This is a genomic window from Corynebacterium sp. KPL2861 (genome assembly GCF_040225475.1).
In the GTDB taxonomy this organism is placed as follows: domain Bacteria; phylum Actinomycetota; class Actinomycetes; order Mycobacteriales; family Mycobacteriaceae; genus Corynebacterium.
This window is the reverse complement of sequence record NZ_JBEHFW010000005.1, coordinates 56,451-114,121: the sequence shown is the minus strand read 5'-3', so window position 1 is coordinate 114,121 and position 57,671 is coordinate 56,451. Positions and strand designations below refer to the sequence as shown.

Here is a 57,671-nt window from a genome sequence, read left to right as displayed (position 1 = left end):
GGCATGGTGTGGGCGCTATTTGCTTACCTCATGGGCAAGGCGTGCTCCCACCGGTGGACCACGGCCTTTTTCGCAGGAGCCGGCATACTCCTGCTCATGTTGGCGGTGCACTACGGGCTGCTTTTCGCCTTTGGCATCTACGACTGGCAGACGGCCTTTTCCTCCAATGCCGCGTGGTTCCTCTTTGCCCTTATCGCCGGGCCACTTTTCGGCGCGGCGGGGGCATTTTCCCACAGGTTGGGCTGGCTAGATTACGTTGCCGTGCTCGGTTTCGTACTGGAGCCATTAGTCACCGGCCTCATTCCCGGCAATAGTATCGAGCCGCAGACCACGACCACCCCTGGATATCTAGCCGCAGTAACGCTGTGGATGATCGGTGCGGTATTCCTCTACTGTGAACGCCGGGCTCCTATTAAGGGGTAGCCACATCCCCCGCGGCCCACCAGCCGGGCATGCCATGGACGCCGGCCCCGGGCGCGGTGGACCCCGAAGCCATGAATATTCCCGGCGCGAGCCGGTGCGGGTGCGCGGAGAGGCGCGGGCGCAGCACGGTCTGCAGCCCGGTCATCGCGCCACCGGCGATATCGCCGCCCACCAGGTTGGGGTTCCAGCGTTCCAGGTCAGCTGGGCTCGTCGCGCGGGTGGCCAGGATGGTATCGCGAAAACCGGGTGCGAAACGCTCTATCTGCTGGGCAATAAGTTCACTAACCTCACCCGGGTAGCGCTCCTGGTAGCCGTGCGGCACGTGGGCATAGGTCCACAGCGCCAGGCCGCGCGACGGGTCAGCCACATATTGCTGACACACCATGACCAGGGGATTTACGGGCATGCGGCGCTTGCCGATGTCCCTTTCCGCCCCACTGATCTCCTCCACGCTGCCGCCCACGTGGACGGTGCCGGCTTGGCCCACGCGGGGATCGGCCCACGGCACGGGTTCGCTTAAGTGAAAATCCACCTTGTACACCGCGCTGCCATAGCGCCACCGCCGCAGGTTTCGTCGAGTCCGTGCAGGAAGGTCGAGCCCGCCCAGCCTAAGGATCTGGCGCGGGGTGAGATTGAGGATAAGGGCATCCGCGCGGGGCAGGCTGCGCACATCCGTGATGTCGGCGCCGGTGTAGATGCGGGCGTTGTGGGAGCGGAGGAGGGAGACGAGGGCATCGGCAAGCGCCTGCGTGCCGCCTTCTACCACCGGCCAGCCGCGGGTCATGCCGAGCGCGCCAAAGAGCAGGCCGAAAGCGGAGGTAAAAGACCTGGTAGGCGAGGTAATGGCGTGCACCGCGCTACCGGCGAATAAGGCGCGGGCCTGCGGGGAAGTAAATGCCGCCCGCGCGAGCGCGCTCGCCGGAAGCACGCCCGGCGCGCCGAATTGCGCCAAGCGCACCGGGTGCTCGGGCCAGCGCACCAGCGGGGTGAGCGCGTTATTCACGTGTGCGTCGATATTGCGCACCACGTGGCCGTGCAGGTGGGTCCACGCCCGGGCATCGGTGCCGAGCCCCGCGGCGGTCTCCTCTAGGGAATTGTGGAGAATGCCCACCGGCGCGCCCTCCAGTGGATGGGCCATGGGATAGCGCGCATGGCGCCAGCGCAGGCCGTGGGATTCCAGATCGAGTGCGCGGAAGGCCGGGCTCGCGATGCCGAAGGGGTGACCGGCCGCGCCAAGATCAACGATGGTGCCCGGAAAGATCTCCGTCGACGATGCCGCTGCCCCACCCGGGTGGCTGGCGCTCTCATACACATCCACGTGCCAACCGGCCGTGGCGAGGCGGGCCGCGGCGGTGAGCCCATTGGGCCCTGCGCCGACGATCACAGCGTGCGGTTGTTTATCCACAATCCTCCTTGTGCAGGTCAGTGGCCCCAATCTACCTATTCGCCCACACGATGGGTACAAAGTTATCCACAGGCTGTGGAAGAAACCTGTGGAATATTTATTTCACAGACTTATCCCCACCCTGTGGATAAGTGTTTTCACGGGCTTCCACAGGTGATTTTTCGGCCGCCGATACCGCTATAACCTGTGTGATCAGGGAAAACTCCGGAAAAGCGTTCGGTAAATTACAAGAATGTGGTTATCCACAATGTGGATAACTATTGTGGATTTCTTTCGCACACCCATTCCGGTGATCAAATTCCACAGTTATCCCCAAACCCCAGCTCGCAGGGCTAATAACACAATGATGACCGCAGCGGTGAGAGCGACACCCGCCCAGCGCACGGAATTGTTTCGATGGAAGAGGAACAAGCTCAAGATGATGCCGGTGCACAAGCCACCAAGATGCCCCCACAGGGAGACACCCTCTGCGACGAAGGTATAGCCCACATTGACCAATAAGAGGACGATGGGCGCGCGCAGATCCATCCCGCGTTGCCGGAAGGCGCCCACCAGCATGCCCATCAGCGCAAAGATCGCCCCGGAGGCCCCTACCGTGGGAGTGCCAAAATCGAACCACAGCACCATGGCGGAAGCGCCCAAACAAGAAACCAGGTACGCGGCAATGTATAGCCCGGTATCGAGGGCGCGCTCTACTTCCCTACCGATAAGCAGCAGCATCACCATATTGACCGCGAGGTGCCCGCCGTCCAAGTGCATGAATTCCGAGGACAGCGCCGTGAGCGGCGCATCGGCGTACTGCGGCCCCCACAAGGCCCAGTCTTGGCTCAGCGTGGAGAGAAAGAAGGTCTCGCCCAATGTGCGAGCTTGTACCGCGGTAATTGACCACGCGATGATGCAGATCGCGGCGATGGTCGAGGTAACGGGGGCGGTTCGCAGATAGTTTTTCACCATGGCGTGGAAACTGATCCTTTACTGGCAATCGGATAAAACTAAACGAACCCGGCACCACGGGAAGGGTGTGGTGCCGGGCGCGGAGCGAGAAAACGCTTAGGCGATATCGATGGACTCGATGACAACGTCCTCGTGCGGACGATCCATGCGGTCGGTATCGACCTTGCCAATCTTGGAAACAACTTCCTGCGAAGCAGGGTCAGTGACCTCACCGAAGATGGTGTGGTGGTTGTTCAGGTGCGGGGTCGGCGCCACGGTGATGAAGAACTGGGAACCGTTGGTGCCTGGGCCAGCATTGGCCATGGCCAGCAGGAATGGGCGGTCGAACTGCAGCTCTGGGTGGAACTCGTCCTGGAACTGGTAGCCCGGGCCACCGCGGCCGGTGCCGGTGGGGTCGCCGCCCTGGATCATGAAGTTATCGATGATGCGGTGGAAGATGGCGCCATCGTAGAACGGGCCGGACTGCTCGCCCTTTGCGTTCTGGGTGGAGTAGTCCTTTTCGCCCTTGGCCAAACCGATGAAGTTTTCAACGGTTACCGGTGCGTGGTTACCGAAGAGATCGATAACAATATCGCCGTAGTTGGTATGCATCGTTGCAGTTGCGGTCTTCTGAGTCATGCCAGCCATTGTAAAGAATTTACTTCCTCTCCGCTGTGCAAGACATAACGCTCTCAGCGATCGCGCTATCGTTCTCCCCTACTCAGCTGACAGGGCTTGTCCCCCAAATAGCCAGCTAACCACGAGAGCACCGGGATCAATGACTCCCTTGCTGCGATCGCCCAGATAGGACGCGCGCCCCTTCTTGGCGGCGATCTTTCCGGTTTCCTCCACGCCCTCGCGAGCGGCCTCGTACAGGGTCTGGAGCGTTTGCTCGTCTGGGCGCTCCGCACCGATTTCTTGCGCCTTCTCCGCGGCCGGAATGAGCGCATCGAGCATGGTGCAATCACCGCGCTGCGCGCCGCCCAGTTCTTGAATGAACTCCGCCGCGCTGCTCAAACCTTCCGCTAAGGTCTCCGCGCGGGCCATGTCATTGAAGAAGCTGCCGAAGACCGCGCCCGAGGTTCCGCCCGCAAGAACGAGGAAGCGCTTGGCCAGGCCGGTGAAAATCTCATCATCCGCACCGCGCAGCGGCAGTTTAATGCTTTCCAGCGCCGCCTCCATATTGGTACCGAAGTCTCCATCGCCGGCCTTGCGGTCGAGCTCGGTCAGCTCCTCGATGGAAGATTGCACCCGGTCAACGAAGTCACTCAACCACTGGTTCTCTTCGCCTTCGGTGGGCAGTTCATCTTCAAAGGTAATCCGCGCCGATTCCACCTGCTTTGTACCGCCCAAGGTATGCGGCCAGGCGGGGGCTTGGGTTGGGGCATCGATAAGCTCGAGCAGCTCATCGTCCGCCTTGAGCAGCGTGATGGATACGCCGTGCATATTGACCGCGGTGACGAAGTTGCCCACCATGGAGCGCACTACCGTAATTCCCTTCTCCGCTAGCTGCGCGGAAGCCTCGCCAAAGACCAGGCTCAGCTCCAAAGGCGTGGTGCCGCCCAAGCCATTGACTAGGCACACCACCTCGTCGCCGCTGCTGATGTCGAGGGCAGCACCCAGCTTTTCCAGCACGGTGGCCACGATGGCATGGGCATTATCAACCTTCTCCGTGTGCGTGCCAGGCTCGCCGTGGATGCCCACACCGACTTCCATGTGCCCGTCGTCCAAATCAAAGGTATCGCGCCCAGTGGTGGGCAAAAAGCCGGATCCCAGTGCCACGGACATGCTGCGGGATTGATCGGCGGTCCGTTTCGCAAGCTCGGTGACCTTATCCAAGTCATCGCCGCGGTACGCCGCGGCACCGGCCGCCTTTTCCACCAGGATCGTGGCACCCGTACCGCGCCGGCCAGGGCCCTCGCCGGTGCCTTCGGTAGCAATATCATCGGCAACCAAGACGGAACGAGTATCTACGGCCTCTGCAGCATTGCGCGCCACGGTGAAGTTCATGACATCGCCGGTGTAATTCTTCACAATGTGCAACACTCCCCTACCCTGATCGGCCCACTGCGTGGCTTCGCTGACCTGAACCGCATTCGGGGAGGTAAACAGCAGGCCCGGGCAGGCGGCAGCGAGCATGCCTTGCCCAATGAAGCCGGCGTGCATGGGCTCGTGGCCGGATCCGCCACCGGAGATGACCGCGACAGCCGGTTTATCATCGGCCGTGCGCAGCGGGGTGCTGCGCCCGATGAAGCCCGCGTCGTGCCAGGTGGCATCGGGATGCTGGGCGATGAACCCGGCCAGGGAATCAGACAGGAAGGATTCTTGGCTATTGCGAAATGCTGAGTGCTTCATAGCGCCCACGGTAATCCGGATCCGGCCATAGCGTCGCGGGTGGGTACAAGATCACGAAAACGCTATGCAGACCGGCTGCATAGCGTTTCCTTTAAGAACCTAGAATTTCGCAGATTCTATTTAGAGGGCGTTGCGCACCACATCGCGGGCTTCCACCATGTTGCGCAGGGAGGTTTCGGTCTCCTCGTAACCGCGGGTCTTCAGGCCGCAGTCCGGGTTAACCCACAGGCGATCCAGCGGCACGTTCTTGAGTGCGGCGCGGATAAGCTCTGCCATTTCCTCCACGGAAGGCACGCGCGGGGAGTGGATATCGTAGATACCAGGTCCAATCTCAGAGTGGAAGGTCTCATCGATATCCTCCAGCAGTTCCATGCGGGAGCGTGCAGCCTCGATGGAGGTGACGTCTGCGTCCAGGCCGGCGACGGCGTCGATGATCTGGCCGAACTCCGAGTAGCACAGGTGGGTGTGGATCTGGGTGGTGGGCTTGGCCTCGAGGGCTACCAGGCGGAAGGAACGCACTGCCCAGTCCAGGTAGGCCTTGCGGTCCTGCTCGCGCAGCGGCAGCAGCTCGCGCAGGGCTGGCTCATCGATCTGGATGATGTCAATGCCGGCTTCCTCCAGGTCACGAACCTCGTCTGCCAGTGCCACGCCCAGCTGGTCCGCGGATACGGACTGGTGCACGTCATCGCGGACGAAGGACCATGCCAGGATGGTGACCGGGCCGGTCAGCATGCCCTTGACGTGCTTTTCCGAAAGCGACTGTGCAAACTTCGACCACTCGGTGGTCATAGCAGCCGGGCGGGAGATGTCACCCACAACGATTGGCGGACGGGTGCAACGGGAACCGTAGGACTGTACCCAGCCGTTTTCGGTGGTAACGAAGCCATCGAGCAGCTCCGCGAAGTACTGCACCATGTCATTGCGCTCCGGTTCGCCGTGAACCAGGACGTCCAGGCCGAGGCGCTCCTGCAGTTCGATGACGGACTTAACCTCGTCCTTGAGGGCGGAGTTGTAGTCAGCATCAGAAAGCTCGCCCTTGCGGTGCGCGGCACGCGCCTGGCGGATTTCCTTGGTCTGCGGGAAGGAACCGATGGTGGTGGTCGGAAGCTCAGACAGGCCGAGCTCCTTCTGTGCTTCCTTGCGCTCGTTGAAGGCCGGCTCGCGCTTGACCTCGCCTTCCGGCAGCTGAGAGATGCGCTCTTGCACGGCGGCGTTGTTGATGCGCTCGGACTCGGCGCGGGTGCGCACGGCGCGGTCGCTGACGCTGTAGGCCTCTTCGGCTGCCTCCGGGCCCTGTACTAGGGCGACGACTTCCTTGACCTTTTCATTGGCGAAGGAGAACCACGGGGCGACATCGGCAGGCAGCTTGGATTCTGCCTCGACGGAGTGCGGCACGTGCTGCAAGGACACGGAGGTGGATACGGACAGTTCATCGATGCTGCCGGCCAGGTCCTCGTACTTGGAGCGCAGGTCGCGCAGGTTGGCGGCCCAAACATTGCGGCCATCGACAAGGCCGGCAACGACGTGGGTGTTCAGGTTCTTCACGCGCTCGAGGTAGCCCTCATCCAGGGCCAGGGTGCCGACAGAAAGGTCAACCTGAACGGCCTCTGGCTTGAGCTCTGCGATGACATCGAGGCCCTTGCGGGCAGAGCCGTACGGGGTGGTCAGGTAGACCTGTGGGCGCTCTTCTGCACCCAGGATGGCGGAGTATGCCTGCTTGGTATATGCAGCCAAGTCCTCATCGCTGGCGTTGGTCAGGTCTGCAACGAGGGCAGGTTCTGCCAACTGAATCCACTCCACGCCGGCCTTGTGCAGCTCCGCGAGGACCTCCTGGTAGGCGGCAACGGCATCATCTAGGCGCTCGAGCGGGGCCTTGGCTGCACCCTCGGCCTGCTTGGACAGGGCCAACAGGGTAACCGGGCCAACGAGGTACGGGCGCACGGTGTGGCCTGCTTCGCGGGCTTCTTCTACCAGCTTGATAATGCGCTGTGGGTGCGCATTAAAAGCGTGGTCATCGGCAATTTCCGGCACAATGTAGTGGTAGTTGGTGTCGAACCACTTGGTCATCTCCAGCGGCGCGGTGTCCTTATTACCGCGGGCCAGGGTGAACTCATCATCCAGGGTTTCACCGGCAACGGCACCGACGGTCAGTGCGGTTTCGAGCACCTGGTCGTAGTAAGCGACGTCCGCCGGGATGGCGTAATCCTCGGTCAGGCCGAGGTCGCGCAGGCGGTTGTAGGTATCGAGGCGCAGCGAGTGCGCGGCGGATTCGAAGGTCTCCGCATCGATGCGGCCGGCCCAGTAGGACTCGAGCGCGCGCTTCAACTCGCGGTTGGCGCCAATGCGGGGATAGCCCTCAATTGTCGCCTTGGGGAAATTAGCGTTGGTCATTGTCTACTCCGATTCGGGTTAGTAGGTCGTGAGTATTGTCGGGGTTGTTGTGGGTATATATATGGAGCCCGCTCGCCCCGCCAGCCACGATGTCGCGGGCTAGTTCGGCGGTCAGTTCCATGCCGGTTTCGTATTCTTCTTCTGGGGTTGTCGCTGCCGCGAGCGCCGACCGCACCCTTTCGGGTACGGCGAGCCCGGACAGCTCTCCCATTCGCTCCACCCGGCGCAGGCTGGTCATGGGCATGATTCCCGGAATAAGGGGAATATGCACCCCGGCCAGTTGGGCCTTTTTGGTAAAGCGCAGGTAATCCTGGGCATCGAAGAATAGCTGGGTAATGGCGAAGTCCGCGCCGAGGCGTTGCTTTTTGAGCAAGACGTCAAAATCTTCATCTTCGTTTTTAGATTCAACGTGCCCGCTGGGATAGCACGCGACTCCGACGGCCAGGCGGCCAGCGGCGAACCGCGCGGCTTGTTGCTTTTCCAATTGCCGGATGAGGCTTATCAATTCATCGGCATGCTGCGGATAGTGCTCCGGCAAGCCTTCCTCTGGCAGGTCCCCGCGTAGGGCCAGCAGGCCGCGGACACCGGCATCGACCAATCGGTTAGTCCAGCCGATAAGTTCCGTGCGCGAACCAGCCGTGCAAGCCAGGTGCGCAAGCGGGCGCATCGAGGTGGTGCGCGAAATCCGCTCGATAAAGGCCGTAGTCCCTTCGAGCCAACCGGACCGTTTGGAACTTGTCACCGCAATATAATCCGGGTGGTAACTTTCCAAGGTTTGCAGCAAACGGTCGATCTTGGCTTCATCGGCGTCGTGGCGCGGCGGAATTACCTCGAAAGATAGCGCCAAACGCTCCGGCACCATTAGCTCTTCTTCACTCATGGAATCCAATGGTGCTGACGCCGAAAATCGCGGGCTCATAGTCACCTCCTTTTCCCGATCTCAATTGCTGTCTGGAGGAAAACGTACCAAGCTGTTCAGTTTGCGGGGTAGCGCGACGCTAATGGTATTACCTTTGCAGGCCCATAAACAGCGCGGTTAGCCAAAATCGGCGTGAATATTAATACTCCATTCTGAACCAAGCGGTCTATTTTATGGTTGATTCCACCCCTGAATCCCCCGCCAAAACAGTGGTGGGGTGTCAAGTTGGCCACTATGCTGGATGAAAAGGACAAATAAATCTCATCTAAGGAGCACCTGCATCAATGAACCCCACCGCAGTGAAAATGGCGTTCAAGACCGGTTCCAATGTGTGGAAGCAATTGCGCGATTACCGGCAAGAAAAATCCCGCGAAACTTATACCGCCCTCGAAGAGGCTGCCCAACAGATGCAAAAGGAAGACAACAGCACCTTTGATGAGGCCCGCAAGCAGGCCGGCGCCGTCACCCAGGCCGCGCACTCCCGCCTCGAGCGCGCCCTAGAGGAATTCAATAACTACCGCGAAGACGCCGTCGAGCGTTTCGATGAGGCCAAAAAAGAAGCCACCAAGAAGGCAAAGAAGGCCCGCAAGCAAACTAAGAAGAAGGCCACCAAGGCGGCAAAGAAGCAGACCAAGAAGGACAAGAAGTCTTCGAAGTTCTGGACCGTTGCAGGAATCGTTGCCCTGCTTACCGCGGCAACCGGCGCGATTTATTACTGGCTGCGCTCCAATGACAAGCCTTCCCAGACTCCACCGCGCGTGGATGACTACCGTGGCGGCACCCAGAACACCGCCCCAGAATCCACCTTGGTATACACCTCCACCAGCGAAGCTAAGCCCGAATCCGATTCGGATCTTGCCGAAGAGGGTGCCGTGCGCGACGAGGAACTTTTGGGTTCCATCGATGAGCAGCTGGCCAAGCACCGCGAGGAAGAAGAGGCCGCTGCAGAGGAAGCGGATACCAGCCGCATCACCGATGACCACCAGAGTGAGGGCAAGCACCGCCTGCAGTCTGACGAGCAGTAGTTCCTTTCTCACCCCCGCCGTGGGGGTGCAGTAGGCGTTGCCTAGATCTCATTGCTTTGCCTAATCAAAAATCTCCTGCTTGAATTCACCCATTAAGGCTTTCTACAAGGAGATAAACAATGAGCTTTGAGTCTCTCACCGTCAAGCTCAAAGACGGTTCAACGTACTATTTCCCCGCAGGCCCAGTAACCGATGATCCCTCCCCGCGCGTGGATAACCTCCGCTTTGCCATCGATAACGGCGCTACCTTCCGCTCCGTTGACGAATCCGGTGAAATGCGCGAATTCAACGGCGCGGACGTGCATAACTATCACTTGGCTTAACTAGCCCTGCGGATTCTTCATATATCCTGGGGATTATGGAAATTCGCGCGACACAAGAATCCGATCGCACTTATATAGCTCGCCTCAACTTCCTGACCGATACGTTCGGTGATGAACGAGGCGAGCTTTCTTCCGGTTTTGCCGATGATTTTTCCTTTTACGTGGAAAATTGGGAGCCCAACCAAGGAGGTTTCATCGCTTGGGAGGACCTCGTGCCCGCCGGCGGTGTGTGGCTCAATTGGGGCACCGAGGACAATCACGGTTACGGATTCGTCGAACCGGCCATCCCAGAATTTGCCATCGCGGTAGAAAGCCGCTTTGCGGGGCAGGGCATTGCCACCGCGCTTATCGATGCCGCCATTTCCCTCGCCCAGACCCTCAAAGCGCCCGGCATTTCCCTGGCCGTCCACCCCGATAATCCGCGTGCTCAGGGGCTTTATGAACGCTTGGGCTTCGAGCATGTGGGTGTGTACGCCGAGCATTACATCATGGTCAAGCGCTTTTTATAACCCTATGCATGACTAAAGTCCAGATTCTTTGACCAGAATCCGGACTTTTCCTGTGGAGCATAGGAGAATCGAACTCCTGACCTTCTGCTTGCAAAGCAGATGCTCTACCAATTGAGCTAATGCCCCAGTGGCTTGTACTTTACTACTGCAGCCGCTCATTCCAAAAATGCCGAAGACACCGCGGCACAGTGATTTACTTCTATCACATTTATCACACGCGTTTAATCCATAATTCCCTTCGCAGTGGAGTAGGCTGGCTAATCGTGCCCATCTGTCCTCGTTCCTAGGAAAAGTATGCGTCGACTTCTTACCTCCGCGCTCACCGTGCTCGCCACCGCTGCCCTTCCCGCCTGCGCCAATGCGCAATTCCTCGAAGGCACCCCTAAAGCAGCCGGGTCTTCAGAACCTAATATCCAATCCGCGGTTTCTGAGATTCAGACCGATATTCAAAGCCGTATCGACAGCACCCGCGCGCAAGCACAGGACCTTGTCTCCACGGTAGCGCCACAAGACGAGCCGCAGAACGAGGCCGCACCCGCACCAGATCCCCAGGCCGGGGCCGCACCACAACCAGCCCCGCAGCCCCAGGGCAACGGCGTCGACTGTCCGAATTGCGTGGCTCTTACCTTTGACGATGGCCCAAGCCCTTATACCAACCAGCTCTTGGATACCTTTAAGGCGAAAAACGCCCACGCCAGCTTCATGGTGTTAGCGGATCACGCCTACCAGTACCCCCAAGCGCTCCAGCGCATGCAGGCAGAAGGTCACACCATTGGCAATCACACCAAGACCCATCGCCAGCTCAACCAGCTAGCTTACGGCGATATTGCCCAAGAAATCGACGCCGGCAATGCGGCGATCCGCAATGCCACCGGACAAAATCCGAAATGGCTGCGCCCGCCCTACGGTGCCACCAATGAGACGGTTGACCAGGTAGCCAGGGATAAGGGCTTGTCGCAGGCCCTATGGAACGTGGATACCTTGGACTGGAAGATCCGCGACTCGCAGCACGTCTGCAACGCCGCCGTTCAGGATGCTAACCCAGGCTCCATCGTCTTGATGCACGATATTCATCCGACCACCGTCAATGCGGCCGAGTGCATTATCGATGGCCTGCGCGCCAAGGGCTTGGAGCCGGTCAGCCTCGATGAGTTGCTGCGCACCCCGGTAGACGGAAAGCGCTACTACTCCCGTTAATGATTGATTTCTCCCACACAGCTGATGTCGTCGCTCCGCAGCTCCTTGGCTGCGTCATCACGCACGCTGGGGTGAGCATTCGCCTCACGGAAGTCGAGGCCTACTTGGGCACGGACGATGCCGCCGCCCATACCTTTCGTGGGAAAACCCCGCGCAATGCCGCCATGTTCGGCCCACCCGGCCGACTGTATGTGTATGCCTCTTACGGTATCCACCGCAATGTCAATATCGTGTGCGCGCCCGAAGGCGTGGGCCAAGGGTGCCTACTGCGCGGCGGTGAGGTGCTATCCGGGATCGATACCGCCTTTGCACGACGCGGCACCAGCGATTTTCATAACCTAGCCCGCGGCCCCGGGAACCTCGGAAAAGCTCTGGGAGCAACGCTGGAGGATAACCACCTGCCAGTGCAGCTTTCTGAGCGCGAGTCTGCACCGGAATGGGTGCGCGGCCCGCGCATTGGTATCTCCAAAAACCAGGAAGCAGCCCTCAGGTTTTGGATTCCCTTTGATAAGACCGTTTCCGGCCGCCGCGGCTATCCCAAAAAATAATTAATAGCGGCCGCCGTAGCGCTCATCGGCTTCGATGGCTTTGATGATGCGCTCATTAATTTGGGTCATCTGATGAATCTGGGCGCGGGTCAGATTATCGATAACGGATCGGCGGGCCTGCTTGGCGTGGCCTGGGGCGGTTTCTACTACCTTGTCCCAGCCGCTATCGGTAAGGTGCGCCATCGTCGTCCGCCCATCATTGGGGCAAGGACGCCGCACGACCCAGCCCTGGCGCTCCAGGCGGGTGACGACCTGGCTCAGGCGGGACAGGGAGCCATTTGCGGTAATCGCAAGATCCCGCATGCGCATCTCATGGTTATCGGCCTCTGATAGCCGTGAGAGCACCGTATATTCAAAGAAGCTTAGCTTGGCATCATCGCGCAGCTGCGCGTCCAGAATATTGGTGAGCCGGACATTCACGCTCATCAGGGACATGAATGCTGCTAGTTCATCCTCTTCCAGCCAAAAGTCGTCCCGCTCGGTCATGAGGATTATTTTAGCAACTGGACTTCAATTCTAAAATAATCCCCAAATAGCCGGAGTCCCATCCCGGTTATCCGAGCCTGGACTGATCCGCCTAGTGGCTGGTGGGTGCCAAACGTGCTGGGTCCAATTCAATCCGGCGGAGCAACTGCGCGTTGAATGCCACCACGATGGTCGATAGCGACATCAATACCGCACCGGCCGCCGGGGAGAGCACGACACCGATGGGTGCGAGTACGCCTGCCGCCAAGGGCACGGCAATGATGTTGTAGCCAGATGCCCAAATAAGGTTTTGGATCATCTTGCGGTAGCTAGCGCGCGACAAGGTGATCATCGAAAGCACCGACCGTGGGTCATCGCTGGCGAGCACCACCTCGGCGGATTCCATGGCGACATCGGTGCCGGCGCCAATGGCGATGCCGACTTCCGCGCGGGCCAAGGCTGGGGCGTCGTTGACGCCATCGCCAACCATGGCCACGGCCAGGCCGCGCTCTTGTAATTCGGTGACCTTGGAGTCCTTGTCCTGCGGCAGGACTTCGGCAAAGACCTCGTCAATACCCAGTTCTTCGCCAACGGCCTCAGCGACCTGCGTGGCATCGCCAGTGATCATCGCAACCTTGACGCCCTGCTCTTGGAGGGCCTGTACGGCCGCGCGGGATTCGGGACGAATCTTGTCTTCGACCGCGAGAGCGCCAATGATCTGACCATCGCGCACGACGTGCAGAACACCTGCGCCGCGCTGGGACCACTCTTCAACCTGCGCATCGAACACCCCAGGGGTGGCAAGCTCTAGCTCGCGCAGCATATTCGGCCCACCGACGAGGACCTCTGCCCCATCGACGGTGGCCTTGATTCCCCGGCCGGCGGCCGCACTGAAATCGGTGCTGTGCAGCTGCTCCTGGGATGCTTCCGCGTGGTCTTCGGCTGCCTTGACGATGGCGCGGGCCAACGGGTGTTCACTATCGGCCTCGGCCGCGGCGGCCACTGCTAGCAGCTGCCCCTCGCTGATGTCCTCAACGGTTGCGACACCGGTAACGGCATGAGCGCCTTCGGTCAGGGTACCGGTCTTATCGAAGAGAACGGCGTCGATGGTGCGCATGCGCTCCAACGCCATACGTTCCTTGATGAGTACCCCAGACTGTGCGGCCTGCTCGGTAGAGATCGCAATGACCAGTGGGATAGCCAAACCAAGGGCGTGGGGGCAAGCGATGACGAGCACGGTAACGGTGCGCACCACGGCGTCGCTTGGGCTTCCGATAATGGCCCAGACCACCGCGGTAATGATGGCTGCGCTCAGCGCGAACCAGAAGAGCAACGCTGCGGCGCGATCGGCCAGGGCTTGGGCGCGGGAGGAGGATTCCTGCGCCTCGGCGACCATGCTTTGGATACCGCCCAGGGCCGTATCTCCTCCGATGGCTTCTACCTGGACGCGGACGGTGTTATCGGTGGCCACCGTACCGGCGACCACGCGCTCACCTTTATCGCGGAAGACTGGGCGGGATTCACCGGTGATCATGGATTCATCGAATTCGGCTGAGCCTTTAACAATGGTGCCATCGGCAGGCGCCCGCGCTCCAGCGCGGACCAGTACTATGTCATCCACCGCCAGCTCAGAGACTGGCACGGTGTGGGTCTGCCCATCGATGATCTTCTCGGCTTCGTCAGGCAACAGTTCTGCTAAGGCGTCCAAAGCGGAGGAGGCCGCGCCGAGGGCGCGCATCTCCAACCAGTGGCCCAGCAGCATAATGACGACCAGGAGGGCCAGCTCCCACCAGAAATCTAGGTCGAATCCTCCAATCCCCAAGGTGGTGACCCATGAGGCGACGAACGCCACGGTAATAGCCATGGCGATAAGCAGCATCATCCCGGGCTGGCGGGATTTCAGTTCCGACCAGCCGCCTTGCAGGAACGGCGTGCCGCCATAAATGAAGATGATGGTGCCAAGCACCGGGGGAATCCAGGATGAACCATTGAATTCGGGTACGCCGTAGCCGAGCAAGTCTGCGACCATAGGGCTGAAGATGACGACCGGTACCGATAGCAGCAGCGACCACCAGAAGCGGCTGCGGAACATCGCCGCGTGATCGCCATGACCGTGACCGTGGCCATGCCCGTGCTCGTGACCGTGGTGGTCACCGTGAGAGTGCCCTTCGTGGCCGCCATGATCTGCGTGTTGCGTATGGTCCGCTTCCGCGGCCTGGTGAGCACCGGAATGCTCACCGTGTTGGTGGGAAGTACTCATAAAATTCCTTTCTTCTCCTCCCTGCACCGAGAGGAATCCTAGCGTCGGTGGAACACAGTGATGGTTACTCTCCCCACCATATACCCCGGGGAGGTATATTTACAGGAACGAAAGGAGCCATTTTCGCATGAGAGGCGAAGTGGAGCTGCCGAGAAAGGCGGGTTAAGTAGCAGGAAGTGTGTCTCGGTTTCAGCGTAAGCGCTGGTTAGCTTGTTTAAATAGGAGCTGAATAAGCTTCTGGGGCTTATTCGGCCCTGCTTTTTGTTCAATCCACCGGAATGGCACCTGCATGTGGTATGTGGTGAGCTGGTTGAATTTTCCGGTGACTACTAACCGACCACGATGCCCTATTTGTGCAGGGCAGATGAAGAAAAATGGCACAACATCCAAAGGGAAAACCAGATGGCGATGCAAAGACCCCAACTGCGGAAGCTCCCTAACGCGCCAACGAACTGACCATACCCAGTCCCGGGACTTCCGCGCCTTCTACCGCTACGCGGTATCTACAACGTCATTGCCCCAGCTTGCCCAGCAACAAGGAATAAGCCGGTGGACTCTCAACCGCCGGTTTGAACCCTTTTGGCTTATCGATATCCCTAATACCCCGGACCCTCACCGAATCTACGACCAAATCTTCATCGACGGCACCTACACCGCGGCAGGCTGCCTGCTTGTCGCAGCAAGCCATGACCACGTCATTGCCTGGCACTGGGCTAAAAAGGAATCCACCGACGCCTATATTCAATTACTTAAAAACATAGCGCCACCGTTATGCGTCGTACTTGATAGCGGACTCGGCGCCCAATCAGCCATCGCAACATGCTGGCCACACACACCAATCCAGCGCTGCCTAGTCCATGCCCAACGCGTAATCCGCCGATACACCACCAGCCGCCCACGCACCGATGCCGGCAAAGCCATCTATGGCCTAGCACTGCAATTAACCAAAATCAGCACCCTAGACCAAGCACGGGAATGGACGAAGAACCTGCATGACTTCGGCCAGGTCTATAAACACTTCCTTTCCGAGAAAACCCTGACCCCTACACACCGCCGCAGGTCCAACCGTAAGTGGGAATGGACCCATTTACGCGTTCGCCAAGCCTATAAATCACTGCGAAACCTTTCGCAGAAACAACATCTATTTACCTACCTTAAGCCACCACCACATGCTCTTATGCCACAGCGTTGGGTAGCAACGACAAACAGCCTCGAAGGCGGAGTTAACGCCCCGCTCAAACGCATCGCTGATGCTCACCGTGGAAGAACAGGAGAACGACAACGCAAAATGCTGGAATGGTACCTGTATTCACAAACACAACTGCCTGACGACCCATTAGAGATCGCCAGGCAGTGCAATTTCGGGCAAGACCAACTCGCCAAAGTCCAAGGCCTTACCCCAGAAGACCACAACACAGCCGACCCGGAAACAGGCCGACCAGCCTTCTACGACAACGCTATCCCAACCGAATACTCACACTCCATAGGAATCAGAAAAGGACCCATGAAATGACAAAAGGCGCCCAACCGACGACACGCCCACCAGACACACATTTTGCTACTTAACCCAGAAAGGCTCCCTACCTAATGGCACCGACCTGGACACACGAAAAAGTCCGGCTCCCTTAAGGAAGCCGGACTAATACTGTGGAGCATAGGAGAATCGAACTCCTGACCTTCTGCTTGCAAAGCAGATGCTCTACCAATTGAGCTAATGCCCCATTGTTCCGTGGTGGGCCTAGCTGGAATCGAACCAGCGACCTCATCGTTATCAGCGATGCGCTCTAACCGACTGAGCTATAGGCCCTTTAGCGGAACGAGATGTAACTTTACATACTACCCCGGAAAGAACACAAATCGGCAGCTCAAAGAGGTTTTCAAAGGCACTCTTCGTTGGCCTAATGAGTACCCTACTTCGCGCTTAAAACCAGAAAATGCCGGCAACGTTTGCTGCCGGCATTGTCTCCTACTCACAGTGGGCTAAATATCATCCAAGCTAACCTTTAGCCCCCCGAGGACATCCACGATGGCGTTATAGATTACGGCCATCAGCGGTGCGAGCAAGGTGAACAAGACGGCGAAAATAACGCCAATCAGCGCACTGGCTGCGATCACCACGCCAAAGGTGACCTCAAAGCCGCCGCCTACGCCACCAACGAGGCTATTGACTGACTCCCATATACCCACCTGGTGCAGGCCTATGTACAGCAGGCACACGGCCAATAACCACGCGATGAGTCCGACGAGTGACAGGGCCAGACCAACGCGAAACGCCGAGATGGGCGAAATGTGGTGGATGGTTACATCTCGTCGTTCCATGTCCTACTCCTCGTCCTTGGAGGCATCGCTAGTCTTGTGGTGCTCTTGCTGCACCTCATCGACGGTCTTTTCGCCCTTGGCCACAGCCTGCGCGTCTTCCTCACCATCTTCTTCAACATTGCGGTCGATGGCAAGCAATTCGACATCATCGGCAAGGTCAACCAAGCGCACGCCCATCGTGGCGCGCGAGGAAGGACGAATCTGGTTTACTTCGGTGCGAATGACCCCACCGGCGGAGGTAATGGCGAAGATTTCATCGTCTTTGTCAATGGAAATGGCGCCAATGAGCTTGCCGCGCTTCGGGGTGTACTTGAAGGTCATCACGCCCAAGCCACCGCGGCCCTGCGGGGTGTATTCCTCAATGGCGGTGCGCTTACCGTAGCCACCGGAGGTAGCAACGAGCAGGAACTCGCCATCGTGAACGACGGACATCGCCAGCAGCTGGTCATCGCCGCGGAAGCGCATGCCCTTCACACCGGCAGTAGCACGTCCCATGGGGCGTAGCTGGTCGTCATCGGCAGTAAAGCGGATTGCTTGGCCCTGCTCAGAGGTCAGCAGGATGTCATCGCCCTCAGAAACGAGCTGGGCACCGATGAGCGCATCGCCCTCATTGAGGTTGATGGCGATAAGCCCTGCGGAACGAGCGGACTCGTAATCGGTCAGGCGCGACTTCTTCACGCGGCCCTGCTGGGTGGCCAGAACCAGGTATGGCGCATCCTCGTAGGACTGGATCTGAATGACCTGGGCGATCTTTTCCTCCGGCTGGAATTCCAGCAGGTTGGCCACGTGCTGACCGCGGGCGGCGCGGCCGCTCTCTGGTAGCTCGTAGGCCTTCAGGCGGTAGACGCGGCCAAAGTTGGTAAAGAACAGGATCCAGTCGTGCGTGGAGCAGACGAAAAAGTTCTTCACAATGTCATCTTGCTTGAGCTCCGCACCGCGCACGCCCTTGCCGCCGCGCTTTTGTGACTTATAGGTATCGACCTTGGTGCGCTTGGCATAACCGGTGGCGGTAATGGTAACCACGACGTTTTCGCGGGCAATGAGGTCTTCATCGGTGACCTCGCCGGAGGCAGGCAGGATCTCGGTGCGGCGCTCGTCGCCGTACTTTTCGACGATCGCCTCCAGCTCATCGTGGACGATCTGGCGCTGGCGCTCCTCGTGGGCGAGGATGTGCTTGAGGTCTGCGATCTCTTCTTCGATTTCTGCCAATTCATCGACGATCTTTTGGCGCTCCAGGGCAGCCAGGCGGCGCAGCTGCATCGCCAGGATGGCATCGGCCTGGATATCGTCGACATCGAGAAGCTCCTTCAAGCCCTCGCGCGCCTCATCAACGGTGGGCGAACGGCGGATCAGGGCGATGACCTCATCCAACATATCCAGCGCCTTGACCAAGCCGCGCAAGATGTGCGCGCGCTTTTCGGCTTCATCCAGGCGGTACTGGGTGCGGCGAACGATGACCTCAATCTGGTGCGCAACATAATTGCTCAGCATCTGATCCAGGCGCAGGGTGCGCGGCACGCCATCGACGATGGAAAGCATATTAGCGCCGAAGGAGGTCTGCAGCTGGGAGTGCTTGTACAGGTTATTGAGCACCACGCGGGCGACAGCATCGCGCTTCAGCGTCACAACAATGCGCATGCCCACGCGGTCAGAGGACTCATCTTCGATCTTGGAAATACCGGCGATCTTGCCGTTGGCTACGGACTCCGCGATATTGGAGATGAGGTTATCGGGGTTGACCTGGAACGGCAGCTCCGTGATGACGATGGTCTGCCGGGAACCGGATTCCTCGATGGAGGTCACACCGCGCATGCGGATGGAACCGCGGCCGGTGGTATATGCATCCTTGATGCCCTGATCGCCCACGATGAGGCCGGCGGTGGGGAAATCCGGGCCCTTCACGCGTTCCATGCAGGCCGCGAGCGCCGCATCCTCGTCTGCGTCTGGGTTCTCCAGCAGCCAGTAGATGGCCGAGGCCAACTCATTGAGGTTATGCGGCGGGATATTGGTGGCCATGCCCACGGCAATTCCGCCGGAACCATTCATCAAAAGGTTAGGCACGCGGGACGGCAGGACGTCCGGCTCGCTGGTCTTGCCATCGTAGTTGGGCGAGAAGTCCACGGTATTTTCGCGAATATCGCGGACCATTTCCATGGCCAACGGGGTGAGCTTGCACTCGGTATAACGCATTGCGGCGGGGCCGTCGTTACCGCGGGAACCGAAGTTACCCTGGCCATCGACAAGCGGGTAGCGCATATTCCAGGACTGCGCCAAGCGCACCAAGGTGTCATAGATGGCCGAGTCACCGTGCGGGTGGAATTGACCCATGGTGTCAGAGACCGGGCGGGCGGACTTCACGTAGCCGCGCTCGGGGCGGTAACCCGAATCGAACATAGCGTAGAGAATGCGGCGGTGCACCGGCTTTAGGCCATCGCGCACCTCAGGCAGCGCGCGGCCCACAATGACGGACATGGCGTAGTCGATATAGCTCGACTCCATCTCCTCATTAATGTCAATGGGAAAAATCCGATCAAAAAGATCGTCGTTATTGTCACTCATAAGGCCAAATTCTACCTTCTCCGGGCTTTATCGGCCTTATTTGCCGCACCGGTGGTATCACTGTGGTATCACTGAGGCATGGCAATGACATTGCGGCTCACCGCAGAACAAGATCACGCCCTTACCCTCTTGGCCTCCGCGCAAGGGACCTCCAAGCACGAGGCGGTGGTGCGTGCCATCGTGGCGGCGGCCTCGCGCACGCTTGCCGATGCCCACGTGCAAGCCACCGCCCGCGATCTCCTCCCCGGCCGCGCGGACCTAGAAGCAGAAATCCGCAGGGCGCGGAAGACCCAGTCATGAGCCCCGAACAGCTGTACCTAGTGGCCCAAGAGTTTTGTGCCCGCTTTAAGCTCCGCATCATCAATTACTCCGCCTTGGTGGCCGCCGCGGCTGCCAGCACCGCGCGCTTGGAGGGCATAGCCATTCACGGCGATGAGCAGCAGGCAGCTCAAGCCATGGCGGAGGTTTTAGAAAAGGTGCCAGCGTTAAATGCTGGAAACCAGACCTTCGCGCAGTACTGCGCCCGCGTCTATATGGCCACTAAATTCGCGTAAAGTATGGCACCATGTCTCACCTTTCGACCTTGATGCATGGATCCACCCGCACCGAGTTCATCGCCGAGTGCGGGGATCTCGTTGAAAAAGTCGCCGCCTCCCAATCCGGCATTTCCGGCATGGCCATTAAAGGCGGATTGGCCGCCGCCAAAAAGGCCGATGCCAATGTCGTCCCCAAGGCGCTGGAGCGGATCCTGCCGGATGTCCTCGATGCCCTGGATCAACGGTGGCAGGACTTTGTGGAAAGCGGGAAGGAGGATTTCGGCGCCTTCCTTGAACCGCACCAGGAAGAGGTCAGCGATGAGATTATGAATATCGCAGATAAGCACGTGGAAAAGGTAAACTCCGCCGCACTGCGCAAGCCCTATAATTCCCTGCACGGCAAGGCCACCAAAATCTTAAACCCAGAAGTTCCTGCATTCGGCCGCGTAGTACAAAAGCACATGTAAATAAATAATTTCCACCGGTTTTCCTGCGGTTGAAGGTTATCTGGCCTGCGGAGTATAAGTGTGGAAGTGACTTATTCCCCGCATCATAAATCGTCGACATCAGAAGCAAACCGCACCGACTACCCCGCCGGCCAAGACCCCGCCCGCTGGCGGGTTCTTATTATTGTGCTGGTCACGGTGTTCATGTCACTAATTAGCGTGTCCATCGTGAACGTGGCGCTGCCGTCGATTCAGTCTGGGCTTGGTGCCACGGATTCGGATGTGCAATGGGTGCTGTCTGGTTATGCGCTTACCTTCGGCGTGATCCTCGTCGCCGCAGGGCGCGCCGGCGATCTCGTGGGGCGCGGGGGCATCTTCCTGCTCGGCATCGCCGTCTACACCATTAGCGCCGCCGTGGCGGGTTTCGCGCCGAATGCGCATTCTCTGAATATCGCGCGCTTTGTCCAGGGCGTTGGCGCAGGGTTGCTGAACCCCCAAGGCGTGGGAATGATTCAGCAATACTTCCGCGGGGAAGAGCGCGGCCGCGCCTTTGGATACTTTGGTGCCACCGTGGGAATCGCCGTGGCCATCGGCCCGGTCTTAGGCGGCTTCCTCATCAAGATCGGCGGCCCTGACCACGGATGGCGGCTGACCATGCTGGTCAATGCCCCGATCGGCCTGCTGGCCATCATCTTGGGCCTCATGTGGTTCCCACGCCCGCTGTTTTCACGCGTCCGCGATGCCGCGGGCAATAAGCTGGGCATCTTCAAGGCGCTGGCCACCCTGGATCCCATCGGCGCGCTCATCCTTGGTGCCGCGGTCTGGTGCATCCTCTTTCCCTTCATGGACTCCACTGGTTCCCCTGCCGTGTGGTGGCTGCTTCTGGCGGGTGCCGTGCTTATTGGCGTGTGGGTGCTGTGGGAGCGCCACCACAAGGCCACCGGCCACCCGCCGATGGTGGATCTCAATATCTTTGCCACCTCGAGCTTCCGCAATGGCACCATCATCGCCACGTTGTGGTTTATGGGCATTACCAGCATCTGGGTGCTCGTTGCGTTGTACTTCCAAAATGGCCTGGGCTACTCCGCCCTGGCGGCCGGCTCGGTGGGCATTCCATCCGCGCTTCTCAACTCCATTACCGCTACCATCGCGGGCCGCAAGATTTCGCGCTACGGGCGCATGGTGGTCATCATCGGCATGCTGACCACGATCTTTGGCCTCATCGCCACGGTGGCACTCGTCTGGGGCACCACGCACTGGGGAATAAGCGAATGGTGGCTCATCCTCTCCTTGGCATTTATCGGGCTTGGCCAGGGTGCCGTGGTCTCGCCTAACCAAACCCTGACCTTGGCGCAGGTACCAGACAACTACGCCGGTTCCTCCGGCGCGGTCCTGCAAACCGGCCAGCGCATCGGCACCGCCATTGGCCTGGCCGTCATTACCGCCATCGTCTTTGCCATGCTCCAAAGCACCTCCGGAGATTGGCCCGTATCCATCATGACCGGCTTCGGCGTCATCATCGCCGTCTGTCTGGTGTCCTTGAGCTTTGGGTTTGCTGATCAGCACTCTTCCCGCAGCTAAATTTCCTCACCCCATAGCTAGAGCCCACCGTGGAATTATTCACGGTGGGCTCTATTGCTCTAGCCACTGCACACACAGGGCTAGGCCAGCGATTTAGATATCCAGGAAGCGGACATCCTTCGCGCGGCGGGTAATGAAGGAGCGGCGGGCGGCCACGTCATCACCCATGAGGATGGAGAACAACTCATCGGCGCGCTGTGCGTCTTCCAGGTCCACGCGGCGCAACAGGCGCGTGGAGGGATCCAGGGTGGTCTCCCAGAGCTCGGAGGCGTTCATCTCGCCCAAGCCCTTGTAGCGCTGGATGCCGTCATCCTTGTTGATCTTGCGGTTTTGCTCCAGGCCTTCCGCCAGCAGCTTATCGCGCTCGTCATCAGAGAAGGCGTAACCAGGCGTACCCTTGGACCACTTCAGCTTGTAGAGCGGCGGGTTAGCTAGGTACACGTGGCCATCCTCAACCAGCTGCGGCATAAAGCGGAAGAGCAGAGTCAACAGCAGCGTGGCGATGTGCTGGCCGTCCACATCGGCATCCGCCATCAGCACGATCTTGTCGTACCGCAGCTTCTTGATATCGAATTCCTCGTGGATACCGGTACCCAACGCGGTGATGATGGCCTGGACCTCGGCGTTCTTTAGGACCTTATCCATGCGGGCCTTTTCCACGTTCAGGATCTTGCCGCGCAGGGGCAAGATGGCCTGGAACATGGAGTCACGGCCGGCCTTCGCGGAACCGCCCGCAGAGTCACCCTCCACGATATAAAGCTCCGAACTCCGCGGATCCTTAGAGCGGCAATCCGCGAGCTTGCCGGGCAATCCGCCCAGATCGGTAGCGGACTTGCGGCGCACCATCTCGCGCGCCTTGCGCGCTGCCATGCGGGCATGCGCCGAGGAGACGGCCTTATTGATAATGGCCTTTGCCTCTGCCGGGTTGGCATCAAACCAGTCGTTGACGTACTCGTTGACCGAGCGCTGCACAAAGCCCTTGATCTCGGAGTTGCCCAGCTTGGTCTTTGTCTGGCCCTCGAACTGCGGGTCGCCCACCTTGACCGAAATGACGGCGGCCAAGCCTTCGCGGCAGTCATCGCCGGAAAGGTTGCCGTCCTTGTCCTTAATGAGCTTGTGCTCCTTGGCATAGCGGTTCATCAAGGAGGTCAAAGCTGCGCGGAAGCCCTCTTCGTGCGTGCCGCCCTCGTGGGTATTGATGGTATTGGCAAAGGTGTGCACGGACTGCTTATAGCCCTGATTCCACTGCAAGGCCACCTCGACCTCGTGGTCCTCGGCCTTTGCCTCGAAGGACACGATGGTGGGGTGAATAGCGTTTTTGGACTTATTGAGGAATTTTACGTAGTCCGTCAGGCCCTCCGGGTAGTGGAAGGTGATCTTCTTGCGGCGCTTCTTATCGGCCTTGGTGACGTTCTTGGAGTCGGATTCCTCGTTGAAGGTATCGCCGGCATCGGGGACATCATCAAAGGAGGTCTCATCCGCGCTCGCCTCACCGGATTCCGCATCCGCGATTTCCTCGAGCTCGATCTGCTCTTCGGTCACGCGTTCATCAATAAGCTCGATGGTCAGGCCCTTGTTCAGGAAGGCCATCTCCTGCAGGCGGCGCGCAATGGTGTCGTAGTCGAACTCGGTGGTTTCAAAGATCTCCGGATCCGCCCAGAAGCGAATCTTGGTACCGGTACCGCGGGCGTTGCCGCCTTCTACAAGGTCATCCGGGATGGCGTTCTGGAAGTTTTGGTACCAGTGCTTGCCCTCACGCTTGATCTCCGCCTCCACGCGGGTGGACAAGGCGTTGACCACGGAAATGCCGACGCCGTGCAAACCGCCGGAAACGGCATAGGAATCGGAGTCGAATTTACCGCCGGCGTGCAGCTGCGTCATGACCACCTGGACGGTCGGCGCACCGGAGGCGTGCATCTCCACCGGGATACCGCGGCCATTATCGATGACCTCGACGCCGCCGTCTTCCAAAAGCTTGACGGTGACCTTGTCCGCGAAGCCTGCCATGGCCTCATCGACGGAGTTATCGACGATCTCCCAGATAAGGTGGTGCAAACCGCGCGATCCGGTAGAACCGATGTACATACCGGGGCGCTTGCGGACGGCCTCTAGACCTTCCAGGATCGTAATTGATCCAGCATCATATGCGTGTTCTTCAGCCACGGATTCGTGCTCTCCTTTTGGCTATAGCTAATTCTAAGACTTTCACTATTCTACACGCATACCCCCTACTGAATGACACCCCACACCGGCCAGAGGTAGCTATGTGGCGCGCTCTGTGGTTATTTATCTTTTAAAGGGCAGAGCTAACCTGCGCCTATCAGCCACTTATCAGCCGTAGGTATCTTGCGATCCCTGCGGTTTCACCCACTGCCGCCCCTCGTAATTGCGCTGCTGCCGCGGGCCATGAATCCGCAGTTCAGCGATGACATCGGGGCCGAGCCGGTCCGCAATTTTGCGCAGGATTTCCCGCTGCAGGTAGCGCAATTCCGTGGCCCAGGTGGAGTTATCGCAGGAAATGTAGACGATCTTGTCCTTGATTTTTTGCGGCTGCGTATGGGCGGCGATGCGCTCGCCCACCAGGTTTTCCCAATTTCCCATCACCCAGCCGTGCGCTAATTCATGCTCCCAGCCGCGGTGGGAAATCTCCTTTTTAATCTGTGCGCCCAGGCTCGGCACGTCGATCTTTCGCCGCGGCCTCCTGCCATCGGCGCCGGTAGGCCTGCCTACCTGGTAGCCGCGATAGTTCTGCTGTTGGGCATCCTCCAAGGAGGGCACCGGCATCTTCGGCACCGGGCGCGTAAGCTTCGGCGGGTTCTTCGAGGTAGAGCGCACCAAGCGGAAGTATTGGGTGACGGGATCCGTGCGCTGCGTGCCGGTTTCCCCTTCTTCCTCACTCATGCCTCTTCCTCGCTATCCTCTCCCGCGGTTTCTTCCGTGTGCAGGGTGGAAATGCGCCCCTGGTCCGTATCTTCCACTCCTACCCGGTAACGCACGATGGGCTCCAGGTTATCCGGTAAGTCCTCATCCACCGCGGCGGTAATTAGCACCTGTTCTGCCGTGGCGGCCAGGTGAACCAGCTGAGTGCGGCGCTTGGCATCGAGCTCGGCAAAGACATCATCCAAGATGAGGACCGGATCGGATCCCCCCTCCTCGCGCAGTAGCTCAAACTCAGCCAAGCGCAGGGCGATGGCATAAGACCAGGTTTCGCCGTGGCTGGCAAAACCCTTGGCTGGCTGATCCCCCAGGTGGAGCACGAGGTCATCGCGGTGCGGGCCCACCAAAGAGATTCCGCGCTCGATCTCGCGCTGCCGCGCATTAGCCAGCTCGGTCAGCATGACCGCCTCCAGCACCTCGCGGTCAGAGGTATCAATGGTGGATTTATACTCCACGTGCGCAGGCCGCGACTCCGGTGCGAGGCCGGCATAGGCGGCGGGAATGTGGTCCAAGAGGGCATCGACAAGCGCCAAGCGCGCCGCAATGACCTGTGCGCCTAAGCGCGCGAGCTGGGCATCCCACGTATCCAGCGTCGATAGCGCCGAGGCGCCATCGCTATCGCCATAGCCGCGCCGCAAGCTTACCGATGCCGACTTCAACAACGCATTGCGCTGCTTTAATACCTTGTCATAATCCGCCTTAACCCCAGCTAGGCGCGGGGTGCGCGAGGCGATGATGCTATCGAGATACGCGCGGCGCCCCGCGGGCTCACCGCGCACCAAGGCCAAATCCTCAGGGGAAAACAGCACCGTTTTCACCACGCCGAGCAACTCGCGCGGGCTGCGCAGCCTCGTGCGGTTAATCTGCGCCTGGTTGGCGGCGTGGGGTTTTATCAGCAGGTGGGTGGTTAATTCGCGCCCCTGGTTCACGGCAGTAAGGGACACCCGCGCGCTCTGCGCGCCCTGGCGCACCAGCGGCGAATCATGGGAGACGCGGTGGGAAGACAGGTGGGCGGTATAGCCCACGGCTTCCACGATATTGGTCTTGCCAAAGCCATTGCGGCCCACAAACAGAGTAATCCCTGGGCCCAGCTCAAGCTTTAGTTCGGGCCATGAGCGAAAATCCCGAACATCGAGATCCCGTATAAACATTAACCTGGCAGGCGAACCGGCATTAAGAGGTAGGTGAAGTTGGTCTGCGGCGTGGGGAAATTGCCATCCTCATCCGCTTCCGGCAGTTCCTCTGGCTCCGGGATCATGATGGCGGGGCGGGAAGGCTCCGTAAACCCGAAGACCACGCGATCGGTGTTGATGACCGCTAGGCCGTCCTTCAAATAGCCCGGGTTGAAGGCGATGAGGAATTCATCGCGGCCATGGAACGCGCACGGCAGCGTCTCGGTGGCATTACCAGCATCGGCGCCGGCGGACAGGGTGACCTGGCCATCGGCAAATTCCATGCGGATCTGCGCATTGCGGTCCGTCAGCAGGGACACGCGGCGAATGGCCTCTTGCAGCGGCGCCACCTCAACCGAGGCAATATTCGTGTGCGACTTCGGTAGCAAGGGCTGGACGTTTGGGAAATCCGCATCCAGCATGCGCGTAGTGGTTTCTCGGTTATCCGCGTGCAGGCCAAATAGGCCATCGGCGCCGATATTATCGCCGGAACCCACCGCGATCTCGATGGGAATATTCAAATGCGGATCCAGGCTGCGGCCGGTATCTTGCAAGGTCTTTGCCGGGACCAGGAGCTTTGCTTCTACATCCTCAGCGGCCGGCTCCCACTCCAGGGTGCGCATGGCCAAGCGGAAGCGGTCCGTAGCCGTCATCTCAATATCTTTGCCGTGGATATCCATGTGCACGCCAGTAAGCATGGGCAAGGTGTCATCCTTGCCGGCTGCGGATGCCACCTGCTGGATGGCCTCTGCGAAGAGCTGCGGTTGGATCGTGCCGGTGACCTCAGGCAGGACTGGCAATTGCGGGTAATCATCGAGCGGGATGAGCGGTAGCTCGAAGCGGGAGGACCCACAAGTAACCAAAGCCTTGGAATCTACCTGAGAGATCTCAACTTCCTTATTGGGCAAGGTAGCCACGATATCGGAAAGCAACTTACCGGCAACGGCGATCTGGCCGGGCTCATCCACCATGCCGGCGATGCGCACCTTGGTAGAAACCTCGTAATCAAAGCCGGTGAACTCTAAGCCGTTGTCATCAGCGGTGATAAGCATCGCGCGCAGCACTGGCTGGGTGACCTTGGAAGGCAGGCTGCGGGCAACCCACGCTACGGCGTTGGCAAGGTCATCTTTGGCAACGCGAAATGACACGGCTTCATCCATGGTGCGAAGAGCTCCTCTTTGGCGGGGTAGGAATGTGTAACTTTCAAAAGCTGGCTTCCAACTTACCGCATCCGGTGAACCTTGTAATTTTCCCTCCGCCCGTCCGAGCCAGCGCCGCGTGCTCGGCCCCGGGCACAATTCCACACATCCCCTTTCTACTTACAAGATCAGAGAAATAATTTAGTAGTAGTAATAAGCGCTGTGGGATCTGTGATCAACGGGGTAAATGACAAGTTCAGCGCAGCGATCCGGGGTGTGCCAATTCTTGTGATCTTGCTGTGATCAACTGGCCCGTAGTGTGGATAAATTGGCGGGTCATCGTTTTATCCACAGCCTGTACTAGTTTTCCACGGATCTGCACACAGCACTGATCACAGGGGCGTCTGTGCTGGATAGGGCCTGTGGAATTTAAAACTGTGAGCAAAATCTACAAATTACATCCATGAAATTACACAGGTGTGGATAACTCTGTGGATAGCTGTTTATGCGGTCTTTGCAGGGACATAGGCGCTGGTAGGCGGCGGTGGAAGGTGGAGGGCATCGGCAAGCGCACCGCCTGCTTACAAAAATGGCGCCTTCCTGTTATTTAAGGAAGGCGCCACTGGGTGGTTCGTTTGATCTAGGCGCGACCGCGATTCTTGATGCGCTGGGTCAGGGACTGGATCTCGTCGTAGGTATTGCGCTTTTCCGTCATCTCTTTGCGGATCTTGCGATCGGCATAGATCACCGTGGTGTGGTCCTTGCCGCCGAATTGCTCGCCAATCTTGGGCAGCGATAGCTCAGTCAATTCGCGGCAGAGGTACATCGCCAACTGGCGGGCATGGGCCACCGCGCGCTTCTTGCCGGCACCGCGCAGGGTTTCCACATCAATATCGAAGTATTCCGCGGTGACCTCCATGATGGAGGCTGCCGTAATTTGCCGGTCAGCAGAATCCGGCGCGAGATCGCGCAACGCAATTTCTGCCATTTCCACGTTGATCGGCTCATTGACCAGGGACGAGTAGGCGGATACGCGAATGAGCGCGCCCTCAAGCTCGCGAATGGAAGACTCGAAGCGCGAAGCGATGAGCTCCAGGACGGAGCGATCCACCTCAGTGCCATCGGCGGCGGCCTTCTTCATCAAAATGGCAATGCGGGTTTCCAGATCGGGCGGTTGAATATCCGTAATCAACCCGCCCTCAAAGCGGGTGCGCAGGCGATCCTCCAGCGTGGTGAGCTGTTTTGGCGGGCGGTCCGAGGACAAAATGATTTGTTTATTGGCCTGGTGTAGCGCATTGAAGGTGTGGAAGAACTCCTCCTGCGTGGATTCCTTGCCCTCTAAGAACTGGATGTCATCCACCATCAAAATATCGAGGTTGCGGTAGCGCCGCTTGAAGGATTCCTGGCGGTCATCGCGCAAGGAATTAATATAGTCATTCGTAAATTCTTCCGAGGACACGTATTTCACGCGCAGCCCTGGGTGCAGCACCTGTGCGTAGTTGCCCGCGGCATGCAAAAGGTGCGTTTTTCCTAGACCAGAACCACCCCAGATAAAGAGCGGGTTGTAGGCGCGGGCGGGATTTTCCGCCACCGCCACCGCCGCGCCATTGGCAAAACGATTCGAAGAGCCGATGACGAAGCTTTCAAAAGTGTGCTTCGGGTTTAGCGAGGTCTCCCGGTTGGGATCGTGCGCTGGGGCCTCTCGCGGAATGCGCGCGGCATTCGCAGATCCGCCGAACTCTGGTTGCTGGCGGTTATAGTCCTGCTGGCTGGTGTAGTGCTCCGCCAATTCATCCAGGCTTGCCGGGGCATGGCTGGAGCGCCAATTAGGCGGGGCCTGACCTGCGGTGGGGTTGTTGTTTCCGCGGGCTGCCGCCGCATCCGTTTGTTGGGGGCGGGAGACGTAATTTTGCGCGGAAGAAGTATCAGTCTGTGCCGGCGGCATGTGCTGTGCCTGCGGGTCGGGCTGGGAAGAAGGAGCCTGCCCGCTTGGCGATGCCCCTCCCGGTGCCGGTTGCGAATTCGACGGGTTAGCCGGGGGTTGCGGCTCCTGCGGGGTAGCCAAGGTGACGGCGAAGGAACACGGGCGGCCAAGGTGGCGGGTAAGGGCCTTGGAGATGTATCCGCCGAGCTCATTTTCTACAACTTCTTTGGCGTTGACATTTTCCGCTGCGACCAGCGTGTAGCCTTCCACCATCATGATCGGGCGAACCAACTGCAGGTAGAGGCGTTGCGTATGCGAAAAGCTCGGGACCTCAGAGTTGGGCTGCTCGGATTGCGCGAGCAGATCATCGACGATCGCGCGCCAGACAGCTTCTAGGTTCGCTTGTGGTTCAGTCACAACGGGCTACCTTCAATAATTCTCTCGGGGACGGGTGGACAGTAAATAACAAATTCCACGGTGGATTCCACCGCGGTTTTCACAGTGGTTTTTATCGAGTCACCTCGATCTCCACAGAGTTATCCACAGGTGTGGAAGAAATAGTTATTCACAGCTTAGTGCATGGCTGTGGATAACTTGTGATAGACCACTTTATAGCGTTGTACTGCGGAAATACTAAAACTCTCAAGTGGTTATTTAGAGTTATCCACAACGGTTTGCTAGCTGTGGAATTCGATTACTTAGTTCTACCGCCGCGAAGGCGGGTGTGTCTAACGGAAGATTTATACTTAAAATGCAAGCGGCTATGGACCATCGCGACGCGCTGGATTAGCCGCAGGATGAGCGCCAAAACTGGCCTTCTAGCTGCAGGAAAAAACACTTATGTAATTTCGGGTGTACCCGAGTGTCGATTTGTTTCCAGCGGTTTAAATCACGTAATCTGGCATGGTCTATTGCAACAGAGAGTTGCGCGTGAACAGGACAGCGTCACTTCGCATTGGCAGGGCTTACCAGAGCTCGCCGAGCGTTTAGATAACAGTGACGCGTCAGGTTCATGGAATCCATTCATCAGTGGATGTGCTGCCGTTTTGCGGCGGCAGTATGTCCACGTACAACTTCAAGGAGAATTGACGTGGCAAAGGGTAAGCGCACGTTCCAGCCGAACAACCGTCGCCGTGCACGTAAGCACGGTTTCCGTACTCGCATGAGCACCCGCTCCGGTCGTGCAATTGTGGCCGCTCGCCGCAAGAAGGGCCGCGCAAAGCTGTCCGCATAAGTCATGCTGCCAGCCCACCACAAGCTCACATCGCCGCCGCAATTTCGGCGGACGATGAAGGGCAGTCGCCGGCAGGGCACTCGCACCGTCGTCGTGCATGCGCGCGACACCATGAGTGCGAATTCCACTGGCACCATGGGCAATCCGGCCGAGATCGCGGCCACCGGGCCGCGATTCGGCCTCATTGTTTCTAAAGCCGTCGGGAATGCAGTGGTACGCCACCGCACCTCCCGGCGGCTTCGCCATGTGTGCATGACGCTCATCCCCAAGCTCCCAGCGGGCGTGGATGTTGTGATTCGTGCGCTACCTGCAAGCGCGACCGCCACCAGTGAGCAATTAGAAAAAGATATTACTAAGGCGCTGCGCAAGCAATGGGATATTTAAATACCCGTGGGGAAGAAATTCCTGCAGCCTCCGGACTGGCCGCACCGTTGGTTAAAGCGGTTCGTTTCTACCAAAAACATGTCTCGGGCCTTAAGATGGTATCAACCTGTCGGTTCGAACCGACATGCAGTGCTTATGCTTTAGAGGCGTTGTCCAGACATGGCGCGTTTAAAGGTACGGCGATGGCAATGGCTAGGGTGTGCAAATGTGGGCCCTGGCATCCGGGCGGATTCGATCCAGTCCCGGTACCGGTCACCAACAACAACTGAGGATTAAACACTCGTGCTTAATTTCATTTACTGGCCAATTTCGGCCGTTTTATGGTTCTGGCACTGGCTGCTATCCCTCGTAATGGATCCCGCATGGGGCATTACGTGGATTTTGGCCATCGTGCTGCTGACCTGGACGCTGAAGGCGCTCATGGTCAAGCCCACCGTGAGCCAGATTCGATCTTCACGCAAGATGCAGGAAATCCAGCCCAAGGTGCAGGAAATCCGCGCGAAGTACGGCAACGATCAGGCTCGAGCCGCGCAGGAAATGCAGAAGGTTTATAAGGAATCTGGCGTTCGCCCGATGGCCGGCTGCCTTCCGGTCTTGGTGCAGATTCCAATGTTCATTGGTCTTTTCCACGTGCTGCGCTCGTTCGACCGCACGGTTGCTGTAGCCGGCGGCATTGGACACCCCAGCGGCGAACCGATGTCCATTGAGGCCAACGCCAATACCGCGAACTACATCTTTAAACCGGAGCTCGTCCAGCAGTTCTTGGATGCCAAGATCTTTGGCGTTCCGCTGGTTACTAACCTCCGCCTGAACTCGCCCCTGGTGGAAGGCGTTACCACTACCACCCAGGCGGCGTTCATCATTGTGCCGATGATTGCCGTCATTGTGGTGCTGATGCACTTTAACGCGCGCATGAGCCTGAACCGCCAAGAAAAGCGCCGCGCCCAGGGCAAGACTTCCGCCCCGCAGGGTCAGAATGCGGAAATGATGCAGCAGCAGATGGCAATGATGTCCAAGATGATGCTGTGGGTCATGCCCGCAATGCTGATCTTTTCCGGCTTCATCTGGCCCATCGGTTTGCTGTTCTACATGCTGTCCAACACCGTGTGGACCTTCTTCCAGACCCGCATCATCTACGGCAAGATGGACCGCGAAGAAGAAGAGGAAGAGGCCGCTAAGATTGAGGCCAAGCGCACTACCGCTCCAAAGCCTGGCGCTCGCAAGAAAGACAACCGCACGAAGAAACAGCGGAAGAACGACAACTAAACAGCTACTGAGGAGATTCTCATAGTGTCCGAGATGGACCCGTCTGCAGTATTTGGCTCTCGCCTGCCGCTCGCGCAGGAATACCACGATTCGCTCGCTACAGACGGGTCCACTCGTGGTTTTATCGGCCCGCGCGAGGTACCGCGCCTATGGGAGCGCCACATCTTAAACTGCGCAGTTATTGAACAAGTCATTCCGGAAGGCGCCACGGTTATCGATGTCGGCTCTGGTGCCGGATTGCCCGGCATCCCGCTGGCCATCGCTCGCCCAGACCTGCACATCACGCTCATTGAGCCGCTTTTGAAGCGCTATAACTACCTCAATGAGGTGACCGAAAAGCTGGGATTAGATAACGTCACCGTGCTGCGCGGGCGCGCCGAAGAAGGCCCCATTAAAAAGGCAGTGGCCGGCGCGGACGTCGTGACCTCCCGTGCGGTAGCTCCCCTGGGAAAACTGGCAAAGTGGTCTCTTCCCTTGGTGCGCAAAGGCGGGGAAATGATCGCGCTGAAAGGTTCTTCAGTACACGAAGAGCTGGAGCGCGATGCCGCGGATATTAAGAAGGCCGGCGGCGGAAAGGCCGAGGTCACGACCGTTCACGGAACCACGATTATCCGTGTCCCGCGCGTGAACTAAAGTAGACGGCATGACTAATCCGCGCCTTATCACCATTGCTAACCAGAAGGGCGGCGTAGGTAAAACCACCTCCGCCGCCAACTTGGCCGCAGCCCTTGCTACTGAAGGCAAGAAGGTATTGGTCATTGACCTTGACCCCCAGGGAAACGCATCGACCGCCATGGGCGCGGAACATAGCTCAGGAACCGATTCCAGCTATGAATTGCTCTTGGGCGATTGCACTGCGGAAAAGGCCATGCAGGCTTCCCCGCATAATTCCAACCTTTTTTGCATCCCCGCGACTATCGATCTTGCCGGCGCGGAAATTGAGATGGTATCTCTCGTGCGCCGCGAGTTTCGGCTTTACGATGCCCTCCATAACGGGTTCCTAGAAGAACACGGCTTTGAATACGTCTTTATTGATTGCCCGCCTTCTTTGGGTTTGTTGACGATCAATGCCATGACGTGCGCGGAGGAAGTCATCATTCCTATCCAGTGTGAGTACTACGCACTGGAGGGCGTGGGCCAGTTATTGGGCAATATTACGATGATTCGTGAGCACCTCAATGAAGATCTGCATATCTCTGCGGTGCTCCTTACCATGTATGATGCACGTACACGTTTGGCCGAAGATGTGGCCGATAACGTCCGCGAGCAATTTGGCGCCGTTGTCATGGGCAACGTCATCCCGCGTTCAGTGCGCGTCTCAGAGGCGCCTGGTTACGGGACCACGGTGATTGATTACGCCCCTTCGTCCACCGGCGCACGGGCGTACCTCGCCGCGGCTCGCGAGCTCAATAGGCGCGGTGATTATCGCCCGCATCCCACCACGGGAGCGATTGGCGTGAGCCCCGAAATTTATGCGGAATTGGAAGGATAGGATTTCATGGCAGAACAAAAGCAAGGTGGCCTAGGCAAAGGCCTAGCCGCTCTCATCCCGTCCGGCCCCGACGCACCCACCCGCAAACCACGGCTGGGTGATTCCGCCGCAGATATTATCCTGGGAAATTCTACGGGAAATAGTGAGCGCAAGGCGCGCGGCGAGAAGCGCGTAAAGGGCGCTCCCACCATTCAACAGGGTTCCAGCTCCAAGGCCTCCAAGAAGCGGCAAGCTACACCGGCAGCAATCGGTGCGACTTACCGCGAGATTTCCGTGGGGGAAATCGTCCCCAACCCCAAGCAGCCGCGCACCGTTTTTGACGAAGATGAGCTCAGCGAGCTGGTTCACTCCATCCGCGAGTTCGGCCTCCTACAGCCGGTCGTGGTCCGCCCCTCCGAGGAGGGCGGATTCGAGCTCATCATGGGTGAGCGTCGTTGGCGAGCCTCCTCCAAGGCTGGCTTGGCCACCATCCCTGCCATCGTGCGCGACACCAAAGACGACAACCTGCTGCGCGATGCCCTGCTGGAAAACATCCACCGCGTCCAACTCAACCCTTTGGAAGAGGCACACGCTTATCAGCAGCTCTTGGAAGAGTTCGGGGTCACCCAGAACGAATTAGCGGACCGCATTGGCCGCTCGCGCCCACAGGTGACCAATATGCTCCGCCTGCTGCGGTTGCCGGTGGACGTGCAGAAGCGAGTCGCCGCAGGAACGCTTTCGGCCGGTCACGCCCGCGCTATCTTGGGCCTGGACGATAAGGAAGCGATGGACTACATCGCGGACCGGGTTATTTCAGAGGGCTTGTCCGTGCGCGCCACCGAGGAAGCCGTGACGCTTTATAAGCGCGACGGGAAACCCGCGGAGAATAAGAAGAAGTCCCAGGTACCACAGCCGCAATTTTTCACCGACTCGGCCGAGCGCCTCTCAGATCGTTTCGATACTAAGGTCACCGTGACCATGGGTAAGCGCAAGGGCAAGATGGTCGTAGAATTCGGCGACCAGGAGGATTTCGAGCGCATCATGGCGCTGATGGAGCGGGATAAATAACCTGCTCCTGTGGCAGGTTCCCCAGGTGCCTGCCGAATTCCCAAAGTTAGTGCCCTCCTCTTTAGAGCGAGGGCACTATTTTTTAGAAAAGATGAAGTGGCCCTTGGCTTGTTCTTCCTCGTGTTCGGCGCCAAGCGGAATGCCCTTGCGCTCGCGCAGGAGCAGGGCTGCAATAAATCCGACGATGCTTGCGGAGACAAGATATACGGATACCGCAAAGGTCGTGCCCGTTGCTTCTACCAACGCAGCCGCGATCATCGGGGCGAAGGCACCGCCGAGAACGGAACCGATGGCATAGGTAATCGATACGCCCGAAGCGCGAATGGATGCTGGGAAAAGCTCGGTATACATGGCAGATTGCGCACCGTAGGTTAAGCCGAGGCCTACCGTCAGGAAAATGAGGGCGGCATACAGCAATCCTAGGGACGCCGTATTTACCAGCGGGAAAAGGGCCGCTGCGCCGATTGCTTGAATGACAAATCCGATGAGATACGTCGCGCGGCGCCCGATATAATCCGATAACCAGCCGGCGAAAAGGGTAAAGATAAGCCACGTGAAGGCGGATAGGGTGACGGCATTGAGGACATCGCCACGCGCGAGCGAGACCGGGCCCTCGGGGTTGGTGGCGTAATTTTGGATATAGCCACCGGTGGTCATATAGCCCACGGTGCCATTGCCGGCAAAGACTAGGGCTGCGATGAGGACAAGCGGGAAGTACCGCTTGAAAAGGATCCCAATGGGGTTTGCCGCCTCGCGTTTCTTATTATCTGAGATCTCCTGAAAGACCGGTGATTCATCCACGCCGATGCGGATGGCGTAACCGATGATGACGAGGACAAAGGAAAGCAAGAACGGCACGCGCCAACCCCATTCAAGGAAGGCATCCCCTGGCGCGATCATATTCATGATGGACAGCACGCCAGAGGACATCAGCAGGCCGATGGGGACTCCGATCTGTGGTCCAGCACCGAAGAGGCCGCGCTTATCGTTGGGAGCATGCTCAACTGCAAGTAGTACCGCTGACCCCCACTCTCCCCCGGCAGAGATGCCTTGGATGATGCGGAGAAAAATCAACAGGATCGGAGCCCATACTCCCGCCGTATCGTAGGTAGGCAGAAGGCCGATTAGCGTGGTGGCCCCACCCATGGCAAAAAGGGTGACCATGAGGACAAGGCGGCGACCAAGGCGGTCACCAAAATGTCCGGCCAGGAAAGCGCCAAGGGGGCGAAAAAGGAAGGATAGGCCCACGGAGGCGAAGGAAACGATGCTGGCTACCCCACCTTCTAAGGGGCCGAACATCACTTGGTTAAATACCAAGCCGGCGACGGCAGCATAGAGAAAGTAGTCGTACCATTCAATCGCAGTTCCGATTGTGGTGGCAGCTACTACGCGGCGCGTTTCTTTTCTAGAAATAGGGGCGGAGGTTGAGCTGCCCATTATAGGAATCCATTCAATTGGTAGATATCAATAGCTTGGACTGATACTAATCGAATGAATTCTATTGGTACAAGATAACGCAGTTAATCGTGCGCGGCGGCCAGTGATTAAGTCCGCTCGGCGCGCTCCAGCCTGTGCAGGTTAAGCCTGCTCCGCTTGGAGAAGCTCGGAGAATTTGTAGGTACCGGTAATGGCGGTGTCTTGCTCCATGAGGTACATGCGCTTGACGGCGATAACGATTGCTTCTGCAATATCGTCACGGCGCTTCGGGTTGGTCAGGATTTTGACGTCCTCAGGATTAGTGAGGTAGCCCAAAAAGATCTGAACAACCGGCATCTGCGTCAGGCGCAAAAGATCCCAGGTGCGGCCGTGGTTAGAACAGTCCTGTAGATCGGTGCGGGCCACGATTTCACGTTGGATGAAGCCGGAAAGGGTTTCACCAATGAGTGAGGAGTTTCCGGATTCGGAACCAAAGTAGAACGTGGCTACGCCGTGGGCCTTCTCATTGGGATAAGAATCGCACGCCAAAGAGATGACCATATCGGCATCGAAGGCATTGGCCAGCTCGGCACGGGATTGCACGTCCGCATCGTCGGTGCGGGGGCGCGAAATAATGGTTTCCATGCCGGCCGCGATCATGCGGCCTTCGATGCGTTGGGTGAGATCCCAAAGGATTTCTTGCTCAGAAATATCACCAAAACGGCCCTTAACCGTGAAACCAGAGTCCCGGCCACTTAGTGCAGGGTCAATGACCACGCGCTTGCCCGCCAACTTTGGACCCGCATTGCGCACGCGCTCGCGCTCCAAAATATTGTGCGCGGAACCGCCGGTGATGCGGCGGCCGAGCAAGCTGAGCGCGCGAATGGTAGCCGGTCCACACACGCCGTCTTCCTGCAGCCCGCAATTGTGCTGGTATTCGGTTAAGGCGGCGTGGGTATTGCGGCCAAAATGACCATCGACGCGATCTTGATAGAAACCGAGCTCTTGCAGTTGTTGCTGCAATTGCGAAATGTCATCGCCCACCAATGGATTGGTGGGTTCATAGCTCAAGACGCGGCTGCCCAGGGTATAAGAGGCTTGGCGCAATTCGCGCAGGGTCAGATCGTCGATCTCTCCCGTTGGGAGGATGCCGCGCGATTGCTGGAATGCCTTGAGCACTTCAGCGAGATCGGCATCAAAGGTCTTATCAGTCTCGGAGTACTTCTGCTTTTTCCAGGCAGAGAGTTCGCCCGTGAAATCTGATAAGAGGCCAAGGCGAGCCAAGGTGGCGCGAGCTTCAGCTACGCGCACACTTGAATCACCAACCCGAAGAACGCGATTCACGCCTTTCACCCCTTCCACGGCCTAGGACTTTAGGCCGCATGGCAGATTTCCTACTCGGTAACTTTAGTAACAAGAGTAACAGCTATAGCTGCTTTTTCACTTGCGCCACGATGTCGTCTTTAGAACGCAGGCCCACGAACTCGTCGACCTTTTCGCCATTGTTGAAAATCAATACATTTGGAATGGACATGATTTGGAACATGGCACCAAGGTTTCGTTCTTCATCGACGTTGACCTGGGCGATGGTGACTTCACCGTCGAGCTCATCTGCGACCTCTTCCAAGATCGGAGACAGCTTCTTGCATGGCCCACACCATTCCGCCCAGAAGTCTACGACGACGGGTTTATCCGCCTCGATGACATCAGAACGGAATGATTCAGTGGTTACCTTTTTGACGTTGCTCATACTGGATCTAACGGTTTGCAGCCAAGAATTGTTCCGCATCCATGGCAGCGCGGCAGCCAGAACCTGCAGCGGTGATGGCCTGTTGATAATGATCATCTACCAAGTCACCGCAAGCGAAAACGCCTGGCAGGGTGGTCTTAGTAGAAGGCTGGTCAACCTCAACGTAACCATTATCATTGAGCTTTACCTGGCCGTTGAGGAAGGACGAACGCGGATCGTGGCCAATGGCAACGAACATGGCGGTCACGTCCAAGGTGGAGGTTTCTCCAGTCTCAACGTCCTTGAGCTCTAGGCCGCCGACCTTGCCGTCATCTTCAAGCACGCGCTCGACAACCTTATTGGTTTCCCACTTAATCTGCTCGTTTTCCTGGGCGCGGTCCAACATGATCTTGGAGGCGCGGAAGTTTTCGGAGCGGTTGACAATGGTGACAGACTCCGCGAACTTGGTCAGGAAGGTAGCTTCCTCCATAGCGGAATCGCCGCCGCCGATGACGGCGATATTGTGGCCCTTAAAGAAGAAGCCATCGCACGTAGCGCAGGTAGAAACACCGCGGCCGGAGAGCTCTTCCTCACCGGGAATGCCTAGGTGGCGCGGTGCGGCGCCGGTGGCAAGGATTACCGTGCGGGCTTCAAATACCTCATCGCCCACGTGGAGCTTTTTAATATCGCCCTCCAATTCAACGGAGTCGACGACTTCCATGCGCAGATCCGCACCAAAGCGGATTGACTGTGCGCGCATTTCTTCCATGAGCTCTGGGCCCATGATGCCCTTTTGGAAGCCCGGGTAGTTCTCCACCTCGGTGGTGTTCATTAATTCGCCACCGTATTCAAAGCCCTCGAATACAATGGGGCTGAGTTCAGCACGAGCGGCATAAAGCGCGGCGGTATAACCGGCAGGTCCGGAACCTACGATGGCAACATCGTGGACGGTCATTGCTAACTCCCTAAAATCACAGTGTCATTTTGCGTAACGTCAAGAGTCTACCCGCCAGATTGCGAAACGTTCATATTGCAAAGGCTAGCGGCTGCGAAATTGATGCAAGAATGATGCGATATCGAGATGTAGTTAACCGATGGCTTCGCGCAGTACCTCCCGCGCGCGTGCCCGGCGAGATTTAACGGTGCCGGGCTTTACGCCCTGCGCGGTGGCGACTTCGTTGACGCGGAAGCCGGCGACATCGGTAAGCATGAGTGCTTCGCGCTGGTCCTGCCTTAAAAGCTCCATGGCCTCGCGGACGACGAGCTGTTCAGCTAGGTTTTCAGATGGGTTGTGCACCAGCAGTGGATTGCGATCATCGGCAAAATCATCGCTATCGAGCGAGGCGTTTTCCCTATTAGCGCGGTGATTTAAATAGTCGTAGCCGGTGTTTTTAACCAGGCGGTGCAGCCACGTGCTTAAGGCAGATTCCCGCCGGTAGCTATGGAGATTGCAGCTAGCGCGCAGGAAGGCTTCTTGTACGACATCCTGCGCATCGTATTCATTCCTTGTATAACGCCGCGCCACGGTGGTCAGCCGCTTGCGGTGGCGTTCCACGATGGCGGAAAAGGCCTTATTATCCCCCTCGATAAAAGCATCAACTAATTCTTCGTCGCTGTGGTCAGGACTTAATGGCATCTGTAGATTCCCCCCGGATCAACAAGTGTTAAACCCATTGTGACCCGAGGGGAGATCCGGCGCGAGCCGGCGGCGGTACAGTCTATTGACCGCCTACTGCTGGGCGCGCACGCGCAGGGTGCGGCGCAGGTGATCGCGGCACTCTAGGAGCACGCGGCGCAGCGCACCCGGCAGATCCTTGTGCAGGAGATCCGTGGTGGCGGACTCCGCCATGGAAGATTCCGGGTAGAAGCCGCGGATCAGCCGGTTGGCGATCTCGATGGGGTGGTTATCCCAGATGTCTTCGATGCGGCGGAAGAACTCTTCGGCGAATTCTTCTTGCAGCTTTGCCGAGCGCGGGGCGTTGAAGCCGGCCAGCAACGCATCGACTTCCGCATTTGAATATTCCCCTGGCGTCAGCGCGCTATCGAAGGCTGCCCGCTTGGTCTCCGGCGTGGGGAAGGCGTGGCTAGCGCCCAAGTACTCGGCGGCGCCGGTCAGCGTATTATCGCGCTGCTTTTCTGCTTCCAGCTCATCCAGTGCGACGGCATCGCGGGCGGCAAGGGCGCGCAGGATGGACCAGCGGATCTGCGGATCGAGGCGCAGGCCCTCCACCGTGCCGGCGAGCAGGTCACGCAGGCGGTCGGTACCGGAGGGCTCCGGCGTTGCGGCCAGTGCGGCAATGGCGCTGCGGGCCAGGATAAGCTGCGCATCGAAGCCTGGATCTGCGGCGCTGAGCTGTTCCCACAGTGCATCGGCGAATTCGGCGCGCACCTGCTCGCGGCGGGCTTCGGCCACATAGTGCTGGATGGCAAAGTGCGCATTGCCGTAGGCGGTGGTCAGCAGCGTGGCATTGGTCTCTGCGGGCGCGTGCTTGGCGACGACCTCCACGTACTCCTCCGCATTCCACTCCCCGTCCCTGGTGAGGTTCCACAGCGAGGTCCAGATGACCGCGCGGCTGAGCCCATCCTGGACCTCGGACAGGTGATCGCGGATGGTGGTAAGCGAAGCATCGTCGAAGCGGACCTTGGTGTAGGTGTGGTCGGCATCGTTAAGCAGCAGCAATGCCGGGGCCTTCTCCCCCGCCGCCTCATCCACGATGGTGCGGTGACCACCGGCGGGAAGGTCGATGTCGAACTCGCGGTACTTGTGCAAGGAGGCATCAAAAAGCGCCACGCTCAGGCGGTGTGGCCGGGTCGTATCCTCGGCCTCGGCGCTCACCGCGAGCTCGGTGATCTTCTCGCCCTCCGTGTGCAGCTCCGGGGTGAGGGTATCCGGCCCCCAGGTGCGCAGCCACGCCTTTGACCAGGAATCGAGGTCGCGGTCAGTGTGCTTTTTCAGGGCCGTGAGCAGGTCATCGAAGGTGGCAGCGGCGAACGCATGCTCCTGGAAGTAATCCCGCGCGCCCGCGTAAAAATTATCGCGGCCCACGTAGTGCACGAGCTGTTTGAGCACGGCCGCGCCCTTGGCATAGGTAATGCCATCGAAATTCTGGCGAGCGGCATCGACGTCTGGGATATCGGCCTTGATGGGGTGCGTGGTGGGAAGCTGATCCTGCAGGTAGGCCCAGTTCTTGCGCTGGCCAGCAAAGTTGACCCACGCCTCTTCGTAGGAGGTGGCGTGTACGGAGGCATCGGCGCCCATGAACTCGGCAAAGGACTCCTTGAGCCAGAGATCGTCCCACCACTGCGGGGTGACAAGATCACCGAACCACATGTGGGACATCTCGTGCAAAATGGTATTTGCGCGAGCGGCCTTCTGGCTGCGCGTGGCCTTAGAGCGGAAGATATAGCTTTCCGTAAAGGTCACCAGGCCAGGGTTCTCCATCGCACCGAGGTTATATTCGGGCACGAAGATGGAATCGTACTTGCCCCAAGGGTAAGCAAAGCCGAAGTTCTCGTGGAAATAATCCATGCCCTGCGCGGTAAGCTCTAGGATTTCCTCGTCCAAGTATTCAAACATGGAGGCGCGGGCAAAGGCGCGCAGCTGCGCGGAGTGCTCGCCATCCGGCGAGGTCCATGTGCGTTCCTGATACTTATATGGCCCCGCGGCAAAAGAGGTGAGGTATGTAGAAAGCGGCGGAGTGGGCGCAAAACGGACCGTAGCATTGTCCCCGTGTTCCTCGCGCTCTGCCTCTGGCTGATTGGAGAGGATCTGCCAGTCCTTTGGCGCGGTCATGGCGACGTGGAACGACGCCTTGAGGTCGGGCGCTCAAAGCAGGGGAAGATGCGGCGGGCATCGGAAGGCTCGAGGTGCGAGTACAGATAGGTCGCGTCATCGGCCTGGTCGTGCATGCGGTGCAAACCCTGGCCCGTGCGCGAGTAGCGCGAGATGCCGCTGACCTCAATCGTCAGCTCCTCCCCCACCGGTAGCCCGTGGAGGTGGATAATGCTGCCATCAAAGTCGACGTCCTGCGCCTGACCGTTAACCGTTACCTGCTCTACCGATTCTCCCAGGTAGTCCAGGAAAAGCTCGGGCTCGGTGGTGGTGAGCTCGATGCGGCTCGTCGCGCCAAACGTGGGGCTTTCCTTCACCTGAGATACGTCCAGGTGCAGGTGGTATGCCCGCAGGTCTACTGCTGCGGCGCGCTCTTGGAGTAGCTCGTGCTGGGTTTTATCGCGTTGTGTCGTCATAGTTAGAAACTATAGTTACCGCAGAAGCTGGGCTCAGGAAGATGTGCTCCTGAATCTGCGACGAGCATTTCAACCGGCGACAATCCACCGAGAATTACTGCCTCTTTGTGGGCCCGATGGATCGATCGTGGCTTGTCCCATTTTTTTCAAATGGCGCAGGATATCAGTTATCATCTTTCTGTCGACACCTAGTTCCTCGGCCGTCTCCCGTGCGGAGAGTACTTCGCCTGCTTCAAGCTGTGCCAAAATCCAATCTTGCACTGAGGCCGATGAAATTGCTCCTTGTTTATTCAATCCCATGAGTTTCCTCGCGTCACCAGACAGGATCCATTCCCCGGCGTTCCGAAGCCTTTCCAGGTATCCAATAGACGAATACCACTGGAGAATATCTTGGGCTTCTTGCTCGGTGACCTGCATTAGAGCGGCTGTGGATCGGTTGAGCAAAATCTTGTGATCCATGAGTTGGCGTGCGATAAGTAACCCATTGATACTTTCGAACGCCTTGTCCGGGTAATGGTCGTTTAATTTAGCTAACGCATAGACAAAGTCCTTGTCTACCTCACCAGAAGATAGGCTTACTTCGACAAAATTCTCCGCTGTATGCAAAGCCGGGGTATGGCGTCCACTAGCTAACATCGCTGCCCACATGCGGTCGAAACCCCGTGAAGATTCCTCTGCAAGGTCCAGCATTCTTAAGGCAGCCATGAGTCGCGGATTGCGGGGAATCGATTGAGTAGTTAAGATTCGCTTTTCTGTGACTCCCACTGGCAACGGTCCTGGTGACCACACAGTAAGCGCTGTCGGTGATTGGTCAATGACTACTGCACTACTAGCATCCCAATCCCTGTGTGCGAGAGCGTTAGAAATGACCTCGTCCACTGCGGTCTCAGGAAAGGCTGGGATAGAAATCTCTTGCCCATTTGGGAAGGTCACGCGTGCAACTTCTGTTCGTGCTGCGGTTGCTACGAGCTCTTTTAGCCTCAGGTAGGCGGTGATCAAAGGTGCAGATATTTCCGTGGCCTGGGGATCTCCTCCAGGTACCTCACGGGCCAAGTGTCTGATGGTAGTTCGACTGTTGGCTGGAGTAATGAACAGGATTTCTGCGGCGTAGGTTAACTGACCATCGCGGGTGAGAAGACCGAGCTCGGAAAGTAGTTCATTGGTCGTGTGGGGTACTCGATCTAAGGAACCTGAAGCCGATCGTGCTTTTTTGAGGAGCCGGCGCGCTTGATCGATGGCTGTAGCATCCAAATCTTCGAAAGAATATCGGGACTCAGCTGCAGAAAAGTCCGGATTTGCGCGCTGAAAGGCGATGGAGCGCCGCTCTTCTTCAGAAAGTGGCACGCACGAGGTGCCTCTGCGAATGCTGGCCTGCCCTTTCGGGCGTTGGTAAAGTGTCAACCCCTTGGGAATTCGCAGACAAATAAGCCGCTGACCGCAATAGTTAAGTTCAGTTCCTTCTACTCTGATTCCAGGTTGAGTACCATTAAATATTTTCTGCTCAATCCATTCGATGCTGCGTGAGGTTCCGGTAAAAGCTGCGGCACCTGCCCTTTTATCTGAAACGCCCAAGACGATATGGCAAACCCCGTCGTTCGCGTTGGAAAAGCATATGGTTTCATCAATGAGGAATTCAGTAAGTGAAGCATCTGGGTTTCGATTCTGTGGATGTGTTGCGGGATCTTCTTTGAAGTCCAAAACCTGACTCTCTTGGCTATCGGCGGTAGCACCTTCCTCGATAGCTTTGAGAGCTGCGTAAACGGCCTGCAATTCTGCCTCAGACATAAATGAATGCTAGCACAAGTTGTTTCAAACAACTTGTGCACAACTCCTCGAAGCTTAATTATTCGATTACAACAGATGTGCTGGTCAGAAGAGTAGCAAGTTGTTTGAAGTTGTTTACCTTAAAATCGCGCGGCGATTCCAGGGTCGTAAACGAGGGACCTAGGAATTTCTTTAAAAACCCAGCCTAACTTCGATATTTTGGGCAAACTGCTACTTCCGGCGGGGGTGCTAACTCGCGAATACTTGGGGGCTTCGCGGAACCCAGAAGTTGTTTGAAATAACTATACACAACTCTCAACTAATATAATTCGGTCGCTTCTTCATACCTGCAGCTCAAGGTATAAATTCAAGTTGTTTGAAGTTGTTGTGGAGTTGTTTTGTGCTGGCCGAGTAATTGCCCAGACAAGGCACCAAACCTGAAAGATTTGCCTGGGGAATACGACTAAAGCCCGCGGCCGAGTGGGTACGCGGCGCGGGCTTTAGTTGTTGGTAACCAGGGGCAGTGAGAGCCCAAGGTTTTCAAAGAAGTGCGATTACTGCTTGATGGCAGAAACCTCGAGCTCGATCTTGATGTCTTCAGAAACGAGGACGCCGCCGGTCTTGAGCGGAGCGTTGAAGTCGATGCCGAAGTCTTTGCGGTTGATCTTGGTCTGTGCCTCGAAGCCCAGGCGGAAGTTGCCGAACGGGTCCTCAGCGGTAGCGACCTCTTCAACCTTGAGGTCGACGGACTTGGTGGTGCCCTTGATGGTGAGGTCACCGGTGACGGTGCCGTTGCCGTCCTCGTCTACGTTGACGTTGGTGGTGGTAAAGGAAAGCTCTGGGTACTCCTCCACGTTGAAGAAGTCTTCGTTCTTTACGTGGCCATCGCGGTCCTCGTTACCGGTGGAGATGGAGTCAGCCTTGATGGTGGCCTCTGCGGTGGAGTCGGCGATGTTCTCGGCGACGTTGATGGTGCCTTCGAATTCACCGAAGTTGCCGCGCACCTTGGTGACCATGGCGTGCTTGGTAACGAAGCCGATGACGGTGTGCTCTTTGTCGATGGTGTAGGTACCTGCTGCGAGGGACATAATTGATTCTCCTAACGTTGTTGTTGATGTAACACCAACCACGATACCTGACTGGGCAATTTAGTCAAGCCTTGAAGTAAAATTTCTTTTTCCAACTCGTTGACCTCGGTCTTAAGGATGGCCTACAAGCTGGACCTCCCCCAGTGTAACCTCTTTTGACTTAGGCAGTTCTGTGATGACTATGAGCGCGGCATCGAATTGCTGCGGCGTTTCTTTCAGCTCCAAGTCTTCGTTTGCGTGCTTGAACTTGCCCTCCGCCAATTTGGGAAGAGAGCTCAGCTGTGGGTGCTCCGGATCGAAATCGTCTTTGTTGACGCCATAGATTTCATAGTGCGCGCCATTGGACCTGGTGTGGGTCACGGTCATGACGGAAAGATGGGCCGGGTTATCCAGGGTGAGTAAGGCGCCTGAACCGGTTTCCTTCGTGGACCAGGTGGTGATCGTCTTGCCATCGGTAAGCTGCTCATTATCCTCGCCGTCTGGCACCGTGATAGCGGACGATTCCTTGAGGTGCACCGGCGGGGTATCCGGGATCACCGTGGAGCCCTGCACGGTTTCGGTAACGGAACCGGTCTTTTCCACATCGCTGAGCAGGGACATGATCCACGTCGTGAGCGCTGCCATGCCCACGACAAAGATGGTGGCGAAAATGCCGATGACCACGACGCCGGAGCCCGAGTAACCGCGGCCGCCAAAGCCGGGTTCTTGCTTCGGATCCTCTTCCTGCGAGGGTTCATCTTCAACGACCACGGGGAGGGCCTCCGTCTTTTCTTCCTGCTCTTCTGGGGCGAATTCGCGCAGGCGCTTGGCGATGCCCGCCGAGGTCAACCCCTCTGCTTCCTGCAGCTCTTCCAGCTTTTCTTCGCGGGTCTCTGCATCCGCGGCATCAAAGGCCAGTCGTGCTGCTTCGAGGCGTTCTGCGGCCTCATCGGCGGTGAGGTTGGCGTCATCGGAAATATCGCGCAGCTTCTTTGGCGATGGTTCGGTGGATTCAACCAGCATGCTCAGCGCGGAGCTGAGGGCCTCGCGGTCGCTTTCCGCAGACGTCCCATCCAGCACAGCGGGGAAGGCAACCTTGACGATGCCGGAGGTGGATACGCGGAAGCGGTCGCGGTGCTCGACGCCGAGGATCAGGCCGGCGTCGTGGGCCGTGGCGGCATCGGCAAACAGCGGCGCTGTAGCGCGGGCGACGGAATTGGGGTCGAGGTTATCTGCCTCTGCCACCTGCTTGAGGGAGGTACCCTCAAACCAATCCGCCACCACCAGGCAGCCGGTGCGGTAGGACAAAATCTCGATATTATCCGCCATGGTCTCCAGGTTGAGCTCGGCCAAACGCCGCGTATTGCGGGAGATTTCGGCGGAGCGGCGGGCAGAGACCGTAGGCGTCGATGGCGCGATGGGCGCCTGGGTATTGGTATCGACGAACGTCAGCGCCACGAGGCGGCCGGTGGATTGCTCGCGGGCCTGCCAGAACCGAGCGCCGGATACAGCGCCGTGATCCTGCAGGAGGCGGAAGCGACCGTCCGAGACAGGGGCGCCGGGGACCAAGCGCGGGCCGCGGACGATACCGGCGGACATTGGTGGCGGCACCAAGGTGGCATTGAAGGAATCCTGCGTATAGACCGGCTGGATTTCCTGCAGGTCTGGTTCCTCGACCTCGATGGCCTTGGAACTGTCCACCGTGATGAACCGGGACATTCCCGGGATGCGCTGGAGGGCGCGTGCCAGGTTCTGCACCTCGGGCAGGGAGGACTTGGACAGGACGATCCCGGTGATAATCACAAAGACGATGCCCAGCACGACGACCTTGACCAGCGAGACGATCGAAGGCAGTTGCTCCGGCAAGACCAACTGCGCGATCCAGTACAGCGCCCACGAGGCAACCAGACCCACCGCGCCGGCGCCGGCGGACCAGAGGACCGTCTGGGTTACGGCCTTGCCGCCCAGGCTGCCCAGCTTGCGCTTGAGCAGGAAGCCGCCGATGACCGCACCGGAGACAAAACCGAAGCCGTTGGCGGTACCGAGGAGGATGACCACTCGGTCCGGGTTGCTCGTCATCAGCGGCGCCAGCAAGGTCAGCACAACCTTGGTCAGCGTGATGCCGGCAATGATGAAGGTGGGCGTCCACGCCTCTTCCCTGGCGTAGAAAACGCGCAGGTGCAGCAGCACCAGCGCATAGGGGATCAAAGTAAAGGCGGAAAAACTGATGGTGAGGCCGAGCTGCTCCGCGCTATCTGCGCCATAGGCGCCGTATTGGAACAACGCGCGGGCGATGGGCACGCCGAAGCCTGTCATGAAAATGACGATGGGGATTAGCGCGATGAAGGTCAGCTTGGTACCCAAGGTAAGGTCACGCACGACGGCATCGACATCGCCATCGGCGGCATTGCGCGAAAGCCGCGGCATGATGGCGGTCAACAAGGTCACGCCGATAACGCCATAGGGCACCTGCAGCATCAGCCACGCGTTCTGGTACACCAGCGGCGCACCGGCATCGGCATACGCGGCCACGCGGGAGGTGACCACGTAACCCAGCTGGGAGATGGCCACATAGGTAATAATGGCCAGCGCCATGCCGCCGAATTGCTTGATGCGGGCATCGAGGCCCCACTTCGGGCGCAGGTTGATGCCGGCCTTCTTCAGGTACGGCACAAGGATCAAGCACTGCACGATCACTGCAGTGGTGGTGCCCAGACCCAGCAGCATGATGTGTGGATCCGCCACCGGCGTAGGCTCGTGTGGGTCGAGGCGACCTGGCAAAAATCGATACGCCAGGAGGACGCTGATGGAAATGATGTTATTGACCACCGGCGCCCAGGCGCCAGGGCCGAAGATATTCTTGGTATTTAAGACCGCCTGGAAGAGGGCAAAAAGGCCGTAGAACAGGATCTGCGGCAAGAGCAAGAAGGCCAATGATGTTGCCTGCACGGCATTGGCCTTGGAATCTTCAGGCAGCATCATCCTCGTTAATAATGGCGCGAAGATAACGGAGAGGATGGTGACGATGCCCAGGATCGAAAACGCCAGGGTAAAAAGTCTTCGGACGAAGGTTTCGCCGCGGTCCGAGTCTTCCTTCTCCGCGCGCACCAAGACCGGAACCACCAGTGAGGTCAGCACCGCGCCCAGCACGATTTCGGTGACCAGGTTGGGAATCTGGTTGGCGCTACTGAAGGCCGTACCCACCGTGGCACCCAGGGTGGCGCCGATCAGCATCTGCCGCAGGAAGCCGGTGATGCGTGAGAGCAGCGTGGCAATGGCCATCGTCCCCGTCGCGCGGATCACGTCCTGATTAGAGGCCTCGATCTCCGCATTGCGGCCAGTCAGCGCGGATTTATCTTCCTCAGGGGGAACAGTAGTGTTCTGCACTGAGGGCTTGGGCCGCTTTTCCGGTACCGGTGCGGGTGGAGAGGCGCGCACGATGCGGCTGCGCGCGCCGGCGGTAACCGGGACACGGTTCTCTTCCGCATTTGGGGCGGTATCCGTGGGGTCTACCGCGCCCGCAGGTGCCTTCTCCGCGTGGTGGGCCTGACGGCCATCTTTTTCGGTCATAGAGGATACAACTTCAACTTTTACTTTTCAGCCTTGTGATTTTTGCGTCGGTGACGGCCAAGCCGAAAGAGCGTAGCCAAAACCAGCGCGAGAGCGCCGGCTATGCCGGCAGCGTATAAGGTTACGATACCGGCACGTGTCTGCACGGAGATAGTGATGGGCTGCGAAATGGTCTGATCTTTAGGTGTGGCCAGCCACAGCCCAATATCTGTGCGATCCGCGTCCTTCGGCATATCAGCGGTCATGGATACAGTAATAGAGCCCTTAGCGGGAATACGGACGCTTTTGGGCGTGTTGAGCCGCGCGCCATCGGGGGCATCGTATTGCAGCTTTGCCTCCACCGGCAATGGCAGGCCATTTTCGGCCACGATGAGCAGCGGCGATGACTCAGATACGCGGGTATAAACATTGCCCGGCGGGATGAGGGAAACGGAATCGCGCAAATCCCGCAGCGTATTAGAGTGCATCTCCATAGTGCGGGAAAAGGACTGGCGCGCTGCCGCGTGGGTGGCCAAGCTATCGCGATTATTAAGCGATAAGGAATTGAGGAGATCGCGGCGCAGCGGCAGCACGAATTCAGAGCGCGTCATGGTGATATCAGGGTCATCGACCACGATATTCATCAGCTCATCGGTATAGCGCGCCTGTTGCTCAACGCGGGCCAATTCGGGTTCCGAAAAGACCGCCGGATCGATAAAGGGGCTGCCGGTGGGAGCGTTCGGATCGCCCTGCTGCAATTCCACCGCGCTGATCCCGCGGGGACGGGAGTGGCCGGAGTCGAGCAAGTCTTCCGCGGCGGCGAGTGCATGTTCGGCCGCGCTTGGGTCTAAGTAGTTGGGAAGCTTGGCCACGGTATCTTCCCCGCCCGCGAGGCTGAGGGCCGCCTCGCCCGTGATGGCGCGAGACAGAGCAGAATCTTTGGCGTAGTCATAGCGCAGCTCCGGGTTGGAATAGCCCACCGTCTGCGGCTTGGAGCCGGTTTGGGATAGCAGGGCGCCAAGGGAGGAATCGAAAGTCGCGGCCTCGCCGGACCAGTTCGAGTTATCCGCAACCAGGGATGGAACCGGCAATTTTTGGTCAATATAGCCGGAACCTACCGCCAAGATATTGCTGGCCGGGGCCTTGCCCAGGACGCGTTCGATGGTTTGGTTGCCGCGCTGCAAACCCTCAAAGACAAGGGCGGGATTATTAGCCCTTGCTACCGCAGAGGCATTCGCATTGGCCCAGGGCATGGCGATGAAGCAATCCAACTCGCGCAGGCGCTCCAGCCACCGCTCGGCATCATTTTTCGCATCGCCTGGCTCCCCCTTGTCATCGTCACTGCCCCGCGACCAGGAATCGCGCAGGCGCTTGGGGCGATCGCCTTGGGCGGGGCGGGTGGAATTGACCGTATAGCCTTGCGACATGCGGTTGACGGTATCGAGCAGCGCGGGGTCGATGGCCACACAGCCGGCCCCCTGCAGGTCATGATCCTCGTAGGTAGAAACCAACTTATCGAGGCGGCCGCCTTCGTGCAGCTCGTGCCCTAACTCATCGGAGGACAAGATGAGCTCTTCTCCCCCGAGCCCGCCGGGGACGATGTTTAAGTTCGCGCTGATGGGATAGACCACCGTGAGATCGTGCGATTGGGGTTCTTCGGCTTCGTCGTGTTCTTCTTCTGGTGCCGCTTCTTCCGCTGCCGCGGTATGTCCGGCATCTGTCGGCCCGTCTCCAGAGAACTGGGCCACAAAGCGTTCCTCTGCCAAGCTGACCGCATCGCCCTCGAGAGTGCCGGTCAGGGTAAATAACAGCGGATAGGCGCCGGGTTCATTGATTGCCAAGGTACGCTCGGCATCTAAGCCACTGGGCACGGTGAAGCTTATCTCCCGGGTTTCCCCTGGCTGCAGCGGTGCTGTCGTCATACCCGAGCCATAATAAGGAAAATCGCCGGTGGCCATTTCCGTACGCGCTTCTGCCGCATCGGCCACGCTATCGCCGCGGCGGCTAGTTACCTGCAGATCTTCCAAGGGCTGATCGGTGGGGTTATGCACGCGGAAGCGAAGCTGCAGGTCAGTGCCTACGGTAAAGGGCTGGGCATCGATAAGATCCAGATCGGCGCGCTCCGGCCCGCGCGCGCCCAACCAGGCTTGGATATCCTTCTGCTCGTCCGGGACAGAGTCCATTTGGGCCGCCGCGCTTGGTAAGAACAATCCCCAACCGGCAAGTACCGCGCAACCGCCAGCCGCGGCGAGTGATCTGAGGCGCTTGTGCATTAGCGTGGGGTCGCTTTCCCTGCGTCGGCTTCCTTTCGTGCGAGATCCGGGAGGAGATCGTGCGCGATGCGCGCGAGCTTACGTTCGTCCGCGTACGCCAAGTGCTCGATGAGTTCAGAAACGGGAACCCAGGACACCTCGGTAACCTCTGGATCCTCATCGTTCATGATGCCGTCCACAAAGCGCAGCAGATGGTGGTGCACCGTCTTGTGAATGCGGACGCCATCAGAAACGAACCAATAATCGATCACGCCGAGGTCAGCGAAAACCTCGCCAGAAATACCGGTTTCTTCCCATACCTCGCGCTCTGCGGTGACCTCCTTGGCCTCGTCATTTTCCACGTGCCCCTTGGGCATGGACCACAATAAACGCCCGCGGCGGTCTAAGCGCCCAATCAGCGCTACGTAGACGCGGGACAGGTCCGCCTTACCGTTGCCGTCGACGCACTCGGCCAGCCCGGAGATTACGAGCCCGCCCGCAGATGTCTCATCGCGGGTCTCCATGACGGTGGAGGTGCCGTGATTATTGCCGCCGCGTTGCTGCCTGCGCTGCTGGGTGTTGCGGCGCGTGCGGTTATCCGGCCGCCGCCGGCGCCGGCGCCGGTTACGGCTACGGCCGCCTCCTTTGGAGGGGCCTTGCGCGGAGCCTTGTTCTTGGTTAGTCATCCCTGCCAATCGTAGTAGACTCTCACCCGTGAATTTTCAGGACACTCAGTTAATCGGCGTTCTTGCGCGCGCGGAGTCTACCGTGAACTCGCTCAGTGGCTTATTGAGCGGGCTGGTGGAGAAATTCAGCGCGCGCGGACATGCCCTCTACCTCGTGGGCGGCTCGGTGCGCGATGCCCTCCTCGGCCGCTTGGGCAATGATCTGGACTTCACCACCCCAGCGCGCCCAGAGGTGGTCAAGGAAATCCTGGATGAGTGGGCCGAAACGGTATGGGATACCGGCATTGCCTATGGCACCGTATCCGCCGTGTACAAGGGCCAACAGATAGAAATCACCACCTTCCGCTCTGATTCCTATGATGGGCAGTCCCGCAACCCCGAGGTCATCTACGGCGATAGCCTGGAAGGCGATTTGGTGCGGCGCGACTTCAAGGTCAATGCCATGGCTATTGAGCTGCTTGCCGATGCCACCTTTGAGTTCCACGATCCCCTCGGCGGCCTCCACGATGTGGCCAACAAGGTGCTCGACACCCCCGATAAACCGGAAATCTCCTTCCACGATGATCCACTGCGGATGCTGCGCGCCGCGCGCTTTGCGTCCCAATTAGAGTTTCACGTGGCAGACCGCGTGGTTGCTGCCATGCGCGATATGGCGGCAGAGATCCAGCGGATTACGGTAGAGCGCGTTCAAGTGGAGCTGGATAAGCTCATCTGCGGCAAGGCGCCGTGGGATGGCATCGACCTACTGGTCAATACCGGGATTGCGGACTATATCTTCCCGGAGATCCCTGCCCTGCGCATGACCACGGACGAGCACGCGCAGCATAAGGACGTCTACGCGCATTCGTTGAAGGTGCTGCGCCAGGCGATGGATCAAGAAGAGGACGGTCCCGACTTGGTATTGCGGTGGGCCGCATTGCTGCATGACATCGGCAAGCCCGATACCTTCGATAACACCGACGGTAAGGTTTCTTTCCACCACCACGAGGTGGTGGGCGCCAAGCTCACGCGGAAGCGGCTGCGGAAGCTGAAATACCCCAAGGCCACGACGGAAGATATTGGCCAGTTGGTGTACCTGCACATGCGTTTCCATGGCTTTGGGGAAAATCAATGGACCGATTCTGCCGTGCGGCGCTATGTGAACGACGCGGGTGACCTCCTTCCCCGCCTGCACAAGCTGGTGCGCGCCGATTGCACTACCCGCAATGCCAAGAAGGCGCGCCGCTTGCAGCGCACCTATGACCAATTGGAGGAGCGAATCGCGGAGATTGGCCGCAAGGAAGACCTCGCGCGGGTGCGCCCGGACCTCGATGGTAACGAGATCATGGAAATCCTGGGCCTCTCCCCTGGGCCCGAAGTGGGTCAGGCTTGGTCCTACTTGAAGGAAATGCGCTTGGAGTACGGCCCCCTCGAGCGGGAAGAGGCTATTGCGAAGTTGCGTCAGTGGTGGGAGTCTAAACAGTGATGTTTGCCGATAGATTATTTAATGCCCTCGAGCGCAACGAACCCGCCCCTGGGCAATTACTCGTGTCCGCACCGGGGATGCTGTCCCCAGAATTCGCCCGTTCTGTCATCCTGCTGGTTGAGCACAATGACATGATGACCTTTGGCGTGGACCTCACTAAGCGCTCAGAAGTGGCCATTTTTAACGTGCTTCCAGAATGGATGCCCGTCGTTGCTAAACCGCAGGCGCTGTATATCGGCGGTCCGCTCAACCAGCAATCCGTCGTGGGCTTGGCGCAGACCAAGCAAGGTGTGGATCCAGATAAAGAAGAACAACTCAGCCGCCTCGCACCGCGCCTAGCGCACGTGGATCTGCGCTCCAACCCGGAAGATATCGAGCCGCTGGTCACCGGGACGCGCATGTTTGCCGGTTACGCCGAGTGGGGTCCCGGGCAACTGGAGGAAGAAATCGAAGCCGGCGAATGGTTCGTAGCACCCGCCCTAGCGCAGGACGTGGTGGCCCCAGGCCCGGCCGATCTATGGGCCGATGTCATGAAACGCCAGCCTATGCCCTTGCCGTTGTATTCCACCTATCCCGTGAATGTGGATGATAATTAATTCCTAGGCGGCGGAAAGTGATCGGTTACACTAACCCGTATGCGCGAGGAAATCCACAAGGGCATTAAAGACACGTGGGCGGCGGCTCTCGGGCTAATTCCATTGGGCTTGGCTTTTGGCCTCCTGATGGTCCAATCCGGCTTTAGCTGGTGGTGGACGCCCATATTTTCCATCGTCATCTACGCCGGTTCTATGGAGTTTCTCGCCATTTCCATGGTTACCGGCGGAGTTTCCGCGCTTTCCTCGCTGCTTACCGGTTTTATGGTGAATTTCCGCCATATCTTTTATGGGCTAACGTTTCCCCGCAAGCGGATTAAGTCCCCCGTGGGCAAGGCCTATTCCACCTATGCCCTCACGGATGAAACGTATGCCATCGTCTCGGCACTGCCGCGCGAGGAGCGGCTGAGCGGCACCCGCATCCTGAGCATCCAAATCTTTTGCCAAATGCTGTGGGTGGGCGGCGGACTCGTTGGTGCACTCGCCGGCCAGGTAATCCCCTCCTCCGTCGAGGGAATGGAATTCGCGCTTGTTGCCCTCTTCGTCGTCTTGGCGATGGACTCCTTCCGCAATAATCAGGATCTGTTCCTCCCGCTATCCGCTGCAGCCTTGGGTATTCTCGCCGCTTTCATTACCCCGGGGCAGCTGCTGATGCTCTCCCTGAGCGCCTATTTCCTGTTGCTCATCATTCGCTATCTATCGCCTCGCGTAGATAACGCGCTCACCTGGCGGCTGCAGCCGCTTGCCTCCACGACCGTGAAGGAGGATGACTAAATGCCGGCGGGAGTCAGCTTAGGCGCGATTGCCGCGGTCCTTATCCCCGTTGGCATCGTGACCGTTTTATTGCGGGAGCTTCCCTTCTCCGCAAAGAAGTGGATGAAAGATAGCGAGTTCTTTTCGCTGCTGGGCTTGATGATGCCCGTGGGCGTAATGACGATCCTGGTGGTCTATGCCGTTGCCGGACAGGCGGATGGCACCGGCGGCCTATGGCCAGTCTTGCTGGGTGTGTTGGTCACCGCTGGGCTGCACAGGTGGAAGCGGGATTCCGGATTATCCATCTTCTGCGGGACCGCGTTCTATATGATCCTAGTGAACTTGGTGCTCTAGCCCGCGCTTAGCTAAAGCCCAAACTTGGTGGTAGCCTCCGTCCACAGCGCTTCAAATTGTTCTTGGTCCATGTACTGGGCGCTAATATCCGGGAACTCACCGTAGGTATCGGGGTGCGGAACCACTTCTTGCGGCTTGTCCACGTTTCCCGTGGAACTATTTGGGGTCGCTACCCCGACGACGGAGTCCGCAGGATCCAAAGCGATCATGCGGTGCATGCGGCAGCGCTGGGCATCGTGTTCTTCTAGTTCTGCGAGGTGGACCGCGGAGCCCACTCCCGGGACGGAGAGTTCGGTGCGCACATAAAGGTAATTAGCCATGGGAACCTAGTGTAGTTGCTCTTCGTCCCGTTGCGCGTACCGGGAGGCCAACACAGAACAGATCATTAGCTGCACCTGGTGGTAAATCATCAGCGGGAGAATCAATAGACCGAGCGATGTCGGTCCTGAGGCAAACATGACTGAGGCCATGGGAAGGCCGGTGGCCAAGGACTTCTTGGAGCCACAGAATTGGATCGCAATGGTATCGGCGCGAGAAAAACCCAGTTTTCCGGAGATGAACTGTGTTAGCCAAAGCATGAAGATGACGAATGCCGCGGCGAAAACGACGAGGAAGACAATCTCCCAGGCAGAAATGGAGGACCAGATTCCATCCACCACACCCTTGGAAAAAGCCGAATAGACCACCATGGCAATGGACCCGCGGTCCACCACCTTTGTAGCGTTGCTCTGGGCGAAGTCCGCTATCCAGCGTCGAGTTAGTTGGCCGAACACAAATGGCGCGAGAAGCAAAAGGGAGATCTCCCCAAAGACGGAGGTATCGATTTGCAGGCCGGAACCGGTACCCATGAGCAGCATGACTAGGACTGGCGTGATGAAGACGCCGGCCAAGTTGGAGGTTGAGGCGGAGACAATGGCCCCGGATACGTTTCCCTTGGCAATGGAGGTAAATGCCACTGAGGACTGCACGGTGGACGGGACCAGCGTGAGGAATAGGATCCCCATGTACATATCGTCCGTAATGAACCCAGTGAGGGGCCGCAGTGCCAAGCCAATGAGAGGATAAATGACGAAGGTGAACGCGAGAATGGTGAGGTGAAGCCGCCAGTGCTTAAGCCCATTTAGAGCTTCTTGGGTGGATAGCCGCGCGCCGTAGAGAAAAAACAACAGCGCGATCGCCACATTCGTCAGGCTGCCAAAGACGTCAGCGAAGGTGCCGCGGGCCGGTGCAATGATCGCGATTGCGACGGCCGTAAGGATGAGGACGATGAGCGGATCCGGCTTTTTAAGTCTGTGCAGCATGACCCAAAGTGTAAACCGTCTCGCTTGGTTCCACGAAAGGTAGTGCGGATAATTTTCTTCTGCGTACTCCCATTGAGTCTCATGGTTTCACGTGAAACGATGGGCGTAGAGGGTGAAGCGTCCGCGGGGATTTACGCAGTAGTGACCTTTGTACCCTCTTGGCTTACCTCAAATTCTTTGAGTGGGTCGCGGCCAGGTCCTTCAATGACCGAACCGTCTTTCAGGTTATAGGACGTATGATGCGCCGTGCAGGTAGCAGTCATACCGTCGATTTCTGTAATGGGGTTTTGTTGGTGCGGGCAGGTTTGGGAGTAGGCCTTAAACTCCCCCTCTTGCGGCTGTGTGAAGATAACCCCATCGACGATGACCCCAGAGCCTACGGGAATGTCTGTTGCCGCGATCTCCGCGGATGGTTCTGAGCCACAGGCCGCGAGGTATGCACCTGCGAAAGTCGTGGCGGATCCGAGCAAGAACATGCGGCGTGAACAGATAGTCATAGCCTCTACTCTATCCTGAATGGTTCAAGGCCGGAACATGATTTCGGCGACGGTTAGTAACACGTGTCTGGTCATCATAACGTGGAAGTATTGGGTGTAGGTTTCACGTGAAACATGTCATTAGGAAAGGTTGCCGTTCCAGGTGGCGATGGAACCAGACTCGGAGGGTGTGAGTTCATAAGTGCCGGAGTCGAGCCCTAAGTCATTAACCATGGGGTGCGGACCCTCCCCTCCTACGGCTTGTGATTCCGGATCGATGCGGTGGGAGTCGGCGACATAAGAACCGATGCTAAAAGTGGAAACGGCGATTGCGGCGAGAGCTGTTGTTTTCTTCATGCCTCCCATTGTCTACGCTTGCGTGCGCTAGGTGTAGCGGCTGAGTAGCACTGTGCGGAACCTTTATGCGAGCTCTATGAATTTCCACAGGAAATGTATTTAGTGGAATGGAACCACTATAGCTAACGCCCAATGTAGAGGGTATCCTCGAATGGTAGTTTATTTTAGTTGTGACGAAACGACTGTGACTACTTGTTAGAGTAATAACGTCACTGTGTCATAAAAAATCTCCCTCGCCTGTCTCTGAGTGTGGCGATTGCCAAACAGGGACGGGAGGGAGAAAAGTAACGCGAAAGCTAAGTATTTAATTATCAGAGTGCCGGGCGGCCTGGCGGAGGGCTCCCAGATCAACCTCCGGTTGGGTGACGGAGTTAGTGGAGGTCTCTTCCCCACCGCAGCCGCCGGAGCCACAGTTGCAGCTATCGCCACAACCCTCGTCATCGGCATGCGCTTGCTCATAAAGAAATGCTGCGCGCGATCCAAGGTTCGAACCGACGGAAAGCGCGAGGATCGCGATGACGAAAGTGGTGACTGGAATAAGCCACATCCAGCCCTCCGCGCGAAAGGCTACGACCCCACCGAAAAGTAGCGAGACTCCGCCTAGGGCCCAGAAGGGGCCTGCAATGGCGTGCGCATTATCCCACGCTTCACGTGATTTTCGGATCTCTTGTAAGCGCAAGCCGATGTATTTATTGCCGGGCAACCGCTTGGTGGCGGCGAGTGCGCCCACTGCGATAAGGAAAACGGCAAGGATTAAAAATATGATTCCCACTGCGACCATATACATAGTTTAATCCTGCAACGCGATATTGGAAATTAAGCTACGGGGCTTGTGTCTTAAATATAAGGCGGCTCGGGTAAAATTCAATTTG

51 protein-coding genes, 3 tRNA genes and 2 pseudogenes (1 of these 56 only partly in view) are annotated in these 57,671 nt (G+C 58.3%); 22 read left to right on the top strand and 34 right to left on the bottom strand.

The annotated features are described in order from the left end of the window. Window positions 1-423: the 3' portion of a hypothetical protein gene (locus ABRP84_RS05485; RefSeq protein ID WP_349852954.1), read on the top strand. The gene continues 180 nt to the left of window position 1, outside the view; 423 of the gene's 603 nt are visible here — the last part of the coding sequence; its start codon lies beyond the left edge, outside the window; the stop codon is at window positions 421-423. Here ABRP84_RS05485 and ABRP84_RS05480 read toward each other — a convergent pair. From ABRP84_RS05480 to ABRP84_RS05455, 6 genes are all read right to left on the bottom strand, one after another. Then, on the bottom strand, window positions 413-1,828 hold the full coding sequence (locus ABRP84_RS05480) for a phytoene desaturase family protein (protein WP_349852953.1): 1,416 nt from the start codon (window positions 1,826-1,828) through the stop codon (window positions 413-415). The two genes, ABRP84_RS05485 and ABRP84_RS05480, sit on opposite strands and share 11 nt — an antisense overlap. Before the next feature lie 306 nt (window positions 1,829-2,134). Then, window positions 2,135-2,782: a rhomboid family intramembrane serine protease gene (locus ABRP84_RS05475; protein ID WP_349852952.1), complete on the bottom strand. Its 648-nt coding sequence runs from the start codon at window positions 2,780-2,782 to the stop codon at window positions 2,135-2,137. Window positions 2,783-2,878: 96 nt separating this feature from the next. Further along, window positions 2,879-3,409: a peptidylprolyl isomerase gene (locus ABRP84_RS05470; RefSeq protein ID WP_005280498.1), complete on the bottom strand. Its 531-nt coding sequence runs from the start codon at window positions 3,407-3,409 to the stop codon at window positions 2,879-2,881. A 69-nt stretch (window positions 3,410-3,478) separates the two neighbouring features. Next, complete coding sequence (locus tag ABRP84_RS05465; protein ID WP_349852951.1) at window positions 3,479-5,116, bottom strand: dihydroxyacetone kinase family protein; 1,638 nt, start codon at window positions 5,114-5,116, stop codon at window positions 3,479-3,481. A gap of 120 nt (window positions 5,117-5,236) precedes the next feature. Beyond that, the gene (gene metE / locus ABRP84_RS05460; RefSeq protein WP_023024665.1) at window positions 5,237-7,507 is read right to left on the bottom strand and encodes a 5-methyltetrahydropteroyltriglutamate--homocysteine S-methyltransferase; all 2,271 of its coding nucleotides are present in this window, start codon (window positions 7,505-7,507) and stop codon (window positions 5,237-5,239) included. After that, window positions 7,494-8,426, bottom strand: coding sequence for a methylenetetrahydrofolate reductase (locus ABRP84_RS05455; protein ID WP_023024663.1), 933 nt, complete (start codon window positions 8,424-8,426; stop codon window positions 7,494-7,496). Before ABRP84_RS05455 ends, metE begins: the two co-directional genes overlap by 14 nt. Before the next feature lie 284 nt (window positions 8,427-8,710). On the opposite strand from ABRP84_RS05455, the gene ABRP84_RS05450 reads away from it, so the two are divergent. The 3 genes from ABRP84_RS05450 (at window position 8,711) to ABRP84_RS05440 (ending at window position 10,283) form a co-directional block, all read left to right on the top strand. Next, window positions 8,711-9,451: a hypothetical protein gene (locus ABRP84_RS05450; RefSeq protein WP_023024661.1), complete on the top strand. Its 741-nt coding sequence runs from the start codon at window positions 8,711-8,713 to the stop codon at window positions 9,449-9,451. 119 nt (window positions 9,452-9,570) lie between these two features. After that, on the top strand, window positions 9,571-9,774 hold the full coding sequence (locus ABRP84_RS05445; protein ID WP_005276046.1) for a hypothetical protein: 204 nt from the start codon (window positions 9,571-9,573) through the stop codon (window positions 9,772-9,774). 35 nt (window positions 9,775-9,809) lie between these two features. Continuing rightward, a complete protein-coding gene (locus ABRP84_RS05440) occupies window positions 9,810-10,283 on the top strand; it encodes a GNAT family N-acetyltransferase (protein ID WP_005276043.1) in 474 nt (157 codons plus the stop codon). Window positions 10,284-10,336: 53 nt separating this feature from the next. Here the strand turns inward: ABRP84_RS05440 and ABRP84_RS05435 are convergent. Next, window positions 10,337-10,409 (bottom strand) — tRNA-Ala (locus ABRP84_RS05435). Window positions 10,410-10,577: 168 nt separating this feature from the next. Between ABRP84_RS05435 and ABRP84_RS05430 the strand changes: the two genes are divergently transcribed. Continuing rightward, window positions 10,578-11,480 (top strand): polysaccharide deacetylase family protein, encoded by a 903-nt coding sequence (locus ABRP84_RS05430; RefSeq protein WP_023024658.1) that lies wholly within the window; start codon window positions 10,578-10,580, stop codon window positions 11,478-11,480. Further along, on the top strand, window positions 11,480-12,028 hold the full coding sequence (locus tag ABRP84_RS05425; protein ID WP_023024656.1) for a DNA-3-methyladenine glycosylase: 549 nt from the start codon (window positions 11,480-11,482) through the stop codon (window positions 12,026-12,028). The genes ABRP84_RS05430 and ABRP84_RS05425 overlap by 1 nt, the downstream gene beginning before the upstream one ends. On the opposite strand, the gene ABRP84_RS05420 is transcribed toward ABRP84_RS05425, so the two are convergent. Further along, entirely contained in the window at window positions 12,029-12,514 is a 486-nt protein-coding gene (locus ABRP84_RS05420; RefSeq protein ID WP_023024654.1) for a MarR family winged helix-turn-helix transcriptional regulator, read from the bottom strand. Window positions 12,515-12,605: 91 nt separating this feature from the next. After that, a complete protein-coding gene (locus ABRP84_RS05415; RefSeq protein ID WP_084529647.1) occupies window positions 12,606-14,753 on the bottom strand; it encodes a copper-translocating P-type ATPase in 2,148 nt (715 codons plus the stop codon). Between the two features lie 322 nt (window positions 14,754-15,075). Here ABRP84_RS05415 and ABRP84_RS05410 point away from each other — a divergent pair, with 322 nt between their 5' ends. Further along, window positions 15,076-16,266 (top strand): IS1249 family transposase, encoded by a 1,191-nt coding sequence (locus tag ABRP84_RS05410; protein WP_349852950.1) that lies wholly within the window; start codon window positions 15,076-15,078, stop codon window positions 16,264-16,266. Window positions 16,267-16,401: 135 nt separating this feature from the next. Here ABRP84_RS05410 and ABRP84_RS05405 read toward each other — a convergent pair. From ABRP84_RS05405 to gyrA, 4 genes are all read right to left on the bottom strand, one after another. After that, window positions 16,402-16,474, bottom strand: a tRNA-Ala gene (locus tag ABRP84_RS05405). A gap of 9 nt (window positions 16,475-16,483) precedes the next feature. Further along, window positions 16,484-16,560, bottom strand: a tRNA-Ile gene (locus ABRP84_RS05400). Window positions 16,561-16,733: 173 nt separating this feature from the next. After that, entirely contained in the window at window positions 16,734-17,072 is a 339-nt protein-coding gene (locus tag ABRP84_RS05395) for a DUF3566 domain-containing protein (RefSeq protein ID WP_023024626.1), read from the bottom strand. 3 nt (window positions 17,073-17,075) lie between these two features. Continuing rightward, window positions 17,076-19,631, bottom strand: a complete 2,556-nt coding sequence (gyrA, locus tag ABRP84_RS05390; protein ID WP_023024624.1) for a DNA gyrase subunit A — start codon at window positions 19,629-19,631, stop codon at window positions 17,076-17,078. Window positions 19,632-19,709: 78 nt separating this feature from the next. Between gyrA and ABRP84_RS05385 the strand changes: the two genes are divergently transcribed. Genes ABRP84_RS05385 through ABRP84_RS05370 form a run of 4 tightly spaced genes read left to right on the top strand, consistent with a single transcriptional unit; the run spans window position 19,710 to window position 22,194 of the window. After that, on the top strand, window positions 19,710-19,931 hold the full coding sequence (locus ABRP84_RS05385; RefSeq protein WP_005276020.1) for a hypothetical protein: 222 nt from the start codon (window positions 19,710-19,712) through the stop codon (window positions 19,929-19,931). Continuing rightward, entirely contained in the window at window positions 19,928-20,185 is a 258-nt protein-coding gene (locus ABRP84_RS05380; protein ID WP_023024620.1) for a hypothetical protein, read from the top strand. Before ABRP84_RS05385 ends, ABRP84_RS05380 begins: the two co-directional genes overlap by 4 nt. Before the next feature lie 11 nt (window positions 20,186-20,196). After that, window positions 20,197-20,634 (top strand): DUF6918 family protein, encoded by a 438-nt coding sequence (locus tag ABRP84_RS05375; RefSeq protein WP_023024618.1) that lies wholly within the window; start codon window positions 20,197-20,199, stop codon window positions 20,632-20,634. A 60-nt stretch (window positions 20,635-20,694) separates the two neighbouring features. Then, complete coding sequence (locus ABRP84_RS05370; RefSeq protein ID WP_023024615.1) at window positions 20,695-22,194, top strand: MFS transporter; 1,500 nt, start codon at window positions 20,695-20,697, stop codon at window positions 22,192-22,194. Between the two features lie 93 nt (window positions 22,195-22,287). On the opposite strand, the gene gyrB is transcribed toward ABRP84_RS05370, so the two are convergent. From gyrB to dnaA, 5 genes are all read right to left on the bottom strand, one after another. Next, window positions 22,288-24,357: a DNA topoisomerase (ATP-hydrolyzing) subunit B gene (gyrB, locus tag ABRP84_RS05365; RefSeq protein WP_023024613.1), complete on the bottom strand. Its 2,070-nt coding sequence runs from the start codon at window positions 24,355-24,357 to the stop codon at window positions 22,288-22,290. 168 nt (window positions 24,358-24,525) lie between these two features. Then, window positions 24,526-25,095, bottom strand: coding sequence for a DciA family protein (locus ABRP84_RS05360; protein ID WP_023024611.1), 570 nt, complete (start codon window positions 25,093-25,095; stop codon window positions 24,526-24,528). Beyond that, on the bottom strand, window positions 25,092-26,282 hold the full coding sequence (gene recF, locus ABRP84_RS05355; protein ID WP_023024609.1) for a DNA replication/repair protein RecF: 1,191 nt from the start codon (window positions 26,280-26,282) through the stop codon (window positions 25,092-25,094). The genes ABRP84_RS05360 and recF overlap by 4 nt, the downstream gene beginning before the upstream one ends. After that, window positions 26,282-27,463 (bottom strand): DNA polymerase III subunit beta, encoded by a 1,182-nt coding sequence (gene dnaN / locus ABRP84_RS05350; RefSeq protein ID WP_023016404.1) that lies wholly within the window; start codon window positions 27,461-27,463, stop codon window positions 26,282-26,284. Before dnaN ends, recF begins: the two co-directional genes overlap by 1 nt. A 619-nt stretch (window positions 27,464-28,082) precedes the next feature. Further along, the gene (dnaA, locus tag ABRP84_RS05345) at window positions 28,083-29,783 is read right to left on the bottom strand and encodes a chromosomal replication initiator protein DnaA (RefSeq protein WP_023024606.1); all 1,701 of its coding nucleotides are present in this window, start codon (window positions 29,781-29,783) and stop codon (window positions 28,083-28,085) included. 673 nt (window positions 29,784-30,456) lie between these two features. Between dnaA and rpmH the strand changes: the two genes are divergently transcribed. From rpmH to ABRP84_RS05310, 7 genes are read left to right on the top strand one after another with little or no spacing between them, the layout of a single operon-like run. Then, entirely contained in the window at window positions 30,457-30,600 is a 144-nt protein-coding gene (rpmH, locus tag ABRP84_RS05340) for a 50S ribosomal protein L34 (RefSeq protein WP_005275994.1), read from the top strand. Between the two features lie 3 nt (window positions 30,601-30,603). After that, complete coding sequence (gene rnpA / locus ABRP84_RS05335; protein ID WP_349852949.1) at window positions 30,604-30,984, top strand: ribonuclease P protein component; 381 nt, start codon at window positions 30,604-30,606, stop codon at window positions 30,982-30,984. Next, a complete protein-coding gene (gene yidD / locus ABRP84_RS05330; protein ID WP_239269565.1) occupies window positions 30,972-31,253 on the top strand; it encodes a membrane protein insertion efficiency factor YidD in 282 nt (93 codons plus the stop codon). Before rnpA ends, yidD begins: the two co-directional genes overlap by 13 nt. A 13-nt stretch (window positions 31,254-31,266) precedes the next feature. Continuing rightward, a complete protein-coding gene (gene yidC / locus ABRP84_RS05325; RefSeq protein WP_023024601.1) occupies window positions 31,267-32,250 on the top strand; it encodes a membrane protein insertase YidC in 984 nt (327 codons plus the stop codon). A gap of 33 nt (window positions 32,251-32,283) precedes the next feature. Further along, complete coding sequence (gene rsmG, locus ABRP84_RS05320; protein ID WP_034659477.1) at window positions 32,284-32,883, top strand: 16S rRNA (guanine(527)-N(7))-methyltransferase RsmG; 600 nt, start codon at window positions 32,284-32,286, stop codon at window positions 32,881-32,883. 10 nt (window positions 32,884-32,893) lie between these two features. Continuing rightward, complete coding sequence (locus tag ABRP84_RS05315) at window positions 32,894-33,742, top strand: ParA family protein (protein ID WP_349852948.1); 849 nt, start codon at window positions 32,894-32,896, stop codon at window positions 33,740-33,742. A 6-nt stretch (window positions 33,743-33,748) separates the two neighbouring features. Next, complete coding sequence (locus tag ABRP84_RS05310) at window positions 33,749-34,789, top strand: ParB/RepB/Spo0J family partition protein (protein WP_023024595.1); 1,041 nt, start codon at window positions 33,749-33,751, stop codon at window positions 34,787-34,789. Between the two features lie 75 nt (window positions 34,790-34,864). Here the strand turns inward: ABRP84_RS05310 and ABRP84_RS05305 are convergent, their stop codons facing one another. The 11 genes and pseudogenes from ABRP84_RS05305 to ABRP84_RS05255 form a co-directional block, all read right to left on the bottom strand. Further along, on the bottom strand, window positions 34,865-36,226 hold the full coding sequence (locus ABRP84_RS05305; RefSeq protein WP_349852947.1) for an MFS transporter: 1,362 nt from the start codon (window positions 36,224-36,226) through the stop codon (window positions 34,865-34,867). Window positions 36,227-36,367: 141 nt separating this feature from the next. Further along, window positions 36,368-37,549, bottom strand: coding sequence for an N-acetylmuramoyl-L-alanine amidase (locus ABRP84_RS05300; RefSeq protein ID WP_034659476.1), 1,182 nt, complete (start codon window positions 37,547-37,549; stop codon window positions 36,368-36,370). Between the two features lie 82 nt (window positions 37,550-37,631). Beyond that, window positions 37,632-37,955, bottom strand: a complete 324-nt coding sequence (trxA, locus tag ABRP84_RS05295) for a thioredoxin (RefSeq protein WP_349852946.1) — start codon at window positions 37,953-37,955, stop codon at window positions 37,632-37,634. Between the two features lie 7 nt (window positions 37,956-37,962). After that, the gene (trxB, locus tag ABRP84_RS05290; RefSeq protein WP_349852945.1) at window positions 37,963-38,889 is read right to left on the bottom strand and encodes a thioredoxin-disulfide reductase; all 927 of its coding nucleotides are present in this window, start codon (window positions 38,887-38,889) and stop codon (window positions 37,963-37,965) included. 132 nt (window positions 38,890-39,021) lie between these two features. Beyond that, window positions 39,022-39,570, bottom strand: a complete 549-nt coding sequence (locus ABRP84_RS05285; RefSeq protein WP_349852944.1) for an RNA polymerase sigma factor — start codon at window positions 39,568-39,570, stop codon at window positions 39,022-39,024. A 93-nt stretch (window positions 39,571-39,663) separates the two neighbouring features. Then, window positions 39,664-42,182: pseudogene (pepN, locus tag ABRP84_RS05280) on the bottom strand (aminopeptidase N). Between the two features lie 69 nt (window positions 42,183-42,251). Next, window positions 42,252-43,967: an ATP-binding protein gene (locus ABRP84_RS05275; protein ID WP_349852943.1), complete on the bottom strand. Its 1,716-nt coding sequence runs from the start codon at window positions 43,965-43,967 to the stop codon at window positions 42,252-42,254. Window positions 43,968-44,500: 533 nt separating this feature from the next. Beyond that, the gene (locus ABRP84_RS05270) at window positions 44,501-45,034 is read right to left on the bottom strand and encodes a YceI family protein (protein WP_023024584.1); all 534 of its coding nucleotides are present in this window, start codon (window positions 45,032-45,034) and stop codon (window positions 44,501-44,503) included. A gap of 111 nt (window positions 45,035-45,145) precedes the next feature. After that, the gene (gene murJ, locus ABRP84_RS05265; protein WP_349852942.1) at window positions 45,146-48,583 is read right to left on the bottom strand and encodes a murein biosynthesis integral membrane protein MurJ; all 3,438 of its coding nucleotides are present in this window, start codon (window positions 48,581-48,583) and stop codon (window positions 45,146-45,148) included. A 20-nt stretch (window positions 48,584-48,603) separates the two neighbouring features. Next, window positions 48,604-50,745, bottom strand: a complete 2,142-nt coding sequence (locus ABRP84_RS05260) for a DUF6049 family protein (RefSeq protein ID WP_232208531.1) — start codon at window positions 50,743-50,745, stop codon at window positions 48,604-48,606. 89 nt (window positions 50,746-50,834) lie between these two features. After that, window positions 50,835-51,497 (bottom strand): annotated as a pseudogene (locus tag ABRP84_RS05255) (NUDIX hydrolase); the annotation flags it as partial. A 31-nt stretch (window positions 51,498-51,528) separates the two neighbouring features. On the opposite strand from ABRP84_RS05255, the gene ABRP84_RS05250 reads away from it, so the two are divergent. Genes ABRP84_RS05250 through ABRP84_RS05235 form a run of 4 tightly spaced genes read left to right on the top strand, consistent with a single transcriptional unit; the run spans window position 51,529 to window position 54,665 of the window. Beyond that, window positions 51,529-52,965 carry a CCA tRNA nucleotidyltransferase gene (locus tag ABRP84_RS05250; RefSeq protein ID WP_023024578.1) on the top strand — a complete coding sequence of 479 codons (1,437 nt, stop codon included), beginning with the start codon at window positions 51,529-51,531 and terminating at the stop codon, window positions 52,963-52,965. Further along, entirely contained in the window at window positions 52,965-53,561 is a 597-nt protein-coding gene (locus tag ABRP84_RS05245) for a YqgE/AlgH family protein (RefSeq protein WP_023024576.1), read from the top strand. Before ABRP84_RS05250 ends, ABRP84_RS05245 begins: the two co-directional genes overlap by 1 nt. A 39-nt stretch (window positions 53,562-53,600) precedes the next feature. Further along, entirely contained in the window at window positions 53,601-54,332 is a 732-nt protein-coding gene (locus ABRP84_RS05240) for an AzlC family ABC transporter permease (RefSeq protein WP_023024574.1), read from the top strand. Next, a complete protein-coding gene (locus ABRP84_RS05235; protein WP_023024572.1) occupies window positions 54,333-54,665 on the top strand; it encodes a branched-chain amino acid transporter permease in 333 nt (110 codons plus the stop codon). An 11-nt stretch (window positions 54,666-54,676) separates the two neighbouring features. Here the strand turns inward: ABRP84_RS05235 and ABRP84_RS05230 are convergent, their stop codons facing one another. From ABRP84_RS05230 to ABRP84_RS05210, 5 genes are all read right to left on the bottom strand, one after another. Further along, a complete protein-coding gene (locus tag ABRP84_RS05230) occupies window positions 54,677-54,985 on the bottom strand; it encodes a hypothetical protein (RefSeq protein ID WP_349852941.1) in 309 nt (102 codons plus the stop codon). Window positions 54,986-54,991: 6 nt separating this feature from the next. After that, window positions 54,992-55,966 carry a bile acid:sodium symporter family protein gene (locus ABRP84_RS05225; RefSeq protein WP_349852940.1) on the bottom strand — a complete coding sequence of 325 codons (975 nt, stop codon included), beginning with the start codon at window positions 55,964-55,966 and terminating at the stop codon, window positions 54,992-54,994. 131 nt (window positions 55,967-56,097) lie between these two features. Next, window positions 56,098-56,463 (bottom strand): Rieske (2Fe-2S) protein, encoded by a 366-nt coding sequence (locus ABRP84_RS05220; protein WP_349852939.1) that lies wholly within the window; start codon window positions 56,461-56,463, stop codon window positions 56,098-56,100. 120 nt (window positions 56,464-56,583) lie between these two features. Then, window positions 56,584-56,799, bottom strand: a complete 216-nt coding sequence (locus tag ABRP84_RS05215) for a catechol 1,2-dioxygenase (RefSeq protein WP_349852938.1) — start codon at window positions 56,797-56,799, stop codon at window positions 56,584-56,586. Between the two features lie 304 nt (window positions 56,800-57,103). Further along, on the bottom strand, window positions 57,104-57,586 hold the full coding sequence (locus ABRP84_RS05210) for an SdpI family protein (RefSeq protein WP_349852937.1): 483 nt from the start codon (window positions 57,584-57,586) through the stop codon (window positions 57,104-57,106). Between the last annotated feature and the right edge of the window lie 85 nt (window positions 57,587-57,671).

Excerpts from the sequence above, each read along its gene's own strand:
- recF (WP_023024609.1), bottom strand. The coding sequence starts at position 26,282 with ATGTTTATACGGGATCTCGATGTTCGGGATTTTCGCTCATGGCCCGAA.
- ABRP84_RS05475 (WP_349852952.1), bottom strand. The coding sequence starts at position 2,782 with ATGGTGAAAAACTATCTGCGAACCGCCCCCGTTACCTCGACCATCGCC.
- ABRP84_RS05455 (WP_023024663.1), bottom strand. The coding sequence starts at position 8,426 with ATGAGCCCGCGATTTTCGGCGTCAGCACCATTGGATTCCATGAGTGAA.
- yidD (WP_239269565.1), top strand. The coding sequence starts at position 30,972 with ATGGGATATTTAAATACCCGTGGGGAAGAAATTCCTGCAGCCTCCGGA.
- ABRP84_RS05220 (WP_349852939.1), bottom strand. The coding sequence starts at position 56,463 with ATGACTATCTGTTCACGCCGCATGTTCTTGCTCGGATCCGCCACGACT.
- ABRP84_RS05285 (WP_349852944.1), bottom strand. The coding sequence starts at position 39,570 with ATGCCATTAAGTCCTGACCACAGCGACGAAGAATTAGTTGATGCTTTT.
- ABRP84_RS05270 (WP_023024584.1), bottom strand. The coding sequence starts at position 45,034 with ATGTCCCTCGCAGCAGGTACCTACACCATCGACAAAGAGCACACCGTC.
- ABRP84_RS05380 (WP_023024620.1), top strand. The coding sequence starts at position 19,928 with ATGAGCCCCGAACAGCTGTACCTAGTGGCCCAAGAGTTTTGTGCCCGC.
- rnpA (WP_349852949.1), top strand. The coding sequence starts at position 30,604 with ATGCTGCCAGCCCACCACAAGCTCACATCGCCGCCGCAATTTCGGCGG.
- ABRP84_RS05395 (WP_023024626.1), bottom strand. The coding sequence starts at position 17,072 with ATGGAACGACGAGATGTAACCATCCACCACATTTCGCCCATCTCGGCG.
- ABRP84_RS05260 (WP_232208531.1), bottom strand. The coding sequence starts at position 50,745 with ATGGACTCTGTCCCGGACGAGCAGAAGGATATCCAAGCCTGGTTGGGC.
- ABRP84_RS05385 (WP_005276020.1), top strand. The coding sequence starts at position 19,710 with ATGGCAATGACATTGCGGCTCACCGCAGAACAAGATCACGCCCTTACC.
- ABRP84_RS05230 (WP_349852941.1), bottom strand. The coding sequence starts at position 54,985 with ATGGCTAATTACCTTTATGTGCGCACCGAACTCTCCGTCCCGGGAGTG.
- ABRP84_RS05430 (WP_023024658.1), top strand. The coding sequence starts at position 10,578 with ATGCGTCGACTTCTTACCTCCGCGCTCACCGTGCTCGCCACCGCTGCC.
- ABRP84_RS05315 (WP_349852948.1), top strand. The coding sequence starts at position 32,894 with ATGACTAATCCGCGCCTTATCACCATTGCTAACCAGAAGGGCGGCGTA.
- ABRP84_RS05360 (WP_023024611.1), bottom strand. The coding sequence starts at position 25,095 with ATGAGTGAGGAAGAAGGGGAAACCGGCACGCAGCGCACGGATCCCGTC.
- trxB (WP_349852945.1), bottom strand. The coding sequence starts at position 38,889 with ATGACCGTCCACGATGTTGCCATCGTAGGTTCCGGACCTGCCGGTTAT.
- ABRP84_RS05440 (WP_005276043.1), top strand. The coding sequence starts at position 9,810 with ATGGAAATTCGCGCGACACAAGAATCCGATCGCACTTATATAGCTCGC.
- ABRP84_RS05415 (WP_084529647.1), bottom strand. The coding sequence starts at position 14,753 with ATGAGTACTTCCCACCAACACGGTGAGCATTCCGGTGCTCACCAGGCC.
- trxA (WP_349852946.1), bottom strand. The coding sequence starts at position 37,955 with ATGAGCAACGTCAAAAAGGTAACCACTGAATCATTCCGTTCTGATGTC.
- ABRP84_RS05225 (WP_349852940.1), bottom strand. The coding sequence starts at position 55,966 with ATGCTGCACAGACTTAAAAAGCCGGATCCGCTCATCGTCCTCATCCTT.
- metE (WP_023024665.1), bottom strand. The coding sequence starts at position 7,507 with ATGACCAACGCTAATTTCCCCAAGGCGACAATTGAGGGCTATCCCCGC.
- ABRP84_RS05275 (WP_349852943.1), bottom strand. The coding sequence starts at position 43,967 with ATGTCTGAGGCAGAATTGCAGGCCGTTTACGCAGCTCTCAAAGCTATC.
- gyrA (WP_023024624.1), bottom strand. The coding sequence starts at position 19,631 with ATGAGTGACAATAACGACGATCTTTTTGATCGGATTTTTCCCATTGAC.
- ABRP84_RS05375 (WP_023024618.1), top strand. The coding sequence starts at position 20,197 with ATGTCTCACCTTTCGACCTTGATGCATGGATCCACCCGCACCGAGTTC.
- ABRP84_RS05245 (WP_023024576.1), top strand. The coding sequence starts at position 52,965 with ATGTTTGCCGATAGATTATTTAATGCCCTCGAGCGCAACGAACCCGCC.
- ABRP84_RS05445 (WP_005276046.1), top strand. The coding sequence starts at position 9,571 with ATGAGCTTTGAGTCTCTCACCGTCAAGCTCAAAGACGGTTCAACGTAC.
- ABRP84_RS05310 (WP_023024595.1), top strand. The coding sequence starts at position 33,749 with ATGGCAGAACAAAAGCAAGGTGGCCTAGGCAAAGGCCTAGCCGCTCTC.
- ABRP84_RS05420 (WP_023024654.1), bottom strand. The coding sequence starts at position 12,514 with ATGACCGAGCGGGACGACTTTTGGCTGGAAGAGGATGAACTAGCAGCA.
- ABRP84_RS05425 (WP_023024656.1), top strand. The coding sequence starts at position 11,480 with ATGATTGATTTCTCCCACACAGCTGATGTCGTCGCTCCGCAGCTCCTT.
- ABRP84_RS05210 (WP_349852937.1), bottom strand. The coding sequence starts at position 57,586 with ATGTATATGGTCGCAGTGGGAATCATATTTTTAATCCTTGCCGTTTTC.
- ABRP84_RS05465 (WP_349852951.1), bottom strand. The coding sequence starts at position 5,116 with ATGAAGCACTCAGCATTTCGCAATAGCCAAGAATCCTTCCTGTCTGAT.
- ABRP84_RS05215 (WP_349852938.1), bottom strand. The coding sequence starts at position 56,799 with ATGAAGAAAACAACAGCTCTCGCCGCAATCGCCGTTTCCACTTTTAGC.
- dnaN (WP_023016404.1), bottom strand. The coding sequence starts at position 27,463 with ATGGATGAAGCCGTGTCATTTCGCGTTGCCAAAGATGACCTTGCCAAC.
- ABRP84_RS05235 (WP_023024572.1), top strand. The coding sequence starts at position 54,333 with ATGCCGGCGGGAGTCAGCTTAGGCGCGATTGCCGCGGTCCTTATCCCC.
- murJ (WP_349852942.1), bottom strand. The coding sequence starts at position 48,583 with ATGACCGAAAAAGATGGCCGTCAGGCCCACCACGCGGAGAAGGCACCT.
- ABRP84_RS05240 (WP_023024574.1), top strand. The coding sequence starts at position 53,601 with ATGCGCGAGGAAATCCACAAGGGCATTAAAGACACGTGGGCGGCGGCT.
- rsmG (WP_034659477.1), top strand. The coding sequence starts at position 32,284 with ATGGACCCGTCTGCAGTATTTGGCTCTCGCCTGCCGCTCGCGCAGGAA.
- ABRP84_RS05305 (WP_349852947.1), bottom strand. The coding sequence starts at position 36,226 with ATGGGCAGCTCAACCTCCGCCCCTATTTCTAGAAAAGAAACGCGCCGC.
- ABRP84_RS05470 (WP_005280498.1), bottom strand. The coding sequence starts at position 3,409 with ATGGCTGGCATGACTCAGAAGACCGCAACTGCAACGATGCATACCAAC.
- ABRP84_RS05450 (WP_023024661.1), top strand. The coding sequence starts at position 8,711 with ATGAACCCCACCGCAGTGAAAATGGCGTTCAAGACCGGTTCCAATGTG.